The 51592-nt window shown below is 47.8% G+C and carries 50 protein-coding genes, 1 pseudogene and 2 riboswitches; of the genes and pseudogenes, 36 read left to right on the plus strand and 15 right to left on the minus strand.

The window, feature by feature from the left end; all coding sequences use genetic code 11:
• Nucleotides 1–83 precede the first annotated feature (83 nt).
• The 5 genes from P9687_RS08025 (at nucleotide 84) to P9687_RS08045 (ending at nucleotide 3214) form a co-directional block, all read left to right on the plus strand.
• Nucleotides 84–1013 (plus strand): transposase, encoded by a 930-nt coding sequence (locus tag P9687_RS08025; protein ID WP_328228885.1) that lies wholly within the window; start codon nucleotides 84–86, stop codon nucleotides 1011–1013.
• Between the two features lies 1 nt (nucleotide 1014).
• Nucleotides 1015–1251: a hypothetical protein gene (locus tag P9687_RS08030; RefSeq protein ID WP_014096385.1), complete on the plus strand. Its 237-nt coding sequence runs from the start codon at nucleotides 1015–1017 to the stop codon at nucleotides 1249–1251.
• Nucleotides 1248–1511: a hypothetical protein gene (locus tag P9687_RS08035; protein WP_014096384.1), complete on the plus strand. Its 264-nt coding sequence runs from the start codon at nucleotides 1248–1250 to the stop codon at nucleotides 1509–1511. The genes P9687_RS08030 and P9687_RS08035 overlap by 4 nt, the downstream gene beginning before the upstream one ends.
• Before the next feature lie 132 nt (nucleotides 1512–1643).
• Complete coding sequence (locus P9687_RS08040; protein ID WP_014096383.1) at nucleotides 1644–2141, plus strand: PaaI family thioesterase; 498 nt, start codon at nucleotides 1644–1646, stop codon at nucleotides 2139–2141.
• Between the two features lie 131 nt (nucleotides 2142–2272).
• The gene (locus P9687_RS08045) at nucleotides 2273–3214 is read left to right on the plus strand and encodes a DMT family transporter (RefSeq protein ID WP_302466713.1); all 942 of its coding nucleotides are present in this window, start codon (nucleotides 2273–2275) and stop codon (nucleotides 3212–3214) included.
• Nucleotides 3215–3227: 13 nt separating this feature from the next.
• Here the strand turns inward: P9687_RS08045 and P9687_RS08050 are convergent, their stop codons facing one another.
• The 5 genes from P9687_RS08050 to P9687_RS08070 all read right to left on the minus strand — a co-directional run bounded on the left by P9687_RS08050 (nucleotide 3228) and on the right by P9687_RS08070 (nucleotide 6970).
• Nucleotides 3228–3542: a DMT family transporter gene (locus P9687_RS08050; RefSeq protein WP_014096381.1), complete on the minus strand. Its 315-nt coding sequence runs from the start codon at nucleotides 3540–3542 to the stop codon at nucleotides 3228–3230.
• Nucleotides 3542–3883, minus strand: coding sequence for a DMT family transporter (locus P9687_RS08055; protein ID WP_014096380.1), 342 nt, complete (start codon nucleotides 3881–3883; stop codon nucleotides 3542–3544). Before P9687_RS08055 ends, P9687_RS08050 begins: the two co-directional genes overlap by 1 nt.
• 93 nt (nucleotides 3884–3976) lie before the next feature.
• On the minus strand, nucleotides 3977–4759 hold the full coding sequence (locus tag P9687_RS08060; protein WP_013858187.1) for a TSUP family transporter: 783 nt from the start codon (nucleotides 4757–4759) through the stop codon (nucleotides 3977–3979).
• A gap of 139 nt (nucleotides 4760–4898) precedes the next feature.
• Nucleotides 4899–5924, minus strand: a complete 1026-nt coding sequence (locus P9687_RS08065; protein WP_328228581.1) for a FecCD family ABC transporter permease — start codon at nucleotides 5922–5924, stop codon at nucleotides 4899–4901.
• Nucleotides 5924–6970 carry a FecCD family ABC transporter permease gene (locus P9687_RS08070; protein WP_328228580.1) on the minus strand — a complete coding sequence of 349 codons (1047 nt, stop codon included), beginning with the start codon at nucleotides 6968–6970 and terminating at the stop codon, nucleotides 5924–5926. The genes P9687_RS08065 and P9687_RS08070 overlap by 1 nt, the downstream gene beginning before the upstream one ends.
• A gap of 156 nt (nucleotides 6971–7126) precedes the next feature.
• Between P9687_RS08070 and P9687_RS08075 the strand changes: the two genes are divergently transcribed.
• From P9687_RS08075 to P9687_RS08085, 3 genes are all read left to right on the plus strand, one after another.
• Nucleotides 7127–8089: an ABC transporter substrate-binding protein gene (locus tag P9687_RS08075; RefSeq protein WP_014096377.1), complete on the plus strand. Its 963-nt coding sequence runs from the start codon at nucleotides 7127–7129 to the stop codon at nucleotides 8087–8089.
• A 328-nt stretch (nucleotides 8090–8417) separates the two neighbouring features.
• Nucleotides 8418–9233, plus strand: coding sequence for an ABC transporter ATP-binding protein (locus P9687_RS08080; protein ID WP_014096376.1), 816 nt, complete (start codon nucleotides 8418–8420; stop codon nucleotides 9231–9233).
• A 31-nt stretch (nucleotides 9234–9264) separates the two neighbouring features.
• On the plus strand, nucleotides 9265–10302 hold the full coding sequence (locus P9687_RS08085; protein WP_199772163.1) for an NAD(P)/FAD-dependent oxidoreductase: 1038 nt from the start codon (nucleotides 9265–9267) through the stop codon (nucleotides 10300–10302).
• A gap of 139 nt (nucleotides 10303–10441) precedes the next feature.
• On the opposite strand, the gene P9687_RS08090 is transcribed toward P9687_RS08085, so the two are convergent.
• Entirely contained in the window at nucleotides 10442–11080 is a 639-nt protein-coding gene (locus P9687_RS08090; protein WP_017550727.1) for a hypothetical protein, read from the minus strand.
• 479 nt (nucleotides 11081–11559) lie between these two features.
• Here P9687_RS08090 and P9687_RS08095 point away from each other — a divergent pair, with 479 nt between their 5' ends.
• From P9687_RS08095 to P9687_RS08150, 12 genes and pseudogenes are all read left to right on the plus strand, one after another.
• Nucleotides 11560–12126: a membrane-spanning protein gene (locus tag P9687_RS08095; RefSeq protein WP_235430871.1), complete on the plus strand. Its 567-nt coding sequence runs from the start codon at nucleotides 11560–11562 to the stop codon at nucleotides 12124–12126.
• Complete coding sequence (locus tag P9687_RS08100) at nucleotides 12119–12706, plus strand: hypothetical protein (RefSeq protein ID WP_014096372.1); 588 nt, start codon at nucleotides 12119–12121, stop codon at nucleotides 12704–12706. Before P9687_RS08095 ends, P9687_RS08100 begins: the two co-directional genes overlap by 8 nt.
• 384 nt (nucleotides 12707–13090) lie before the next feature.
• The gene (locus P9687_RS08105) at nucleotides 13091–13810 is read left to right on the plus strand and encodes a YebC/PmpR family DNA-binding transcriptional regulator (RefSeq protein WP_014096371.1); all 720 of its coding nucleotides are present in this window, start codon (nucleotides 13091–13093) and stop codon (nucleotides 13808–13810) included.
• Between the two features lie 249 nt (nucleotides 13811–14059).
• Nucleotides 14060–15028, plus strand: coding sequence for an STAS domain-containing protein (locus tag P9687_RS08110; protein ID WP_211161922.1), 969 nt, complete (start codon nucleotides 14060–14062; stop codon nucleotides 15026–15028).
• Between the two features lie 187 nt (nucleotides 15029–15215).
• Complete coding sequence (locus P9687_RS08115) at nucleotides 15216–16460, plus strand: acyl-CoA dehydrogenase (RefSeq protein ID WP_017550723.1); 1245 nt, start codon at nucleotides 15216–15218, stop codon at nucleotides 16458–16460.
• The gene (locus P9687_RS08120) at nucleotides 16438–17211 is read left to right on the plus strand and encodes an SDR family oxidoreductase (RefSeq protein ID WP_104851102.1); all 774 of its coding nucleotides are present in this window, start codon (nucleotides 16438–16440) and stop codon (nucleotides 17209–17211) included. Before P9687_RS08115 ends, P9687_RS08120 begins: the two co-directional genes overlap by 23 nt.
• Before the next feature lie 85 nt (nucleotides 17212–17296).
• Nucleotides 17297–18911: pseudogene (locus P9687_RS08125) on the plus strand (long-chain-fatty-acid--CoA ligase).
• A gap of 68 nt (nucleotides 18912–18979) precedes the next feature.
• On the plus strand, nucleotides 18980–19543 hold the full coding sequence (locus tag P9687_RS08130; protein WP_017550721.1) for a TetR/AcrR family transcriptional regulator: 564 nt from the start codon (nucleotides 18980–18982) through the stop codon (nucleotides 19541–19543).
• A gap of 265 nt (nucleotides 19544–19808) precedes the next feature.
• Nucleotides 19809–20021, plus strand: coding sequence for a hypothetical protein (locus P9687_RS08135; RefSeq protein ID WP_017550720.1), 213 nt, complete (start codon nucleotides 19809–19811; stop codon nucleotides 20019–20021).
• A 248-nt stretch (nucleotides 20022–20269) separates the two neighbouring features.
• Nucleotides 20270–20674 (plus strand): acyl-CoA thioesterase, encoded by a 405-nt coding sequence (locus P9687_RS08140; RefSeq protein WP_017550719.1) that lies wholly within the window; start codon nucleotides 20270–20272, stop codon nucleotides 20672–20674.
• Between the two features lie 42 nt (nucleotides 20675–20716).
• Entirely contained in the window at nucleotides 20717–21775 is a 1059-nt protein-coding gene (locus tag P9687_RS08145; protein WP_017550718.1) for a phosphotransferase family protein, read from the plus strand.
• Nucleotides 21776–22158: 383 nt separating this feature from the next.
• Nucleotides 22159–23577 (plus strand): NAD-dependent succinate-semialdehyde dehydrogenase, encoded by a 1419-nt coding sequence (locus P9687_RS08150; protein WP_017550717.1) that lies wholly within the window; start codon nucleotides 22159–22161, stop codon nucleotides 23575–23577.
• 1248 nt (nucleotides 23578–24825) lie between these two features.
• Here P9687_RS08150 and P9687_RS08155 read toward each other — a convergent pair.
• The gene (locus tag P9687_RS08155) at nucleotides 24826–26229 is read right to left on the minus strand and encodes a glycosyl hydrolase family 28-related protein (protein WP_017550714.1); all 1404 of its coding nucleotides are present in this window, start codon (nucleotides 26227–26229) and stop codon (nucleotides 24826–24828) included.
• 169 nt (nucleotides 26230–26398) lie between these two features.
• Here P9687_RS08155 and P9687_RS08160 point away from each other — a divergent pair, with 169 nt between their 5' ends.
• From P9687_RS08160 to P9687_RS08185, 6 genes are all read left to right on the plus strand, one after another.
• Nucleotides 26399–26704 carry a TIGR04104 family putative zinc finger protein gene (locus P9687_RS08160; RefSeq protein ID WP_017550713.1) on the plus strand — a complete coding sequence of 102 codons (306 nt, stop codon included), beginning with the start codon at nucleotides 26399–26401 and terminating at the stop codon, nucleotides 26702–26704.
• Between the two features lie 325 nt (nucleotides 26705–27029).
• Nucleotides 27030–27134: riboswitch (SAM riboswitch) on the plus strand.
• 91 nt (nucleotides 27135–27225) lie between these two features.
• On the plus strand, nucleotides 27226–27951 hold the full coding sequence (locus P9687_RS08165) for a phosphoadenylyl-sulfate reductase (protein WP_035182691.1): 726 nt from the start codon (nucleotides 27226–27228) through the stop codon (nucleotides 27949–27951).
• Between the two features lie 400 nt (nucleotides 27952–28351).
• Nucleotides 28352–29110 (plus strand): uroporphyrinogen-III C-methyltransferase, encoded by a 759-nt coding sequence (gene cobA, locus P9687_RS08170; RefSeq protein WP_017550710.1) that lies wholly within the window; start codon nucleotides 28352–28354, stop codon nucleotides 29108–29110.
• A 6-nt stretch (nucleotides 29111–29116) separates the two neighbouring features.
• Nucleotides 29117–29857 carry a sirohydrochlorin chelatase gene (locus P9687_RS08175; RefSeq protein ID WP_035182689.1) on the plus strand — a complete coding sequence of 247 codons (741 nt, stop codon included), beginning with the start codon at nucleotides 29117–29119 and terminating at the stop codon, nucleotides 29855–29857.
• Nucleotides 29858–30083: 226 nt separating this feature from the next.
• On the plus strand, nucleotides 30084–30770 hold the full coding sequence (locus tag P9687_RS08180) for an NAD(P)-binding protein (RefSeq protein ID WP_233896631.1): 687 nt from the start codon (nucleotides 30084–30086) through the stop codon (nucleotides 30768–30770).
• A gap of 132 nt (nucleotides 30771–30902) precedes the next feature.
• The gene (locus tag P9687_RS08185) at nucleotides 30903–31433 is read left to right on the plus strand and encodes a YbaK/EbsC family protein (RefSeq protein ID WP_035182683.1); all 531 of its coding nucleotides are present in this window, start codon (nucleotides 30903–30905) and stop codon (nucleotides 31431–31433) included.
• Between the two features lie 725 nt (nucleotides 31434–32158).
• Here P9687_RS08185 and P9687_RS08190 read toward each other — a convergent pair.
• Nucleotides 32159–33262, minus strand: a complete 1104-nt coding sequence (locus tag P9687_RS08190; protein ID WP_017550705.1) for a glycerol dehydrogenase — start codon at nucleotides 33260–33262, stop codon at nucleotides 32159–32161.
• A 232-nt stretch (nucleotides 33263–33494) separates the two neighbouring features.
• On the opposite strand from P9687_RS08190, the gene P9687_RS08195 reads away from it, so the two are divergent.
• On the plus strand, nucleotides 33495–35087 hold the full coding sequence (locus tag P9687_RS08195; protein WP_035190737.1) for a long-chain-fatty-acid--CoA ligase: 1593 nt from the start codon (nucleotides 33495–33497) through the stop codon (nucleotides 35085–35087).
• Nucleotides 35088–35570: 483 nt separating this feature from the next.
• Nucleotides 35571–35656, plus strand: a riboswitch (cyclic di-GMP riboswitch).
• A gap of 78 nt (nucleotides 35657–35734) precedes the next feature.
• Complete coding sequence (locus P9687_RS08200) at nucleotides 35735–36775, plus strand: GGDEF domain-containing protein (protein WP_026685145.1); 1041 nt, start codon at nucleotides 35735–35737, stop codon at nucleotides 36773–36775.
• 290 nt (nucleotides 36776–37065) lie between these two features.
• Here P9687_RS08200 and P9687_RS08205 read toward each other — a convergent pair whose 3' ends face one another.
• On the minus strand, nucleotides 37066–37290 hold the full coding sequence (locus tag P9687_RS08205) for a hypothetical protein (RefSeq protein WP_026685146.1): 225 nt from the start codon (nucleotides 37288–37290) through the stop codon (nucleotides 37066–37068).
• Nucleotides 37291–37414: 124 nt separating this feature from the next.
• Nucleotides 37415–38344, minus strand: coding sequence for a DMT family transporter (locus tag P9687_RS08210; RefSeq protein WP_026685147.1), 930 nt, complete (start codon nucleotides 38342–38344; stop codon nucleotides 37415–37417).
• 221 nt (nucleotides 38345–38565) lie between these two features.
• On the opposite strand from P9687_RS08210, the gene P9687_RS08215 reads away from it, so the two are divergent.
• Entirely contained in the window at nucleotides 38566–39459 is an 894-nt protein-coding gene (locus P9687_RS08215; RefSeq protein ID WP_035190733.1) for an NERD domain-containing protein, read from the plus strand.
• A 498-nt stretch (nucleotides 39460–39957) separates the two neighbouring features.
• Entirely contained in the window at nucleotides 39958–40185 is a 228-nt protein-coding gene (locus P9687_RS08220) for a hypothetical protein (protein ID WP_225620943.1), read from the plus strand.
• Here the strand turns inward: P9687_RS08220 and P9687_RS08225 are convergent.
• From P9687_RS08225 to P9687_RS08240, 4 genes are all read right to left on the minus strand, one after another.
• Entirely contained in the window at nucleotides 40177–41118 is a 942-nt protein-coding gene (locus P9687_RS08225; protein ID WP_017550699.1) for a cation diffusion facilitator family transporter, read from the minus strand. The two genes, P9687_RS08220 and P9687_RS08225, sit on opposite strands and share 9 nt — an antisense overlap.
• Nucleotides 41119–41413: 295 nt before the next feature.
• Complete coding sequence (glmS, locus tag P9687_RS08230; protein WP_014096341.1) at nucleotides 41414–43249, minus strand: glutamine--fructose-6-phosphate transaminase (isomerizing); 1836 nt, start codon at nucleotides 43247–43249, stop codon at nucleotides 41414–41416.
• Between the two features lie 477 nt (nucleotides 43250–43726).
• Nucleotides 43727–44383 carry a hypothetical protein gene (locus tag P9687_RS08235; RefSeq protein WP_328228429.1) on the minus strand — a complete coding sequence of 219 codons (657 nt, stop codon included), beginning with the start codon at nucleotides 44381–44383 and terminating at the stop codon, nucleotides 43727–43729.
• Between the two features lie 171 nt (nucleotides 44384–44554).
• Nucleotides 44555–44863 carry a hypothetical protein gene (locus P9687_RS08240; RefSeq protein WP_328228428.1) on the minus strand — a complete coding sequence of 103 codons (309 nt, stop codon included), beginning with the start codon at nucleotides 44861–44863 and terminating at the stop codon, nucleotides 44555–44557.
• Nucleotides 44864–44994: 131 nt separating this feature from the next.
• Between P9687_RS08240 and mvk the strand changes: the two genes are divergently transcribed.
• From mvk to P9687_RS08270, 6 genes are all read left to right on the plus strand, one after another.
• Nucleotides 44995–45939, plus strand: coding sequence for a mevalonate kinase (mvk, locus tag P9687_RS08245; protein WP_230090504.1), 945 nt, complete (start codon nucleotides 44995–44997; stop codon nucleotides 45937–45939).
• 342 nt (nucleotides 45940–46281) lie between these two features.
• A complete protein-coding gene (gene mvaD, locus P9687_RS08250) occupies nucleotides 46282–47262 on the plus strand; it encodes a diphosphomevalonate decarboxylase (protein WP_328228579.1) in 981 nt (326 codons plus the stop codon).
• A gap of 344 nt (nucleotides 47263–47606) precedes the next feature.
• On the plus strand, nucleotides 47607–48707 hold the full coding sequence (locus tag P9687_RS08255; RefSeq protein WP_328228427.1) for a phosphomevalonate kinase: 1101 nt from the start codon (nucleotides 47607–47609) through the stop codon (nucleotides 48705–48707).
• A 157-nt stretch (nucleotides 48708–48864) separates the two neighbouring features.
• Entirely contained in the window at nucleotides 48865–49509 is a 645-nt protein-coding gene (locus tag P9687_RS08260) for an SDR family oxidoreductase (RefSeq protein WP_276210845.1), read from the plus strand.
• A 193-nt stretch (nucleotides 49510–49702) separates the two neighbouring features.
• A complete protein-coding gene (locus tag P9687_RS08265; RefSeq protein ID WP_017550691.1) occupies nucleotides 49703–49894 on the plus strand; it encodes a hypothetical protein in 192 nt (63 codons plus the stop codon).
• Nucleotides 49894–50478 carry a zeta toxin family protein gene (locus P9687_RS08270; protein ID WP_017553215.1) on the plus strand — a complete coding sequence of 195 codons (585 nt, stop codon included), beginning with the start codon at nucleotides 49894–49896 and terminating at the stop codon, nucleotides 50476–50478. Before P9687_RS08265 ends, P9687_RS08270 begins: the two co-directional genes overlap by 1 nt.
• A 243-nt stretch (nucleotides 50479–50721) precedes the next feature.
• On the opposite strand, the gene P9687_RS08275 is transcribed toward P9687_RS08270, so the two are convergent.
• On the minus strand, nucleotides 50722–51592 hold an 871-nt coding region (locus P9687_RS08275; RefSeq protein WP_328228886.1), incomplete at its 5' end, for an IS1380 family transposase.

Raw genomic sequence — 51592 nt, forward strand, 5'->3', positions numbered from 1 at the left:
AGATTTCTATAGTGAAAAGTACTTGAAAAACGGACTTTTGTCCTATAAAATAAAACTGAAAAATAAGAAAAGGAGTGCTGCCATTGGAATTGGTAATGGAAAAACATGCCGGTTATCACGTGCATGATCGTTTGTTTAAGGAGCTGATCCAAAACTTTTTTCAGGAGTTTATGGAGGCGTTTTTCCCGGATCTTTCAGCGGATCTCGACTACCGCCGGGTGCGGTTTTTGTCGCAGGAACAGTTTACGGACTTTCCGGGCGGTGAGCAAAAACGGGTTGACATCCTTGCCGAAACGAAGGTAAAAGGCAAAGATACCGTGATTCTCATCCATGTAGAGCCGCAGTCGTATTACGAGAAACCTTTTCCTGAACGCATGTTTCGTTACTACATGATGATCAGTCTCCGGCACCGGAAACCGGTATTGCCGATTGCCGTTTTTAGTTACGAGGAGAAAACAGAAACCCCTGATACGTACACCTTTGCGTTCCACAACATTGAAATTCTTCGTTTTCACTATTTATCCATTCATCTGATGAAACAAAATTGGAGAAATTATATCCGGAGCAACAATCCTGTTGCCGCGGCATTATTAAGCAAAATGGGGTATACAGAAAAAGAACGGGTGCAGGTCAAACTGGAGTTTCTGCGGATGCTGGCCCGGATGGAACTTGACCCTGCAAAAATGAGGCTGTTACACGGTTTCTTTGATTATTATTTAAAATTGAACGAAAAAGAGGAGGCGGAAGTAATGGAAAACATTAAAATGCTGGATCCAGACGAAGCAGAGCAAGTATTGAAGCTGCCGAATTCCTATTTTGACCGCGGGTATAAGAAGGGGAAAGAGGAAGGCAGAGAAGAAGGAAGGGAAGAAGAAAGAAAAGAATTGCTACAAACGATTCCAATTGCCATCAAAATGTTGCAGGAGGGTATGGAGCTTCAATTAATTGTGGAAAAAACTGGCCTGAGCCAGAGAGAAGTGGAAAAAATAAAACAACAATTGGAGCATTCATAAGATGGAAGTCAGGCTGCCTGGTGTGGATGGAAAAGAAGTTGTCCTGGACTTGCCAAATTCTTACTTTGACCGCGGGTATAAGAAGGGGAAAGAGGAAGGCAGAGAAAAAGAAAGAGAACGATTGATTATCAATTTTCTAAAAAATCAAGTGGATGTGAAGGTCATTGCCCAGGGATCCGGCTTGAGTGAAGACGAGATCATGAAGATCAAAAGGCAGATAGAAGGGGAAAAGCCTTGAACCCGAGTTATGACGAGGCAGAGCAAGTATTGAAGCTGCCGAATTCCTATTTTGACCGCGGGTATAAGAAGGGGAAAGAGGAAGGAATTGAAATAGGAGTAGAGAAGGGAAGAGAAGAAGAGAGAAAAGAAATGTTACAAACGATTCCAATTGCCATCAAAATGTTGCAAGAGGGTATGGAGCTTCAATTAATTGTGGAAAAAACTGGCCTGAGCCAGAGAGAAGTGGAAAAAATAAAACAGCAACTGGAAAATTTATAAGTAAAAAAAGATTTTCACCGGACATCTGTTTGCCGGTGCTTTTTATATGGCCAAACTTTCTAAAAATACAGCTGTTAAAATTTCGTGCAAAATGTATTATAATTTTAAATAGAATAAAAAAGGGGTGAGGAAATGGAGGAAAGTGTTACAAAGGCAGTTCAGGATTACTATCCCGATTCATTTGCAACTTGTTACGGCTGCGGGCGGCTGAATGAAAAAGGCCATCATTTTCGCACGGGCTGGCTGGGGGACAAAACCATCACGATTTATACGCCGCTTCCTGAATATATGGGGGGGATCCCGGGGTTTGCCTACGGAGGGATCGTAGCATCGCTGATTGACTGCCATAGCGCCGGTTCCGCATCGCTGTATGTGCTCCGGAAAAACGGCAACGAACTTGGCGACGGGACAGAGCCGCCGCGGTTTGTAACCGGCACATTAAAAGTGGAATATAAACACCCTACCCCGCTTGGTGTGCCGCTTAAGGCAATAGGAACCGTTACCGAGATCCATCCCAAAAAGTACCGGATCAACACAGAAGTATTTGCGGAAGATAAAGTGGTCGTAACAGGGGAAGTTATCATGGTGATGATGCCGGAAAAATTCAGGGAGAAAGTAAAACAGCAGTAAAGCCTAGCGCGGCATCGGTCCTTGAAAGATGCGCCGGGTAAAAACAATCAAGCAGCATGGAAAGCATCTTCCGGGCAACCGGCACGGATGCGGACCGCCATTTCCACAAGACAGCCAAACAGAATAGAAAGATGGGGAATAGATTGGAAAAAGTTGTCCAGCAGCTTGCAACAGAAGCGCATACACTACGAGCGAAAGGAATCGCGCTTGTTTTATCAGGCGCGGTACTATGGGGTGTATCCGGTACGATTGCGCAATATTTGTTCCAGCATTTGCAAATGGATATGCAATGGCTCACGGTCATGCGGCTGCTTGTATCCGGCCTGCTTTTGCTCGGATTTTGTTACGGAAGAGAAAGAAATCGTGTCACAGGGGTATGGAAAGACCCGGCTTCACGGAGAGATCTGATTTTTTTTGCGGTTTTCGGCATGCTCGGCGTCCAGTACACCTATTTTGCCGCTATCCGGTACGGCAATGCAGCAACAGCAACCATTTTGCAAAGCCTCGAGTGTGTCATTGTGCCGTGTTTTCTGGCCGCCCGATTCAGGAGAATGCCTGGCCGGCGTACGTTATTTGCCGTCTTTCTTGCAGTTGCCGGAACATTTTTGCTTGTCACACACGGCAGTTTTACGACGCTATCCATTTCGGGAAAAGCGCTTTTCTGGGGTATTTTAACGGCTTTTACCGCTGCTTTTTACACACTCCAGCCGATAAAGCTCCTTCACCAATGGGGTGCGGACGTAACCGTCGGCTGGGGGATGCTAATTGGGGGCGCGGTCTTAAGTTTCATTCATCCGCCGTGGCATGCAGCTGGGAACTTTTCTCCGGCCGCGGTGCCGGGGATTGCTTTTGTCATTTTATTTGGAACGCTGGTTGCCTTTCTTTGCTATTTGGAAGGGCTGAAATATTTAAGTGCATCAGAAACAACCGTACTTGCCACAGCAGAGCCGCTTTCCGCCGCATTTTTAACTGTGGTGTGGCTCCATGTTCCGCTCGGTTTTTTTGACTGGGCCGGTGCGCTGATGATTATCAGCACCATTTTCATTTTGGCGTTAAAAGGAAAACATGCATAACACCGCGTGGCGGTCATGATACCAGCTTCAGCCCGACCGCTGCGCCTAAAATCATCGTGATAAAAACAATTCTCCGCCAGTCTCTTGATTCTCCAAAAAATAACATGCCGACAATTGCGCCCCCTGCTGCACCGATTCCTGTCCAGACGGCGTAGGCCGTGCCCATCGGCAATGTCCGCATCGCAAACGACATAAACAAAAAACTTCCGCCGAAAGCAAGCACCATGAGCAGCACAGACTGCAGATTGCGGCGGCGGTTTACCATATTCATGGCGGCCACGCCGAGCATTTCACATAACCCTGCAATGAGTAGAGAAGCCCAAGCCATCAAGAATCCGCCTCCCCGCTGCTTTTTTCATTTTCCGCAATCCTTAAGCCGATAATGCCCGCCAGCAGAATGAAAATCAAAACAATTTTTATGAAACTGAACGGCTCGCCGAAAAATACGATTCCGGAAAAAACCGTTCCGGCTGTGCCGAGCCCGACAAAAACGGCATACACCGTTCCGACCGGCAAATCCTTGCTTGCCGCAATGAGTGCGTAAAAGCTTGCAGTAATGGCAACCAGCGTGCCCGCCCATTCTAACAAATTATCCGCATGCTTTAGCCCGATGACCCAAAAGACTTCGAAAAAAGCACCAACAAGAACAATGAGCCAGGACTTGTTCATTTCAAACACCTCCATAAAAAATCCCGGCGAGCTGCACAAAAAGCATCCCCCGGGTTGCATGGCAAAAACGTGATCCTTCATCTAACCTTTTTGTCAGCCGAAAAGAAACGCGTGTACATAATCATATGTATTTTTGGCAAGCAGCAAAAATGTGACGGCGATAAACAGCGCGCGCACATAGCCGCTCCCCTTTTTGATCGCGAACCGCGAGCCGATGATGGAGCCGGCGATTTGCCCAAGGCCCATCGGAATCCCGTAGGCATAATGAACCTGCCCTAAAAAAATAAACATAAGGAGGGCCGAGATATTGCTGCCAAAATTTAAAAACTTCGCGTTTCCGGCTGCTTTTAAAAAGTCAAACCCGATCATGAGGTAGGCAAACATTAAAAAGGAACCGGTGCCCGGGCCGAGAAATCCGTCGTAAAAACCGATCAGAAAAATGAGTGCCGTAAACAAAATCAGCCGGCGGACGGATAACTTTTTATACGCCATGATTTTTCCCCAGTCTTTCTTCGTCACCGTATAGATGCCGACTGCGGCAAGCATGATCAGCATCAATGGTTTTAACACATCCGGATCCATGAGATGGACGGTGTAAGCGCCGAGCATCGAACCGAAAAAGGTGAGCGGAAACATTTTATAAATGGAAGATAAATCAAGTTTCCCGGAACGATAAAATACAAATGTGCTTGTAAATGACCCCATTGTCCCCGCGAGTTTGTTGGTAGCAACCGCTGCAGACGGCGAAAGCCCAGTAAACAGCAGGGCAGGCAGGGCAATCAGGCCGCCCCCGCCGACAACAGAATCAATAAAAGCTGCACAAAACCCAAAACCAACTAACAGTGCCAACATGGATGGATCGAGCCCGAATATCATAAAATCAGCCTTCCTTTTTTATCACTGTTGTTATCGTAGCGAAAAATTTAAAAATTGTAAATATCTTTCCGCTCTGGGCATGTGCAAAATTTTTCCAACGGAATGAATAAGGGACTTCCGTGTGCTTTACTATTATGCATTATGCTGTCCGTATCAGCAGATAAATAAAGTATGGTGCGCCGAGGATTGAAATGACAATCCCGACCGGCAGTTCCATGGAAGGTATCACGACTCTCCCGACTGTATCAGCCAAAAGCAAAATGTTTGCCCCAATCAGCGCCGTTAAGGGCAGGGAAAATTCATGTTTTGTCCCCATAATCCCGCGGGCAATGTGGGGCGCAATCAGGCCGAGAAACGTAATCCCGCCCCCGACCGCTACACAGCATCCGGCCAGCCCGACCGCGGTCCCGAGAAGTTTCAGCCTTTCTTTTTCAAGCGGCACCCCGAGTCCTGTGATGACCGGCTCATCCAGACGCATAATATTCAAGTAACGGGCTTTGTATATAGCAAATGGGAGCAGAACAACCAGCCAGGCCAAAGTGACAAGGACATAATCCCAGTTTGTTGCCCAAATGCTTCCGGATATCCAGGTCAGCGTTTTTGTAAAATCTTGGGGATCCATTTTCATTTGCAGGACTGTTGTTGCCGCATTAAAAGCCGCATTTAATCCAATCCCTGTCAGAACGAGACGACCGGGCGCCACGCTTCCGCCTTTTTTGGCAAGCAAATAGATGAGGATCGCCGAAAGAAAGGCGCCGGTTAATGCGAAAAACGGCATGACAAAAATAGAAACTACCCCGGCAAGAAAGGCCGTGCCTTTAAAAAAGAATGTATATAATACAACGGAAAAGCTTGCCCCTGCATTCACGCCGATAATGCCGGGATCTGCAAGCGGGTTTCTGGAAATGCTCTGGAGAATGCCGCCTGAAACGGCAATTCCGGCGCCAATCAGCACCGCGAGCACGATCCGGGGCAGACGGAATTCAAACAGGGTCATCCGCTGGTTGCCAACATCACTGCCGAAAAAGGCAGACCATATTTGCGGAAACGGAATGTTCATCGTGCCCGTCCGGATGCTGGCAAAAAAGAGGACGGCCAGCAAAACAAGTAGGATAGCACAAAGCATGCTGAATTTCCGTTTGTCGGTTGAAAGCCGGTTTCCCACTACAATCCGCCCCCTTCTTTTCGTGCCAAATAGAGAAAGAAAGGGACGCCGATGATTGCGGTCACTGCGCCTACCGGTGTTTCAAAAGGGGCATTGATCATTTTTGCGGCATCATCGGCAATGACCAACAAAAGGGCTCCGAGAATCGCTGAACAAGGGATGATCAAACTATAATCCGACCCGACAAGGAAACGGGTAATGTGCGGGATGACCAATCCGACAAACCCGATCATTCCGGCAATGGATACAGCCGCCCCTGTCAGCAAAAGAACGGCCACAATGCCTGCTATGTAAACAAATACCGTGTTTTGGCCGAGTCCTTTTGCGATTTCCTCCCCGAGGCTTAAAATAGTGACGGCGCGCGAAATGGCAATGGCGATGATCACACCGGCAATGATGGCCGGAATTACATACTTGAGTTGGCTGGATTGCACACCGCTCACGCCGCCTGCATACCAGTAGCTCAAATCTTTTGATATGTTGAAACGAAGCCCGATCGCCGTAGATAAGGCGCTAAGCAGAGAAGTAACGGCCGATCCGGCAAGCGCCAGCTTCACAGTGGTGTTCCCGCCCCTGGATAAAGCTGTGATTGAAAAAACGAGGGCCGCCCCCAAACCGGCTCCTGCAAAAGATACGAAAATCAGGCTCTTGTAAGAAATGCCCGGAAAAAAAGCATAGGCAATCGCCATAAGAAAAAGGGATCCCGAGGTTACCCCCAAAATAGACGGGGATGCGAGCGGATTTCGCGTCATTCCCTGCATGACCGAACCGGAAACGGCCAGCCCGGCACCGACGCATAAAGCGGCAATGGCACGCGGCAGCCGCAATTCATGGATGACGACATGGGCCGGGTTGTTTGCATCATAAAAAAACAAACTTTTCCATACAGTTGTATAGCCGACATTCGATGCACCCAATTGAATGGAACCCGCGACGGCAAGTATGATAAAAATCCACCCGAAGCCGAGGATAAAATAAGCCAGTCGTTTTTTATACGGTTGATCCTGCACGCGGTGTGCCGCTTTACTTGTGTGCGCTTTTGCCATCCCTGACTTCCTTCCTTCTATTTCGATACGGTTAAAAATTTATGATTCAAAAAGAAAAAAGATTGACAGAATGAAAAATTTTCGCTTTAATTGATGTTGATAATCATTATCATTTATCTGTCTACAATATTTTAACATAATGCCAGGGGGATGAAAATGTCTTACAATCTAAAATTAAAAAAGATTTTCCAAATATGCGGGATTGTCTTTCTGTCCGTTGCCCTTGCTGCCTGCGGGAACAGCCAGTCCGGAAATGGAAACGGAAACAAGCCTGCCGGCGGTTCAAAAACCCGGACGGTAACAGACGTGATGGGGCATAAAGTAAAAGTGCCGGCTCATCCGAAACGCGTCATTGCGACTTATTTGGAAGACCATCTTGTTGCACTCGGGGTGAAGCCTGTCGCACAATGGAGTGTCAGCAACGGCATTCAGGAATATTTGCAGGACGATTTACTGAAAGGGGTACCGGCTATTTCTTACGACCTGCCTTATGAACAAGTGCAAAAATTCAAGCCGGATTTAATCCTGATTGACGATGCCAGTATGGTGGAAGGCGGGAAGTATGAACAATACAGCAAAATCGCTCCGACCTTTGTCGTAAGCAAAAAGCAAAACAGTGACTGGAGAAAAGAACTGCTTACTGTTGGGAAAGTGTTGAACAAGGAAGCAAAGGCAAAACAAGTGCTCGCAGATTATGAAAAAACAGCCAAGAAAGCAAAAGCACAACTGGCGAAAAACGGAAAAGCGCCTTCTGCTGCTGCAATCTGGCTTGTGAACAATAAATTTTTTATCGTATCGAAAAATGTATCAAGTGGGGACGTCCTGTACAATGATTTAGGTTTGAAGGTGCCGGCTGTTGTAAATGAAATTTCTGCAAAAGCAACCAGCAACTGGAATGCTATTTCGCTTGAAAAATTAACCGAGCTGGATGCAGACTATATTTTTTTGATTAACAGCGATAAAACCCACGCAACAGAGCTGGACAATGCATTATGGAAAAGCATTCCTGCCGTCAAGAAACACCATGTAGCTGAATTTTCTGCTGATACCGGCTGGCTTTACTCTGGCGCGATTGCAAACAAAGAGATGATCCGGGATGTATTAAAAACGATCAAATAATCCTTTTCGCGGCCTGCCGTCCATGTTGCATGGACGGCTTTGGCTGCGGGAAGAACATATTGATGTTTCCAAACCCGGCATCATGCGGATACGGGGGAAGAACACCCTTATTCCAACTGGAAAGGCCCAAAAAAGGAGAGCCTTTCCTCCGAAAAAAATTTGCAAAATTTCAAAAGTACAGGAAGGGCAGCAGGAAATGCTTAAATTGCGGAAAAACCTGGAGATTGCCGGTGAAAAATCGATTTGACACCTATTTGGAAACCTTATAGAATGAAATTGATATTAAGAATCATTTTCATTTAATGCCAGATTCATAGGAGGAACTGAGATGCCAAAGCTTTGTGCAGAAAATTTAAAAGTTGCCTATGGAGATCATGAAATTATTAAAAACTTAAATTTAAATATACCAGCCGGAAAAATGACGGCGATCATCGGCCCGAACGGATGCGGCAAATCCACTTTGCTGAAGGCATTGGCGCGCATTCTCTTTCCGAAAAACGGGTCCGTTTATTTGGATGGAAAAGAACTGGCAAGACAATCAACAAAGAAAATTGCGCAAAAGCTTGCGATTTTGCCCCAGTCTCCGAGTGTGCCGGAAGGACTGACGGTTTCGGAACTTGTATCTTATGGCAGGTACCCGCACCAAAAAAGGTTTGGAAAGCTGAATCGTGAAGATTGGAAAGCCATTCACCGGGCCCTTGAAATGACCGGGACGGAAGAATTGAAAGACCGTCCTGTGGATGCGCTTTCGGGCGGGCAACGGCAGCGGGTCTGGATTGCGCTCGCACTTGCGCAGGATACCGAAATGATTTTACTGGATGAGCCGACAACCTATCTGGACCTGTCCCATCAGCTGGAAGTGCTGGAACTCTTGCAGGAGCTGAACAGAATGGAGCACCGCACGATCGTGATGGTGCTGCACGATTTAAACCAGGCCGCCCGTTTTGCGGACCATATCGTTGCCATGAAAGATGGCGAAATCCTTTACGAGGGCAGCCCCGAAGCTGTGGTGACAGCGGAAATGATGCGGGAATGTTTCGGATTGGATGCCCAAATTGCGCTTGATCCGAGGTGCAAAAAACCGGTTTGCCTTTCCTATGATTTGATTAAACCGTATAAAGAAGTACGCGCACAAATGGCGTAGCCACTTTTTTTATGAGCGGGATTGGAGGATCTTGGCATTGGACCATGAAATCTACGATGTAACCATTATTGGCGGCGGGCCGATTGGCTTGTTTACGGCGTTTTACAGCGGCATGCGGAAATTAAAGACGAAAGTGCTGGAATCTAGCGGCCAGCTGGGCGGAAAAATCTCGATGTTTTATCCGGAAAAAACATTGCGGGATATTGGCGGGATCCGGAAAATAACAGGCGGGGATCTTGTGAAGGAACTGATCCGGCAGGCGGAAACTTTTTCGCCAACGATCCTTTTTCATCAGCATGTATCCGGTTTAAAGCGGCGCCCGGACGGTATCTTTATGTTAAGCACGGAAAACGGCGGCCTTCACCTGACAAAAACGGTTATCCTCACCGTCGGGGCGGGCATTTTTAAACCGATTAAGCTACATATTCCGGGGGTAGAACGCTATGAATCCGGCAATCTCCATTATGCCGTCGACGACTTAAATCGCTTCCGCAACAAGCGGGTGCTGATTTCCGGCGGCGGAAATGCGGCAGTTGACTGGGCAAACGAACTGGCCGGGATTGCCGAAAGCATTACGATCGTCCACAGGCGGGAAGCATTCAGCGGGCATGAATACGATGTGTCCGAAATGGTGAAAAATGCACGCCTTTTTATCCCTTACTGCATTTCAGCCCTGCACGGGACTGGCAACAGGATCGAACGCGTTGCGGTGAAACACGCCGGGACGGGCGAAGAAATATGGCTTGAAGCCGATGAAGTTGTCGTGAACCACGGCATTCAGGGCGATTATGGTGGCATTTTAAACTGGGGTCTTAAAATGAAAGACGAGCGGATCGAGGTCAATGGCGCGATGGAAACGAATATACCCGGGATCTTCGCGGCAGGGGATGCGGCAATTTACCCGCACAAATTAAAATTGATTGCCGGGGGGTTTGCGGAAGGCCCGGTTGCTTTAAACAGCGCCGTCCGCTATATGTGCCCGGATGCAGAACCGATGGCCATGTATTCTACGCACCACGAAGATTTTGTAGATAAAAACGGCCGCGAAAAAGAACCACAGGCACGCTAAAAGCTAATAAGGGCGTTGAGATGTGTCTCAGCGTCTTTTTTGTGTGCACTGAAAAGCAGCAAAATGCGCATCCGCTCCTTTCTGTCCGCACATGGCGGTAATTACAGGGAAACGGCGGATATCATGACCCGCCGTCTGTTCATGCGCTGCGCTTGTTATTTTTAAATTCGCACCGCACCACTAAAAGGGTTGCGTAAGATTGTATTTCCTTTTTGTGTTTTTTCAGGTCTTCAAAGTCATGAAGCGGAGGGGCCGGGGCAGAATCATCTTTTGAAAAACCAATGGCTCCTAAAATCTTTTTGCCGCTTGCCGATTCCGCGCTGTCAACGCCGCTCAAGGAAAACGCGTTGATGTCTTTATCCCCTGCTGCCGGGAAAGTTTTAAATGTGCTGAAAGTGGTATTGCCTTTACCCGTATAGATGCCTTCGATGACCTTATAACGTTTGCTGTTTTCGCTTACCGGAGAGGCTGTGAACATAATTGTCCCTTTCTTCCCCGCTTCCCCTTCTAGTTCAAAAAGATGGTCATTCACCAATTTTCCGTATTTGTATTCTTCCAGCCAGATTCTAACGGATTTATACTTGTTAGGGTCGACACGGTATTGATAAAGAAAAGAGTTGTCCGTTGAAGCGTGTAAAATGGCTTCTTCATTTGCCGTTAGTTTTGCCGGTTTAAATGTGTTGGCATTGGCAGGCTTCCCGCTTTTCCCAAGCAGATTCCATCCGGTGAGAACACAGAGCAACAGCAGGGCCAAGCATGCAAACAAAACTTTTTTCATAAAACACCTCCCTAGCTTATTTTATCATTAAAATTGAAATGTTTTAAATACTTTTTGGAAAAGAAAACGCCGTTATGCGGATGTTTTTAGATCAGCCTGTTTGCCAGCTATATAAGTTGAACTTAACATTACTACTCCTTATGCGTTGCCAAAAGCCATATCTAACCTGATCATAGTTAATTTTGGCGCGAAAAACTTATGTAGAGATTGCCGAATAAGCAAGATTCATAGATTTGGACAAGAATGCTGACAGCTTAGGAAAAAATTTAAATGCAAGGATTTTATAAAAAATTCAGGGAAAAACTTGCACCAGAATCGCATTTTCGCAGATGGATTCTTCGAGAGCAGAGCTTGCTGAAAAATTGGGTACAAACGCAGAATCGGATTCGTTCAGCAAACCCTATGTTCATTTTATATAGGATGAAATGGAAAAAGAAAGGGTATCCTATTTTTGGAAAAGAACAGAACGGGGTGGAAAGGTGAAACGCATCATCATTATACTGCTCAGTACCGGCATGATGTTGCTTTTGGCCGGGCTTATGGTCTATTTTATTATAAAGCATGATACATTGCGGTGGGGAATTGCGGCCGGCGGGATTGTGTTAAGTGCGCTGCCGCTCGGCTTATTATTTTTAAAACATAACCGGATCAATACGCCCTCGATTATTGGCTGGTATATTTTCGTGATTTGTTCCATCTGCCTCGGTTCGATCGCCGGATTTTACGGGCGTTTTTCGTGGTGGGACACGTCCGTTCACTTTTATAAGGGCATTTTTACAGCTTGTATCGGCGTTACGCTGTATAAAATACTGGTTCCGGAGACGGCAAGGCGGGGCATGTCGCGCTTGATTCCCGCATTGTTTGCCCTCGGGCTTGCGATAACAGGGAGCGTTCTTTGGGAGATGTATGAATTTTTGGGGGATGTAATTGCCTCCCATACGATGCAGCGTGGCGGCAATACCGATACGATGGTGGACTTGCTGGCCGGATTTTTTGGCGGGGTGCTGATTGCGATATATACTGGATTCAGGAAACAAAATGTATAAGAAAGAAAGTGGAAATATGGACCGGAAAATTGTGTTTGGAATCAGCTTGGTTTATGTACTGTGGATGGCCGTTTTATGCGCCATGCAATATACGGCCGGCGCGTCCTGGAAGGCTGCGGTCGCTGCGGGCGGGGTGATCTCGGGCGCAATTCCGCTTATCCTTTCGTGGGTTCCGCGCCTTCGGTTCCACCTGCCCCTTGTCATTTCTTATTTTCTTTTTTTAACCGGCTCCCAATATTTCGGATCGATCCGTGGCTGGTACGGCTTAGGCTGGTGGGACACCTTCCTGCATTTCGTGAGTGGCCTTCTTCTTGGATTTGCCGCGATCGCACTTTATGAACGGCTTGTGCACCGGGATGCGGGCAAGGCGATCTCCGCATGGTTTGTATTTTTATTTGTGCTTGGGTTTGCCGCGCTTGGCGGTGTAATGTGGGAGATCTATGAGTTTTCGGGTGACCAATTTTTTGGCACTACTTTGCAGGGCGGCGGAAACAAGGATACGATGACCGATTTGATTGCAGATGTGCTCGGCGGCCTGGTTGTGGCAACAGGGTCCGGGATACGAACGAAACGAAAGTGAGAAACAAAAACCAGCATGCCGCATGCGTGTGGAGCCCTGTGTTTCTGGACCTTTAAGAATGGTGGAATTTTAAAAAAATCTGCGGTTTTCAAGAAACCGGCGAAATAGAAATGGCTTGAGGAAATAAAGCGGAACCAAAAATCAATGGAAAGCGGATCTGAAAAACCAGCCATTTTCCAAAAACCAATGAAAAATGGCAAAACTGCGGAAAGATCATCCGGGACACCGGCGAAAAGGAAGAAAAAATTGGCACATCATGAATCCCGGCTATCCAACCGGGATGTTTTTTCAATTATTTTCCCCCACCGGAAAGCTTTTGGTGTATAATTCAACAATGGGCAAGTACGGAAGCATTCGAATTTTTGTTGAAAGTGAGTGATCCCCGTGGGACGCAAATGGAATAATATAAAAGATAAAAAAGCAGCAAGGGATGCCAATACGAGCCGCATTTATGCGAAATTCGGCCGCGAAATCTATGTTGCTGCGAAACAGGGTGTGCCGGATCCGGTGGCAAACAGCGCATTAAAAATGGTGCTCGAGCGTGCCAAAACATACAGCGTGCCGAAAGCGATCATTGACCGCGCGATTGAAAAAGCAAAAGGCGGCGCTGATGAAAACTATGACGAGCTGCGTTATGAAGGCTTCGGCCCGGGCGGCTCGATGATCATTGTCGATACGTTAACGAACAATGTCAACCGGACCGCCTCCGAAGTGCGCGCCGCTTTCGGGAAAAACGGCGGCAATATGGGGGTGAGCGGTTCAGTCGCGTATATGTTTGATAAAACGGCAGTCTTTGGCATTGAAGGGAAAACAGCGGATGAAGTGCTGGAACTTTTGCTTGAAGCTGATATTGATGTCCGCGATGTCTTTGAAGAAGACGGTGCCGTTATTGTTTACGCGGAACCGGACCAGTTTCATGCGGTTCAGGAAGCTTTTGAAAATGCCGGCATTACGGAATTTACCGTTGCCGAACTGACAATGTTGCCGCAAAACGAAGTCACATTACCGGATGAGGACCGGGAGAAATTCGAAAAACTGATTGATGTGCTGGAAGACCTGGAAGATGTCCAGCAAATTTACCATAATGTCAATTTAGATGATTAATTAAGATGGACGGCGGGGTGATCCCGCCTTTTTTTCGTATAAGCAAATTTCTTTGAAAGTAAGGCCCTGGTGTGTGAGCACATTTTCCTGCAAGCACGCGAATTTTGTCACATTACAAAACTCGTATCAATAGACGCAAGAAAACTGAACCGGTATAATAAGAATACAATTTATTGTACATAATAGAGGGGATATTCTGATAGCGAACATCCGAATATACATGTGGGCGGTCTTCAATTTGAATGGGAATTGGAAAAAGGAAGATTCATTTTCGAAGGGGAGGATGCAGTCCTTTTCTGGATTCCAACCGCGATGCGCGATCTGTTTACTACAATTGAAGAAATATCCGGGGAAGAAGCATCCAATGTTGTCTTTGAAACAGCGGGTTTCCGTCAAGGATTGCTCGTTGCCAACTATTTTAATAGAATCAAAGATTTCGATGTGAAAAAGGCGTCTGAACTCATTACCACTACTTACGCATCAGCGGGCTGGGGAAGAGCCGTGATGAAAGACATGAACTTTGATCAGAAGACATTGACGATTGAGCTGAAAGACAGCTGGGAGCATAAAATCAATGTGGCCCAGGGAAAGAAAACGGGCAGCAATTTTCTGCCTGCCCACTACGCTGGTATTTTTACCGGACTGTTCCATACAAATATATGGTATAAAGTCGTCCGGTATCAGATCGAAGGCCACGACTCCACGATCATTGAGTATTTCCCGTCGGATATCACGGTGTCACATAATATTCACCAGCTGGCGCGGAAAAAAGAAGCTGAGCAGATTATTCAGCTGGAGGCGCTCGTCGAAGATAAGACGCGGGAGCTGAAAGAACTCATCAAGCAGCTGTCCTCACCGATTATTCCGATTTTAGACGGCATTGTCGTCGTGCCTTTAATCGGGAAATATGACGATGAACGTGCCGAAGAGCTGGTAGAAAAAACATTGAAAAATTTGCCGCAGTACAAAGCAAAGTATTTGGTGCTTGATTTAACGGCACTCGATGTGGAAGACGATCCGCACAGCATCCAGTTTATTGAAAATATCGGAAAAGCATCTTCCTTAATCGGCACGCAAACGATCCTTGTCGGTATATCGCCGTCCATGAGCATGACCATTTCTTCTTCCGGGCTTGATTTCAGCCAGTTTGACTGCTTCCAGACGTTGCAGCACAGCATCCACTATGCGCTCGGACAATTGGGGAGGAAAATACTCTGATTGGCAAGGCCTGAAAAATCTGTTTCAAAAAGCGGGAGATTTGTTTCCCGCTTTTTTTATTTTTTACCGGGAAGATTCAACACAAATCGAGGAAATTCGGCTTATTTTTTTATTGAAATTTTCGAATGATTGTTTATAATGAAATTAACATACTAACCGGTTAGTCAACGGGGAGGGGATGAATCATATGGATTTTGATTACTCACCAAAAGTGAAGGCACTGATTTCAAAGCTTGAGCGTTTTATGGAAGAAAACGTCTATCCGGGTGAAAAGATCTTTGAGGAACAACTGAATGCACAGGAAACACGGTGGGCTGCTGTTCCGCCGATTATGGAAGAATTGAAGGCAAAAGCAAAGCAGGAAGGGCTTTGGAATTTGTTTTTGCCGGACAATGAATACGGGGCCGGGCTTTCGAACCTCGAGTATGCCCCGCTTTGTGAAATCATGGGAAGATCCATCATCGCCCCCGAAGTATTCAACTGCAATGCACCCGATACCGGAAATATGGAAGTGCTTGCCCGGTACGGAAGTGATGAGCAGAAAGAAAAATGGCTAAAACCGCTTTTAAACGGCGAGATCCGTTCGTGTTTTTCTATGACAGAGCCGGATACTGCTTCAAGTGATGCGACCAATATTTCATGCAGCATTGTACGTGACGGTGATGAATATATTGTGAACGGGCGGAAATGGTGGTCATCAGGCGCCGGCGACCCGAGGTGCAAAATTGCGATTGTCATGGGAAAAACCAATCCGGATGCACCGCGGCACGAACAGCAGTCTATGATTCTCGTACCGCTCGATACACCAGGCGTGAAGATTGAGCGGATGCTCCCGGTTTTCGGTTATGATGATGCACCGCACGGCCATGCGGAAATTACATACGAAAACGTGCGGGTGCCGGCTGAAAATATCATTTGGGGGGAAGGAAAAGGGTTTGCGATTGCGCAAGGGCGGCTTGGGCCGGGCAGAATCCATCACTGTATGCGGCTGATTGGAGCTGCGGAGCGTGCACTTGAACTTTTATGCAAGCGCATACAAAACCGTGCGCCGTTTGGTAAGCCGCTCGCGGAACAGGGCGTCATCCGCCAGTGGGTGGCCGAGTCGCGTATTGAAATCGAGCAGGCACGACTTCTCACATTGAAAGCAGCGTATAGGATGGACACGGTCGGCAATAAAGTGGCGAGAAAGGAAATTGCAATGATTAAAGCAGTGGCACCGCGGATGGCGCTTGCTGTTATCGACCGCACCATCCAAGCGTTCGGCGGCGCCGGCGTTTCGGACGATTTTCCGCTCGCCCGGCTGTGGGCCAACGCGCGCACATTGCGGCTTGCAGACGGCCCGGATGAAGTCCACCTCGACCAGATTGCAAGGCTTGAGATAAAACCATACCAGGAAAGGGGATCAGCCGATGAACGTGTTAGAACTGTTTAGTTTAAAAGGAAAAACCGCCATCGTGACAGGCGGCGGCAGGGGGCTCGGTGAACAAATCGCGCGGGCATTTGCGGAAGTGGGGGCGGATGTCGTGCTTTGCTCCAGAAAAAAAGCGGCATGCGAAGAAGCGGCTGCACGCATCGAATCTCTCGGAGTGAAAACGCTTGTAATGGAGTGTGACATTACAAATCGTGCCCAGGTTGATGAAGTAGTCGCGGAAACCGTGAAGCAGTTTGGCAAAATTGACATCCTCGTCAATAATTCCGGCGCGACTTGGGGGGCGCCTGCCGAAGATATGCCGATTGAGGCGTGGGAAAAAGTGATCAGCACGAATGTGACCGGCACTTTCCATATGAGCCAGGCAGCCGGAAAAGTCATGATCAAACAGGGGCGCGGCAAGATTATCAATATTGCCTCCATTGCCGGGCTTGGCGGCGTCGATCCGCGCATCATGGACACGATCGGTTACAACACAAGTAAAGGTGCGGTCATCACGTTTACAAAAGATCTCGCTGCCAAATGGGGCAGATACGGCATCAATGTGAATGCGATTGCGCCGGGCTTTTTCCCGACAAAAATGGCCAAAGTCATCATTGAACGCGGCAAAAATCCGATATTGGAAGCAACGCCGCTCGGCCGATTCGGAAATGATCAGGATTTAAAAGGTGCAGCTGTTTTTCTAGCATCCCAAGCTTCGGACTATGTGACAGGGGATGTGCTGCTCGTCGATGGCGGCATGCATGTGCTTTAAAAACCGACATGCCGGGCGGTAATCGGTGCCTTATTAAGCCTAGGGAAACAGTCCATTTGGCAATGAAAAACAAGGGGGATTTGGAATGGAAAACAAAGTATGGCATGCTGTCTATACCGATGATATTCCGAAAGAAATTGAAGTGCCGGATACGCCGCTGTACCAAATACTTGTTACTGCAGCCGAAAAGCACCCGGACCGCACTGCCCTCTCTTTTTACGGCAGAAAGACGACCTATGCGGAACTTTACAAAGCATCGCTTGCCTTTGCTTCCGTCCTTCAGAAAAGAGGCGTGCAAAAAGGCAGCAGAGTGGCGATCACGCTGCCGAACTGCCCGCAGTATGTCGTGTCCTATTACGGTGTGCTAATGGCAGGTGCTGTGATTGTCCAGATCAATCCGATGCTCGTTGAACCGGAGATCAGGCATATATTAAATGACTCGGGCGCAGAAACCATCATTGTCCTAGATGATTTGTACCCGAAAGTGCAGGCCGTCCGCCCGGAAACATCCTTGAAAAATGTTGTCACAGCCAGTTTTAAGCCGGCAGCCGGCCCTTTGGATGATGCTGAACCCTTTGATGCCTTTTTACAGGCAGGCACGGATTACAACCCTCCTGCGCTCGACCCCCGGGAGGATATTGCCGTACTCCAGTATACGGGCGGCACCACTGGCCGGTCAAAGGGTGCGAGGCTGACCCACCGAAACCTTCTTGCCAATCTGGTGCAAACCTATGCATTTTTCAAACCGGTCATGGGGCCGGGAGAAGAACGGATTTTGACCGTTATTCCGCTTTTCCACGTGTTTGGCATGACATGTGCCATGAACTATGTAATCTACACCGGTTCGGAATCGATCATGCTGCCGCGTTTTGATCTTGAAGAAGTTCTCCAGACCATCAAGGAAACGCAGCCAACCTATTTTCCGGGTGTCCCGACGATGTATGTTGCCATCACGAACCACCCGAAAGCGATGGAGTACGGGCTGGATTCCATTAAGACCTGCAACAGCGGGAGTGCACCGATGCCGCTCGGACTTTTGCGCCAGTTTGAAGAAAAAACGGGGGGGCGTCATTGTCGAGGGGTATGGCCTTTCGGAAGCTTCCCCGGTTACACACTGCAATCCGGTTTTCGGAAAACGCAAGCCGGGCAGCATTGGGATTGCGATACCATCAACAGATTATAAAATCGTCGATGTTGCAACCGGCACGGAGGAACTGAAACCGGGCGAAGTGGGCGAACTGATTGTAAAAGGCCCGCAAGTGATGAAAGGGTATTGGAACATGCCGGAAGAAACGGCGGAAGCACTTCGGGATGGCTGGCTGTACACCGGCGATATCGCGAAAATGGATGAGGAAGGGTACGCTTATATTGTTGACCGCAAAAAAGATATGATCATTGCAAGCGGCTATAACGTGTACCCGCGCGATGTCGAGGAGGTGCTGTATGCGCATCCCGCCGTCCAGGAAGCAGTGGTGATCGGTGTGCCGGATCCATACCGGGGGGAGACCGTTAAGGCATTTGTCGTGTTAAAAGAAGGGCAGAAGATGACGGAAGAAGCACTGAGCGAATATTGCAGCGCCCATCTCGCCCCGTATAAACGCCCGAAGATCATAGAGTTCCGTGATGCGTTACCGAAAACAAATGTCGGGAAAATTTTGCGCCGCAAGCTGCGCGAAGAAGAAAAGAAAGTGCGCGAGTAAGAGCAGAAACGTGAAGCCGGGCATGTGATATAATTTTCTTAATATAGTAATAGATGGAGAGGACCGGCATGAAAGCGAAGATTACGGAACACAGCATACGCTTGTTTGAACAAAAAGGCTTCACGGAGACATCCATTCAGGACATCGTCGACAGCATCGGCGCGACAAAAGGCACGTTTTACTATTATTTTTCCAGCAAAGAACAACTTTTGATGGACATTCATATGGACTATATTACGAAACTTTTGGAAAAACAGAAGGCCATTCTCTCGGAAAACGCATCGTGCAAGGCAAAACTGCATGCGCTTGTCCTGATGCTGCTTGAAAGCATCAAAACGGAAAAAGCAAAAGCCCTGATCTTTTTCCGGGAGATCAAAAATTTAAGCGGTGAAAAGCTCGAACTGATTTTACAAAAACGCGAAGCTTTCCGCCTCGGGGTTGAAAAGCTGATCCGGGAAGGCATTGAGATCGGCGAGTTTGCGGAGCATCTGGACGCGAATCTTACTTCCTTTGCCATTCTCGGCATGGTGAACTGGAGCTACCAGTGGTTTAACCCGGAAGGTCGGAAATCGGCGGCAGAAGTGGCAGAACTGTTCATGGATATCGTCCTGCACGGGATTGAAAAAGCATAGAACCATGCAGCTGTCGTAATGGTGTTGTTTTGAGATCGAGCAAGCGGGCTGAACGGATTGAAAAAGCACATTACGTTACGGCGGCTGTATTTGAGAATGGCTTTGAGAAATAGAGGTTTAGTATCGGAATTATTCATAGCCAGGATCCTGGGATGTGCATCACCTACAGCTTCCGCAATGAGTTTGTATTGAGCGAGCTGCATGGGATGAAAAAGCGCATCACGTTATCGCAGCTGACAGAAAATGGCCTTGTGAAAAGAAGGGATTGCAGCAGCGGATCAATCATGGCCAGGACTTGGAAGGTGCAACACCCTACAGCTTTCGCAATGAGTTTGTATTGAGCGAGCTGCATGGGATGAAAAAGCGCATCACGTTACCGCAGCTGACAGAAAATGGCCTTGTGAAAAGAAGGGGTTACAGCAGCGGATCAATCATGGCCAGGACCTTGCAAGGTTGTAAAACCGTACAACTGCTGTAATGAGATTGTATTGCGGGACTGCACGAAATCGAAAAAGTGCATTACAATGCGGCAGCTGGAATTGGGGACGGCCTTGTGATGAGCAGACTGCACGGGATGAAAAAGCGCATCACATTGCGGCAGCTGTGACAAGAAATGGTCTTGGGAAAAAAAGGGATTGTAGCAACGGATCAATCATGGTCAGGACCTTGCAAGGTTGTAAATCTACAGCTACCGTAATGGTGTTCAAGCAAAAGGGAGGGATTTTTTTGCATGAATTGAAATTACGGACACGCTTTTGCGAAACAGATGCTATCGGACATATTAACAACACCAGTTACTTCATCTACTTGGAAGATGCCCGTTTGAAATTTTTTGAAAGCATTGGTGCAAGCGTAGAAATAAAAGATTTCAATATTATTTTAGCTTCAGTAAAATGCGATTTTGTCAGCCAGGCGTTTTATAATGAAGAACTCACGATCAGGACCGGTGTGGCAAAGCTCGGCAATACGAGCTGTGAACTGGCTCATGAAATTCTGGATGCAGAAACCGGCCGCTTGATCGCAAGGGGGAAAGCGGTTGTCGTTTTTTTTGACTTTGATAAGCAGCAATCCCGCCCGATTCCAGATGACATAAGGGGCATCCTGGAAAAGCATTTGCAGACGGCGATGTGAAAAACGATCTGCCTATTACGGGATACAAGGGGGAGAGGAAAAATGCATTCAGACACAATTCCGGTCCGCAAAGGGGAAGAACTGGACTTAACCAGGCTGCAGGAATACCTGCAGAAGAAGTTTCCGCAAATGCCGAATGTACCGCTTGGAATCGCACAATTTTCAGCAGGCCGTTCGAATTTGACCTATCAATTAAAAGCAGGTTCGTGGGAAGCAGTGCTCAGGCGCCCGCCGCTTGGCCCGGTTGCCCCGAAAGCGCATGACATGGGGCGCGAATTTCGCGTGCTGAAGGCGCTCCGGCCATTTTTCACACCGGCGCCGGAAGTGTTGCTTTTCGAGGAGGACCCGTCTGTGATCGGCGCTCCGTTTTTTCTCATGGAAAGAAAGCATGGTATTGTGCTTGACACCGCTTTTCCGCCGGGAGTGGAGCCGACAAAGGAGACGTGCCGGCGGATTTCCGGTATCATGGTTGACCGGCTTGTGGAACTGCATGCGATCCCATATGAAAAGACAGAGCTCCTTTCCATGTCAAAGCCGGATGGTTTTCTCGAACGCCAGGTGAACGGCTGGATTGAGCGCTACCTGCGTGCGAAGACGGATGAAATTCCGGAAGCAGAGCCGCTCATCCATTATTTGCGTGATCATATTCCGCCGCAACAAGGTGCAGCCGTGATTCATTATGATTATAAGCTGAATAACGCCATGTTTAACGAAGATTTTTCGGAAATGACTGGCCTGTTTGACTGGGAAATGGCGACCATCGGCGACCCGCTCGCAGATCTTGGCGCTGCGCTCAGCTACTGGACGGAAAAAGATGACCCGGATTTGATCAAAAATGGGCTCGGTGAACCGTCCGTCACGACGCTGGACGGCTTTATGACACGCCGCGAGTTTGTCGAAGCCTATGCGAAAAAAAGCGGGCGCGACGTCTCGAACATCGATTATTACTTGATTTTCGGTTACTTTAAGCTCGCCGGCATTTGCCAGCAAATCTACTACCGCTACAAACGCGGCCAGACACAAGACCAGCGTTTCGCCCATTTCGGCAACGTCGTCCGCAGCCTGATCCGTCACGCGGTGGAAGTGGCGGAAAGGGTGTGATTGGGGATTTTTCTTATAATGGGTGAAGGTGGATTCACGTTGTAGTTAAGACTTCCGGATCTGATTCTTTCCCGCAGTTAACTTTTGTTTGATTGGCATTTGGATTGTGCGTAACAAGGGCTTTGTATGAGCTTCTGTTACGTTTTTTTATGACCTGATTGTCGCTCCATTAAATTTTTGTCAACTGACAGGGTCAGCTTATCGTATGAAACATTTCAGCATGCTTCCTGACATCAAAATTATGTAAAAATGAGTAAGTCAGAGGTATTCTTTTTTAATTACAAAATCAAGAATACTCATGTCGGCGAAACAAATTTTGCAATCATAAAACGAGAAAAATCATCTGAAAAATCGTAAACTATTACTCGAAGGGAGATGGAGCTATGGAAGACTACTTGATGTACTTGAATGGTGAGTGGACAGGGGAAGGACTGCCAAAAATTAAAGTGGACAACCCTGCGTCCGGCGAAGTGATTGCGACGATTCCAAAAGGCGGAGAAAAGGAAGCCAGGCTTGCTGTGGATGCGGCGCATACGGCTTTTCCGGCGTGGGCGGCGCTTTCTGCCTATGAACGAAGTGCTTACCTCCGCACGTGGTTTGAACTGATCCGCGAAAATGAAAATGAGCTTGCCAGGACGATGACCATTGAACAGGGCAAGCCGCTAAAGGAAGCACTCGGTGAAATGCGTTACGCAAATGGCTTTATCGAGTGGTTTGCCGAAGAAGGAAAGCGTGTGTATGGCGAAACGATTCCGGCATCCACCACCAATAAACGCCTGTTTGTCCATAAACAGCCGGTCGGCGTTGTCGCGGCCATTACCCCGTGGAATTTCCCGGCTGCCATGATTACCCGCAAAGTTGCGCCTGCGCTTGCTGCCGGCTGCACCGTTGTCATCAAGCCGGCAAAACAGACACCACTTACTGCTTTGAAGCTTGCTGAGCTTGCTGCAAAAGCCGGCATTCCGAAAGGCGTCATCAATGTAATAACCGGGAGTGCGAAGGAAATCGGGGACACTTGGCTTGCCGATGAACGCGTCCGCAAACTTACTTTTACCGGATCGACCGAAATCGGGAAAGAGCTGATGCGCGGCTCAGCTGACACAGTGAAAAAAGTGTCGCTTGAACTTGGTGGGCATGCACCGGTGATCATCACAAAACATGCGGACCTCGATAAAGCTGTAGAGGGCACGGTTGCAGCAAAATTCCGCAACGCCGGTCAGACTTGTGTGTGCTCGAACCGCATTTATGTACAGGAAGAAGTGTATGAAGCTTTTACCAAGAAATTTACAGAAAAAGTGAAAGCACTCCGTGTTGGGGACGGCCTTGCAGAAGGAACGGATATCGGTCCGCTGATTGACCGGAATGCGGTTGAAAAAGTAGAACATCACGTCAAAGATGCAGTGGAAAAAGGGGCTACCGTGGAAACAGGCGGCAGCGCGAAAGATGGGTTGTTCTTTGAGCCGACAGTCATTTCCAATGTTACCGATGATATGATATGCATGAATGAAGAAACATTCGGGCCGCTTGCACCGGTAACGAAATTTACGGATATTGATGAAGCAATTCGGCGTGCCAATGATTCCATTTACGGTCTTGCTGCGTATGTGTTCACGGAAAATATTTCAGAAGGCATTCAAATTGCAGAGGGGCTGGAATATGGCATTGTCGGGCTGAACGACGGGCTTCCGTCCACGCCGCAGGCCCCATTCGGCGGTTTCAAGCAGAGTGGTCTCGGCAGGGAAGGCGGCCGTTACGGCATCGAAGAATTTTTGGAAGTCAAATATATTTCGCTCGGTTTATAAGTACCTGGATCGGCCTGCAGGAAAAAAGTGGGATCTCTAAAAATGGGGATCCCACTTTTTTGATCCTAAACCAGTTGCGGTACTTGGCTCGAATGTTTTTGAGGCAGATCCGGGGAAGTGGTCCAAAGGTCTTTTACAGGCTTTCAAAAAGACAAAAAGGGATCAGGCCAGAGCTCAAAATGTCCCCTAGAAGCCGTCAAAAAGACAAAAAGGAATGGGATCCGCCCCCAAATGTCTTTTTAAGACGTTTAAAAAGACAAAAAGGATCTGGGCAGTGGTCCAAGTGTCCTTTAGAGGCCTTCTAAAAGACAAAAGGAAATGATTCCCACCCTGAAATGTCCCCTAGAACACTTCAAAAAGACAAAAAGGAGGTGGGACCGAGTCCAAATGTCTTTTTAAAACGTTCAAAAAGACAAAAAAGGATCCGGGCGGAGGTCCAAATGTCCTTTAGAGACCTTCAAAAAGACAAAAGGCAATGATTCTCGCCCCAAGATGTCCCCTAGACGCCTTCAAAAAGACAAAAAGGAGTGGGGATCGAGCCAAAATGTCTTTTTAAGATGCTCAAAAAGACAAAAAGGATCTGGGTAGTGGTCCAAGTGTCCTTTAGAAGCCTTCAAAAAGACAAAAAAGGATCCGTACGATGGTCCCAATGTTTTTTAGAGGTCTTTAAAAAGACAAAAGGCAACAAATTTCCCGGGAAAGCGTCCTTTATGGTGAAAGGAAAATAACACAATTGGTCGGGAAAAGTATTCGCAACTTAATGAGAGAAAAATTGCGATAACATTACTGGCACGAGTGCTATGAAAGACATGTCACAACAAATTTCCGGGCATTGGCATCAAGGAAGACAAAATGTCTTTTACTCGAGAAGGGGCGCAAAGTCGGCAAAAACTTTGTATAGAAATGTCTTTCCACGCCCGCATTCATGACAAAAGACACCAAGTTTCCCCGGGAAATGATCTTCAAACGATGATGAAAAGGAAGGATCCAGGGCTTGCTGAATCAGCAAAATCTCGGACGGGCAAGGATCCCAAGGGTTTTGCCGAACTTTAAATGCAAGGGTTTCAAAAAGATGTAGAAAAAACTTTGCACTCGAAAGCCATTTCATCCCCTTTTTTGCAGATATCGCTTCTATTGGTGGCAAACATGAAGGCTGGACTTGCAGGGTGAATCGGATAAGAAGCTATTATCCGATTCATTCGGCAAGTCTTGCTTAGATTCTCTCTTTATTTATGAACAATCCAAGCATTACAGCAGTACGCATTTGTCTTTGCCCCTGATCCGTTTTGCATTTTGAAACCCGCTGATTTCTACATTTTTCAAAATAACATTTTTTGCGCGGTACTGGATGGCGACAACAGGATTTCCCTTGAAATCATAATCCGGGTCGCCAAGCGCAGTCAGCCCGTTAATTACAACGTTTCGGTAAGCGGAAACAACGAGGCTGCGCGGCGTTGAACCTTCATATAAATCCGTAAACACCGGTGCGACAGAAACTAGATTGGCCGCCACAATATGGTTCGCGCTTTTCGAATCGGCATCTTTGCCTTTATGGTGGCCGATATGCCGGAAGTTAAAAGAGCGGTTGTCGCGGACAGAAAGATGGCCATACAAATGCACATGAGAAGCAGCCGATGCATTGTGGTGGGCTTTGATTTCAACACCTCCGAAACAGCCGCTTGATGCATTATTGCAAAGCCATACATGGCGCGAGCCGTCATCAATCTCAATGCCATTGGAGTTGGAAAACCCTTTTTTGTGGGCCCTTCCACTTGGGTTGTAACAGAAAGAATTTGAAATAAAACAATAGTCGCTATGGTGGGTGGTAATCCCGTCATCACCGAATCCGCTTGCCGTGAGCCCGTCCAGCCAGATATAGCGGCTCCTTCCTGGGGCGAGAAAGCCGTCTCCCAAATAATGATAACGGGCAGAGGATACATCAAAACCGTGCAGTCCGGCCCCCACCGCCTCCACATTTTTCACCCAGCCGAACGTGACGTGCGCAAAAGTCAGGCAGCTTGAACGGTTATTTCCTGCCGCCGTTCTTTCCTCTTGCCCGAGCCTTTCGACATTCCAATCGAGCGTGAGCCCCTCCACCGATATATGGTGATTGCCACGATGAAAATGGGCATTTTGGATGAGACGCGTTTTTTTCGGTGCATGCGGATGGAGTTTGATGATGGTTACGCCTTTTCCGCTGCCGCAAAGGCATGTCCATGAAGGCAGCTTAAGCCCCTTTACTAGAAAAACACCATTCGGTACGATCACTTTCACCCGGCCGTTTCCCAATGCTTTTTGGAAAGCCGCTGTGCAGTCGGTTTTTCCATCGCCGACCGCACCGTAATCTGCCACATTGACTGTACGGGATGCCACAGCCAGCAGACGGCTGTACGCTTGATCCAATATCGTTTTCCATTCCGGGTACACAAGGCCGTTCTGATCTGCAAGCGTTTTATACGGTTCAACCGGATATCGCCGGTTCAGCAGCAACCGTGAAAGGGAAAACGGTTTGTGAAATTCCGGCTGACAGTACTGTTGAAAAAGTGCTTCATTCTCCCGGATCAGGGTACCCGGCTGGACTGTCCTGCGTGAAAGTTGGCGCAGCAGTATGCCGTTTGTCCAGGGGTCATGATGCTTGTCCAAATGAATCATTTTTCCACCTCGCTTTGCCTTCATTCAGTCTGTGTCAATTGATATATGTAGTTTACCCCCGCAGGTTGGAAAACGCACTGAAAAAGAAGACTTTTCCAAACCATAGTTGTTAATATAAAAAATAAATTGAATTTTATGTTAGAATCAATGAAAAGGAAGGTGAAATTTAATGAGCCTGCCAAAATGTTTGAATTGTAACCATCAATTTAAGTGGATTTATATTTTTAAGAGACTATGGAAGTTTGACCAAACCATGGAATGTCCAAATTGTACAGCCAAGTTATATCCAAGTATGAAGTTTCGAAATAAAGTTGGTTATCTTTCTCTACTTTGCCTTTTCGTATCATTTGGACTGATGATATTGGGCATTCCAAAAGTTGCATTCATAACACTAATCGTCATTATTTGGGTTTGTTTGATTCTTACGATGCCTTATGTTTATTCGTTTGATAATAAGGAAAGACCTCTATGGTAAAAGGTAGCTGTTGCTCCTTTTTAAAAAGATGCTGCAGAAATCCGGGTGAGATGAAGCACAGATTTGAGCCTGGTACGACTGAGGACATCCGCAAGTTTAAAGATGAATGACCAATCTGGTACAGAAGCAAAATTTTGAAGAAAAGCCCAAGGAAGCTAGCCAAAAAATGAAGGGTCAGTTGGAAACCTTTTCCATCAAATGAGGATCAAAAACCGACATATAAACATTTTTCTTGAAAATGGGCCTGATTTTCTTTATCAGAATTTTTCGTTGACGAATAGCATAAGAAGGTATACAATAAACTTCAAGCTTATATATTGTTATTTTCTTATCAAGAGAGGTGGAGGGAAGGGCCCTGTGAAGCCTCGGCAGCAGGTCCGGAAATGGGCACTGTGCCAATTCCTGCAGGTGGTGGCCTGAAAGATAAGAAGATTTCCCGGGAATGGATATCTTCTTACTTCAGGGTAAGAAGATTTTTGTCGTTTAATCCTTAGTAATCGAATGCGAAAGAAGGGAATAGAGTGGAGCAAACGCGGCTCACATATGAACAGTTTACGTCGGATCCGTTCGCAGCGTTCGTGCCGGAAGATGAAACGAAGGGCGCATTGGAAATTTTGCAGTGGGCATATGGCACGTACGGCAAATCAGTGGTATATGCGTGCAGTTTCGGCGCAGAAGGAATGGTGCTGATTGATCTCATTTCGAAAGTCAGAGAAGATGCGGATATCGTATTTTTGGATACCGACCTGCACTTTCCGCAGACTTACGAATTGATTGAAAAAGTGAAAAAGAAATATCCGGCTTTAAATATACAAATGAAAAAACCGTCGCTTACGCTTGATGAACAGGCGGCGCAATACGGATCTGCCCTTTGGAAAAGGGATCCGGACCAATGCTGCTATATCCGGAAAATCAAGCCGCTTGAAGAAACGCTGCAGGGAGCGGCGGCCTGGATATCCGGCTTACGGCGGGAGCAATCGCCGACAAGGGCAAAAACGAATTTTGTCAATAAAGATGAAAGGTTCCATTCGATTAAAATTTGCCCGCTGATTCATTGGACATGGGATGATGTTTGGAACTATATCCGGTCTAACAATCTTCCATATAACGAATTGCACGACCAGGGATATCCGAGCATCGGCTGCTTCCCGTGCACACGTGCTGTCGGAAACAGCGACTCAAGAGCAGGAAGATGGGCGGGCTTTAATAAAACCGAATGCGGGCTGCATACGGTTCAGAAAAAATAAGGCTGCTATATAAAATGACATAGGTAATAAGAGTAAGCATCAGTCTGCATGACAAGATTTCGTTCATTTTACAAAATTCCTAGATTTGGTAAGAATGCGGCAAAAATTTATATACAAATCGGTTTTATGAAAAAACCAGGGAAAAAATTGCACTTGGAAGCTGATTCAGCGTATAGAGAAGATAAAATCGCATTTTCGAAGATGGATTCTTTTATATTTTGAGATGGAGCTTGCTGATAAATTGGGTACAAACGCAGAATTGGACCCGTTCAGCAAGCTCTAGCGGCAAAAGCAGCCAGCTTTTTCAGGTGCCCGCTTGTAGCCAATCCAGACTAGGATTGTTCAAGTGCTCGCATCAACCAAAACAACGAGTCCGATTAAGTTTAAAGCAGGTGAAGAAATGAGAAAAGTATATTTAGTCGGGGCAGGACCCGGCGATCCGGAGCTGATTACAGTGAAAGGATTGCGCCTGATCCGGGAAGCGGATGTCATTTTATATGACCGGCTGGTGAATCCGGACCTGTTAAAAGAGGCAAGGCCGGATGCAGAACTTGTCTACTGCGGGAAAAAACCGGATGCCCATACGATGACGCAGGATATGATCAACCACCTGCTTGTGAAATTTGCTAACCAAGGAAAAACGGTTGTCCGTTTAAAGGGCGGTGATCCGTTTATATTCGGTAGAGGCGGGGAGGAAGCGGAAGTCCTGGTGCAAAAACATATTCCGTTTGAAATCGTGCCGGGAATTACAGCCGGTTCCGCTGTGCCCGCCTATGCCGGCATTCCGCTCACCCACCGCGGGCTCAGTACATCCGTTGCTTTTATCGCGGGCGTCACGAAAAAAGGCGAAGATCTTGATGCGTATTGGTCCAAATATGCGGGAATTGATACACTTTGCATTTATATGGGCGTGAAAAATCTGCCACTCATCTGTGCGCAACTGATAAAGCACGGCAAATCACCGGACATGCCGGCTGCACTAATCCGCTGGGGCACGACTGAAAAACAGGAAACCGCGGTCAGCACGCTTGGAAATTTAAGTGAAAAGGCGGCTGGGCTGCGCAACCCATCGCTTTTGATCATCGGAGAAGTGGTAAAACTGCGCGAAGAGTTAAAATGGTTTGAACAGCTTTCTGCTGCTCCGGCCTGTACCGGGTGAACGGGTATGAAACAAGGCGTTTTATATGTCAGCCATGGCAGCCGTGTGCCTGAAACCGCCCGGGAAGCAACAGCGACGATCCGGCAAGCAATGGCGCAGGTGGATGCGGATCTCCAGGAAATTTGCTATCTGGAAATTGCGGAACCGGATATTGCGGCAGGGATTGATGCGCTTGTCCGGGGCGGCGCAGGGCGCATTGCTGTTGTGCCGGTATTGCTGCTGAGTGCCGGGCATTATTATGAGGATATCCCGCGCGCGATCCGGGAAGCGAAACAGCGTTATCCGCATATTGTGTTTACGTACGGCCGCCCGCTCGGTGTCGGGGACCGGATCATCGAAATTTTGGCAGAAAATATTTTGGAAACCGGCATGCCTCCGGGTGCCTGGATTCTGCTTGTTGGACGCGGCAGCCGCAACCCGGAAACACTGTGCGATTTTGCAAAAATTGCTGCCGGGTTGCGTGCGCAATTGGGGACAGAACAGATCAAAACGGCTTATTTGGCAGTGCTTGAGCCTCGTTTTGATGATGCGCTGAAGGAGCTGACCGCAACCGGGCACCCGGTAGTTGTGGCCCCTTATCTTTGGTTTACCGGCGTGCTCGTCCGGTCGCTGGAAAAGAAAGTGGGCATGCTGCAGCGGGAAGGATATGATATCCGGCTGGCACGGTATCTCGGCTGCCATCCGGATATGGCGGACGCATTGGCCGTTCGGGCAAAAGAAGCGTTGGGCGCAGAGGATTTTATTTGAGATCACGGGATTTTTACCCAGTCAAGCCTGCGGTGTTTTCTATTGTGCACCCCGGACTTTTTGGGGCGATGCAGTTTAAAAGGTGCCGGGGTGCAGCGTTCATTGCGCGTACCGGCACTTTTTTGGGTCCGATGCAGTTTGAAAAATGCCCGCGGCCCGGCGTTTTCCATTGCGCGTGCCGGCACTTACCCGATTCCGGCTTTCCAGGAAACGCTGGAATGGGAGCATGCCAAGCAGGGAGAACGGCGGGCTTTTTGCAATGGATAAACTGGAAAGGAGATCAGGAATGGTTTGGGTACCGGTTATGGTCGATTTAGACGGGAAGCAGGCTGTTGTTATCGGCGGTGGAAAAGTTGCGGCACGCAGATTCCGGCTTTTGCAGGAAGCGGGGGCATACGTTACCGTCGTGAGCCCGCACCTGAACGATGAATTGCAGGCTATGGCTCAACAACGCGCATTCATTTGGAAACAGAAAACATTCGAACCAGAAGACATCCGGCAGGCCGATGTGGTTATTGCAGCGACAAATGATCCGGAGACAAACAGCCGGATTGTTGCCCATGCCCCGGCCAAAGCCCTCGTGAACGATGCCGGCCATGCGGGAAATGGCAACCTTGCTTTTCCGGCGTTTTTCCAAAAGGGCAGGCTTTCCATCAGTGTTTCTACAGCCGGGGCAAGCCCGAAACTGGCTTCCAAAATTGCAAATGAATTATCCGAACATTATGATACGAACTACGCCCAATATGTGGATTTTTTATATGAGTGCCGCCAGCTTCTGAAGCGGCCGCAGTTTTCTCCATCGGAAAGAAGCGAATGGCTGGAGAAGCTGCTTGGAGAAGCATACCGCAAGCCTGAAAAGCAGCAGGAAACCTTATCTTTCTTTCACAGCCGCATACAAGGGACTGCCCGTTGAAAAACGAATGAAGCTGCAGCTTTGGGAAGTCAGCCGGTGTGCCCGGCGAAAAACTTGGCAAGCCTGTTTGCAACCCGGAATGGCTTCCGTTACAATGGGGTTAAAAATTTTCACAAAAAGGAGTGTCGCCATATGTCATTGGAAGATGTCAAAGCCTATTTTAAGCAGTGGGATCGGGAAGAAGATGTTCTCGTCCTGTCGTCATCAAGCGCGACGGTTGAACTTGCAGCTGAGGCGCTGAACACGGAACCGGAACGGATTGCAAAAACGCTTGCGTTCAGGGGTACCGGTGAGGAAGAAGCCCTTCTTGTTGTCACCGCGGGAGATGCGAAAATCGACAATAAAAAATTCCGGCAAACATTCGGCGGGAAAGCGCGGATGCTGTCACCGGAAGAAACGCTTGAGCATACCGGCCATGCTGTCGGCGGCGTCTGCCCGTTCGGTTTGAAAAAAGATTTGCCGGTCTATATGGACGTCTCACTCAAACGGTTCACGACCGTATTTCCGGCATGCGGGAGCGGCAACTCGGCAATTGAATTGACCTGCGAAGAATTGTATACATACGGGAAGGCCGAAAAATGGGTGGACGTCTGCAAGGGCTGGAAAACGGTGGAAGATTACCAGCAAGTAGCTGGGACTGGTGTCTTATCGGATCCGCAATAATCTACGTGTCGCTTCAGACTTGCCTTTGAGATGGAAAGAGGCCCCGGGTACGCGCCGGAAAATGCTTGATATATAATTAGGGCTTCCTGAATAAGCAAAATTCCTAGATTTGGCAAGGATGCTGACAGCTTTGGCATAAATTTAATGCGAGGCCTTCGTTTTTGCTTGCTTTCTTAATGTAGACGCGCCTTATGTGAAGGAAGGCCATCTTTTTTTCGTGCTTTCTTAACGTAGACGGGCTCTATGTTAAGAAAGGCCGTCAATTTTTCGTACTTCCTTAACGTAGACGCCCTCTATGTGAAGAAAGACCTTCAATTTTCCGTGCTTCCTTAACATAGACGGGCTCTATGTGAAGAAAGGTCATCTTTTTTTCGTGCTTCCTTAACGTAGACGGGCTCTATGTTAAGAAAGACCGTCAATTTTTCATGCTATCTTAACGTAGACGCGTTCTATGTGAAGAAAGACCTTCAATTTTCCGTGCTTCCTTAACGTAGACGTACTCTATGTGAAGAAAGCTTGATAGCGGATTCAATATATAGAGAAGACAGAATCGCATTTTCAAAGATGAATTTTTCTAGAGATTACTAACAAATTGGGCACAAACGCAGAATTGGATTTGTTCAGCAAGTCCTAACTTAAGTTCATATGATATAGACAAAAACGGCGGGATACACGATCGTGTTTTCCCGTCGTTTTTGTGATGGATTCACATATGCTGCTTTGATTTAATCATGGTACTTTTCGGCAATGGCATTGGCGGCAACAATGGCATTGTACACATCTTCAGGCGTAACCGGGAATGGTTCGTTGCCCATTGTGTCATCATCGGCACAAGCATCTTCCGCCACTTTTCGCCATTCGGCTTCTACAAATTCTTCCACGCCGAGGTCCTTCAGTGTTAGCGGCAGGCCGACTGCTTTGATAAAGCGGATGACAGTTTCAAGCTCTTCTTTCGGTGCATTTTCAAGGACGAGCTGTGCGAGCAGGCCAAATGTCACTTTTTCGCCGTGCTGTGCACGATGGAGGGCAGGGACAGCTGTCATGCCGTTATGGATGGCGTGTGCTGCGGCAAGACCGCCGGATTCCGCACCGACACCGCTCAAATAGATGGTCGCTTCAATGGTATCCTGCACCGCCCGGGTTGGCACTTTGTTTTTCACGGCTTCCACTGCTTTTACGCCGTTTTCGAGAATCGTTTCGTAGCAAGTGCGGGCAATGGCCAGGCCGGTGAGGGATGGCTTCATTAAAACAAGGTTGTCGCCGTTTGCCGCGTAGCAGGCGCGCGCTTCAAAATAAGTGGCAAGCGCGTCCCCGATCCCGGCGGCGAAAAAGCGGACCGGTGCTGCAGCTAAAATTTCCGTGTCTGCGAGCACGACATCCGGATTGCTCGGCAGGAACAAGTAACGGTCAAAAGCGCCGTCTTCTTTGTAAAGAACGGCAAGGGCCGTGCACGGTGCGTCAGTGGAGGCAATCGTCGGAAAAATGACAACCGGAAGTTTTTCATAATAAGCGGTTGCTTTTGCGGTATCAAGCGTTTTTCCGCCGCCGATGCCGACAATGACATTGGCGCCTGCTTCACGTGCAAGCCGGCGGTTACGGTCTACTTCTTCCTGGGTGGTTTGATAATTGAACTGTTCGAAAGTTGCTTTCCCGCCGCCTTCCCGGACAGATTTTCCGGCTTCTTCTTTTGCGCGGCCGAGGATGAATTCGTCACAAATCACATAGGCATTGTCGCCCAAATCTTTTATGTACGCATATAAATTGGCAAGCAGGCCGTTCCCTACGATAAACTTTTTCGGCGATGTAACGGATTTTACAGGAATTTTCATAACATGTACTGCCTCCTAAAATTTTTTTCTTTCTATACTCTCATTATATTAAAAATGTAAACGGAAACCAAGGTAAAAGATGTGAAAACAAGGCCATCTGATGTTGCAAAAAAACAAATAAATATGACAATTGAAAACGCGTTTAAAAACTTTTATAATATTGTTATACAACAGTGCTGGTTTTTAAACAGCAAGGGGAAACAGGGAGAAAATGAAAATGGGAGGGGAGTCCATGAACGTGCCATTGGTGTTGACGGAATTTCTGGATCGCGCGGTGCTTTTGTACGGCGGGAAAACAGCGGTGTATTGCGGGGACCGGGCGTTTACATACCGGGAGCTGAACGGAAGGGTGAACCGGCTGTCGTACGGGTTAAAAAATCTTGGCATTGAAAAAGGGGATCGGGTGGCCTATCTCGCGCCGAATACAGTGGAAATGCTGGAAGGCTTTTACGGGATTTTCCAGCTGGGGGCGGTGATGGTGCCGCTGAATATCCGGCTGACCCCGGAAGACTACCGGTTTATTTTAAATCACAGCGGATCGAAAGTATTGTTTGTGGACCAGGAGATGTACCATTTGATCGAGCCGGTAAAGGATGAGCTTGAAACGGTGGAGCAAATTATTATCCACTATAAAGAGGATGACTGTGCTGAAATTGATTATGACCGCTGGCTGGACAGATTTCCGCCGGATCCGTTCCCGCGTGCCGGCCTCGATGAAAACAATGTGTGCAGCCTGCTTTATACGAGCGGGACGACCGGAAATCCTAAGGGCGTGATGCTTACCCACCGCAATAATTATTTGCATGCATTAAGCGCGATGCACCATTTGCGCGTTACGGACCGCGATGTCTATTTGCATGTGCTCCCGATGTTCCATGTAAACGGATGGGGCTCGCCGTTTTACTATACAGCAAACGGGGCGACCCATGTCTGCCTCCGCAAACCGTCGGCGGAAGCCATTTTCACGGAAATCATCAGGCATAATGTGACGGTGGTGCATATGGCGCCAACTGTGCTGAACAGCCTGTTGCAGTACAACGCGGAACACCATCCCGCTATTGAACAGGACGTGCGTGTTGTCATCGCCGGAGCTGCACCGCCGCCCGCATTTGTGGAACGCGTGGAAAAAGAACTCGGCTGGGAATTCATCCAGGTGTACGGCATGACGGAGTCAACACCGCTCACCCTTGTATCTGTCATTCGTTCGCAGCTTGGCGGGCTGGACCGTGATACACAATTGCGGTTGCGGGCGAAAGCCGGGTTTCCGATGATCGGAAGCGATGTCCGGGTTTTACGGGAAAATGACGAAGAAGTGGCCCATGACGGGAAAGAAATCGGCGAGGTCACGGTAAGAGGCCATGGTGTTATGCTCGGATACTGGAAAAACCCGGAAGAAACGATGAAAACGATCCGGAACGGGCGGCTCTATACAGGGGATATGGCGACCGTTGATGAATACGGCTATATCGATATCGTCGACCGTAAAAAAGACATTATTATCAGTGGCGGAGAGAATATATCCTCTATAGAAGTGGAAGGAGTGCTGTATGAGCATCCGGCTGTCCTTGAAGCAGCGGTGATTGCTGTTCCACATGAAAAATGGGGGGAGACCCCGCATGCGTTTGTCGTCCGGAAAGCAGATGCGGCCGCAACAGAAGAAGACATCATCCGTTTTTCAAGGGAAAGGCTTGCCCATTTCAAAGCCGTGACGGGTGTGACATTTGTGGATGAGTTGCCGAAAACGGCATCTGGCAAAATCCAGAAAGTCCGCCTGCGCAATGAATACTGGGAAAAGCTCGGGAAAACAGAGCGGTTTGTAAATTAGGGCTTGCTGAACGAATCCGATTCTGCGTTTGTCCCAATTGATCAGCAAGCTCAGAAGAATCTATCTACGACAATGCGTGATTCTGTCTTCTCTAATACGTTGAATCAGCTTTCGAGTGCAAGCTTTTTCCTAGATTTTTTGTAAAACGCTCGCATTTAAATTTCGACCAAAGTTGTCAGCCTCCTTTCCAATTTAGAAATTTTGCTTACTCAGCAAGCCCTAATGAACATGTCGGAAACAGATCCGGCAAAACGCAAGGCCGCTGAAAAGCACAGGACAACGCGTTACATTTCGGCGTAAAACAGAGGAAAACATTTCACATCCATGCCCCTTGCTTCAGCGATGAGGCGGGGGGCGTTGGCGGAATCGCCATAAACGATTTCAGCAGCTGCAGACGGCAAATTTTAACCGAATTGCCCTTTCTTATCCTTTGACTGATGGTTTCTTTTGGACAGAAATACAGTATAATAGGATAAAAGACCTATATCAAAGGGGCAAATCCATTGAAAAATGGAGACGCAAAACTACAGGGGCTACCGGTTTTCTAACCATGCCAGCCAGTTGCTAATGCGCAGTGAAAAGCCGAAGTTTGGCCTTTGTTTTCGTTTGCAAGTTCCCCGGAGATTGATCAGAAAGGCGGGGCGGAAATGGGCAGGAAAATCGAGACATTGGAAGATTTTAAAAGAATCCTTTATCTTTGGATCAGCCCGCTTTTGATCGCTGCCCTTGCGATTTACAATTTGGTCCCTCACACAGGCACCCGTACAGCTTTATTTTATCTCGCCACGACGCGGATCCTGATTGCCTGGAACGCTCTGTTTCTCATCTGCATGGTTTTCAAGCGTTATTTCCGCTTGTTTGACTATGTGAATCTCGTGATCCTCACGGTTTATTATCTTGCCATCGTGATGGACTGTGTTTTTCAATACATGGTTCCGGGAAAAGAGGGAGCCATCGGAATTTCGATCATTTGGAGCCCGCTTCTATTTCTCTATATTTTTATCACGTTGAAAAAGCGGAACGGGATCATTTATTCGCTCGCTTTGTTCGTGACTACGCTTCTGATCGGAATGCCGCGGTTCCGCCATTTTTCCTTTGACTATAAAATATCCATGCTGATCTTTTACCTTGCCAATCTCGTCTATATCGCCATCTTTTGCATTTCTCATTATCTCTTAAAAGTATTTAGAGAATTGGAAGAGGAAAAGAAAAAGGCTTATTCGGACATGTTGACCGGGATTGCCAACCGACGCCAGGTGCAGGCATGGCTGGATGCTGCGGTTAAACACGCGGACAAAACCGGCACATCATTTTCCGTGATTTTTTTCGATATCGACTATTTTAAACAGGTGAATGACCAGTTCGGGCACCAGACAGGAGATGAGGTGCTGAAGGAATTTGTCCGTCTTTCCTCCCGGGTGATTTCAGCGAATGATTACATCGGACGCTGGGGCGGTGAAGAATTCATCATCATTACAAAGGATGAATTGCCCCAGGCAGAGGAACTGGCGGAATATTTGAAAGCAAGCATTAGCCGCCATTCATTTGGGCATGCGGGAAAGCTGTCCGCAAGTTTCGGTGTGACTGCATATACACCGGGGGATACAGCAGAAACCATTGTAAGGCGGGTGGACGAAGGGCTGTACAAGTCGAAGGGTCAGGGCAGAAACCGGATTACGGTGCTGTAAGGCAGGGAAAAGGCGGATTTTCTTCATTGCATGTGGCGAACATTTAGCTGGCGGGTTTGCAATCAAAAAACCGTATGACAGCGGTAGTCCATTTAATTAACAGACTTGCTGCTCATAAACTGGGGTATGCGATTTGGCATGGAGAGTGCCTATAACCGCGGACGAACCTCAAAATTTGCAAAATCACTACGCGAGGCAGGGCATACGTTTGCGGCGGCACACTTCCGCTTGCGGAGCCTAAGCGGGGACTGCCATTTAGAAGTTCGCCGGTTTGCCCTGCCAGATGCTTTTTATACGGCGTATATATAATTTTCCATAAATGCATAAACCTGCTCGGCATCCGGTGGCTGTATGTTCAGCCGTTTTTCACAGGCTTCCAAATACGGCTTGAGCGTGCTGTCGCTTTTTGCCTCCTCGAGCGTAAGGCTGCCCTGTACGAGGCGGATTGCCGCTTCTTTTACCGTGTTATCATCCGTTTGAAACAAAAGATATGCCAAGCAACTGTACCGATCCATTGTTCTGCCTCCCGGAACCTTTTTATTCCCTTTTCGATAAAAGCGGCAAAAATTCCTGCAAATTTGCAAAAAAAGAAACAAAAAAGCAAGACCGGTGCGACAGGCCTTGCCTTATGATGCTATTTTAATCCGATATATTTTTTGGCGTTTCCATCCGGGGTGCGAGGCGCATCCTTTCTGGGAGCAACGAAATGGCAATTGCAGCCAGAATCAGGGCGCCGCCGAGAAAGAAGCGGCCGTTCAGGTTTTCATGGAGCAAAAGCCAGCCGAGAAAAGAGCCGGTGACAGGCTGCAAAAACATAAACAGTGACCCGCTGCCGGCCTCTACCATTTCAAGCCCTTTGTTCCACAAGAAGAAAGCGCCGGCTGTAGAGATGACGCCGAGATACAAAATACCTGCCATCCCCCAAAAACCGCCCGATGATACAGGCCAGGCCATCATGGCTTCGCGGGCGGCAAAAGGCGTTGTAAACAGCAGCCCGAACAAAATGGCATATGTTGTAATGGTTAACGAATCCATTTTCCAGGAAGCCACTTTTACATAAACGGACAGAAGTGCCCATGTAATCATCGCTCCAGCCAGAATCAGGCTGCCCCAAAAATAGGTTTGCACGTGAATGTCCCAGCCGATCACGATGACAACGCCCGCGGATGCGGTAATCAGCGCCAGTATTTTGCGCGCGGTCAATTTTTCTTTTAAAATGAAGCGCGCGAATATCACGATAAAAACCGGAGAAGCGGATGTAATGATCGCGCCGGTATGGGCGTCCGCTTTTTGCGTCCCGATAAACTGCATGGCAACGGATGCAAAATAGCCGATAAACCCGATCCAGGCGAGCAGCAGCCAGTCTTTTTTTGTAAGGCTTACCTTTTCCTTTTTCTTTCTGCCGGCATGCAATATCGCGTACAGTGCGGCAAAACCGATCATATACCGCAGCCATAAAAGCGTAAGCGGCGGTACGAAGTTTAAGACATATTTACTGACCACATACATCCCGCCCCAGATGCCGGATGCAAGTGCGAGGCAAAGTGCACCTGCCCATTTGTTTTTCACAGTCATCAACCTCCGTCTTTATTTTTTATCTAACAGCCAGACGGGGGTTTTGAAGCGGCTGTTCGTCCCCCGCATCAGGAACGAACAGGCTGGTCATTTTCAAACAGATCAAGATACAGACGCACAAACAGCACCTCCCACTATAATATTCTTAATTTTAACATATTTCCTCCCACGCAGCGAATAAAATAAATAAAATCATGAAAAAGGGGAAGTTGGACGTGATTGTAAAACAGCGGGAATATCCCGCACAAATCCGGGCGGGAGAGGCGTTGCTGGGGAGGCTGCCCAAAAGGCATCCGCTGTATGGGCAGATTGCGGAGGATGTAAAAAAGTGGAGGGCGAAATATAAAAGGGAGAAGCGGGCAGACCGTTTTTTGGAGATTCTTCCGTCCGACCAATTCCATGTTTACCATGCACTGCCCATTGCAAATACATGCCTGGACGGGTTAATTCTCACACGGAATCTTGTTTTGATTATAGGCTACACCCATTTATCCGGCGTGATTTTTCCGGATCCGGCTTTTTCCCAGCTTATCCAGCAAAAAGGCGGGAAGGAAAAAGGCTGGCCGGAACCGTTTGCGCGCCTGCAAAAACAAAGAGAAATCTTATGTACATGGGCCCGTATGCGGCATTTGCCCGAATTGACGCTGGAGTATTTGCTTGTCCTTTGCCATGAGGAGGCCGAGCTGAAAATGCCTGTTGTCAATTCAGCAGACGAATTGAAGATCTGCCCGGCAAGCCAGGCTGTTTATAAAGTTATAAAGATGCAGGACACATACAGCCAGCCGGTCCTGGACAGCAAGCATTTTAAAAAATGGCACAAGCATTTGCTGGAATGCCACGAAAAATCGGGGATCTTTCCGTGGCCGGTTGACCAAAGCGAATGGTATACGGGGGTCGGGTGCCCAGTGTGCCGCCGTTTCGAAATGGATTTTAATAATGGCATGTGGCACTGCCAGGTTTGCGGCCATACCAGTAAAGATGCGCACCGTAAAGCGATAGAAGAGTTCTATTTGCTTTTTGGCCAGGATGCGCCGGATGAGGCACTTTGTTCATTTTTGCGCGTGGATGCGCAAACAGCGGCAAAAATCGTGCGCGAGGCAGCGCATTAGTACACCAGTGCGATTTTAGCTGGAGGGCGCAATCGGAAAAAGTCTCCAACCAGAACGATGTGTGCACAGCCCTTGCTTTGATCCGCCAATCGCCACCGGGGAAGCAAACTGGACCTGGCGTACAAGTAAAAAGGCCCAAATCTATACCTTCCCTCACTGCCCATTTGGCGACTGTATAGAAATTGGCGGGTAACATAAGCTATTGAAAAAACGTTAACGCTGATTGCGAGGCTCAAACATGATTGGGTATGTTGTTTCCCTCATTGGATTTAATCTGGCTGTTTTTTGTGTAAAAAAGCGGCTTTCTCCCGGGCAGATCGTACAGATTTGGACGTTCACCATCGCTTCCCACTTGGTTTTTGATGTATATATCGATTACAAGTACCATGGCTACTGGTATTTTACAAAGGGAGTGGACTGGGAGAATCTCCCGGGTTTGGTTTGTTTACTTCCGCCTGTCAATATTTTATATCTCAACTGGTTCCCGTTTGGAAAAGCATGGATAAAAAGGTTTTTTATATTGCCGTTTGGGAAGTGCTGATGCTGGGGTGTGAGATGATCACCCTGTTGCCGGCACCATGGGGTTATTTTCATTACGGATGGTGGAATTTCACCATTTCGGCACTCGTAAATCCGTTCCTTTTGCTCAGTGTGGTCGGATTTTACAAATGGATTGTCTGGCTGGAAAACAAAAAAACTGTAACTGCTGAGCAGCAGCTACAGTGAAACGGTCCGGTCTTTCTGCCGGAGATAATCGGTATGATCATGGATGGTGGGGTCCTCTGTCTGGATGGTCGTATGGCGGATGCCGTATTTTTGTTCAAGCATCTGATTGACAGCCAAAATGACGTGCATCGGTTCGGATGAATGCCTGACAAATACATGGGCGGTCAGAGAACAATGGTCGGAAGAAATGTTCCAAAGATGCATGTCATGGACGTCTTCAACACCCTCAATTTGATACATATCTGTGCGGATCTGTTCTAAATCAAACCCTTCCGGCACCGTATCCATCAAAATCAAATAGGAAGCGCGGATGATTTTGGCACCGCCGTAAAAAATGATGCCGCCGATCACGATGCTGATGAGCGGATCAAAGAAATTCATTCCCGTAAAATAAATGAGCAGGGCGGAAACAATCACGCCGGCTGAATTCAATAAGTCACCGATAAAATGCCATAACGCGCTTTGAACATTTAAGTTTTCTTCTTCTTTTGTGCTCCGGTGCAGCACAATGGTGAGGATGATGTTCACAACAAGCCCGGTCACTGCAATGATAAACATCCACTTAAAATCAATGGGTTGCGGATGGACGAGGCGATTGATCCCTTCAATGAAAATACCGATTGAAATGCCCGCAAGCGTTAGCCCGTTCAGGAACGATGCGATGATTTCAAACCGCAAATAGCCGAATGTATATTTGCGGTTTGGCGGGCGTGTCGCCATGAACAAAGCAAGCATACTGAAGAGGAGCGCAATGACATCAGAAGCCATATGTGCCGAGTCGGAAAGCAAAGCAAGCGAATGCGAAATCAGACCACCAGCAATTTCAACAAACATGAAAAACAAGGTTAGGACGAGCGTTGCCCATAATGCTTTTTTTGATGCGGACTGGACTTTGACATGGGGAAGGTGGTGATAATCATATTCCGGCATCATCGCACACCTCTTCCTAAATAAACTTATTTTCACCTGTATTGTAGCACGAAGAAACGAAAAAGAATAGCGTTTATTCTCAATTAATATAAATTTTTTGAATAATTGAGAATGGGAATCAATATGGATTAGCGGGTTATTGCTGTAAACAAAAAGAAATAGAATCATTTATAATGCTTATTATATGATAAAAAATCAAATAGGAGCCTGCCCTAAAAGAGAAAAACCGCCAGAATCCTTTTCCCCGGCGGTTTTTGTGTGAAAGGCACGGCCTGAAAAAGTTTAACACGATTTCCCTTTACTCGACGGTTAAGCTCTTCGCCAGGTTGCGCGGGCGGTCAACGTCATAGCCACGTACGATGCCGGCATAATAAGCAAGCAGCTGCAGCGGGATGGCGGCCAGGACCGGCATGAGAAAGGGGTGTGCTTCCGGAATGTAGAGCACTTCGTCTACGACGGCGCTCACTTCGTCATCTCCCGTGGTCGTAATCCCGACGACATATGCATCACGTGCCTTTACTTCTTTAATATTGTTTATGGCCTTGTCGCGCAAATGTTCCTGGGTGGCAAGGGCAATGACCGGAACACCCGGCGTGATCAAAGCCATTGTGCCGTGTTTCATTTCTCCTGCCGCGTAGGCATCCGCATGGAGATAGGCGACTTCCTGGAGTTTGAGCGCCCCTTCAAGCGCCAGGACATAATCGAGCCCGCGGCCAATCAGGAATAGATGCTCCTGGTCGTTTGTGACCTGTGCAAACTGGTCGATGGCATCCTGCGTCATCACCAGGCATTTTTCCACGTCATCAGCGAGTGAATGAAGGGCATCGAGCAAGGCAGGGATTTGGCCTTCGCCGGAACCGTGCAGTTTTTTTGCCAGAACAATCGAAAGCAGGACGAGCGCCGTAATCTGGGTTGTATAGGCTTTTGTTGCAGCAACCGCCAGTTCCGGCCCTGCATGCGTATAAATTACGCAATCCGATTTCCGCGCCAGCGTGCTCTTTCGGTAATTGCTGATCGCGATCACCGCTGCCCCGGACTTTTTCGCTTCTTTCAAGGCGGAAATTGTATCCGCCGTTTCTCCTGATTGGCTGATGGCAATGACGAGCGTTTTTTCGTCCAACCGCCCGTGCTCACATCTGAATTCAGATGCAATCGCGGCTTCAACCGGTATATCAAGCATGGTTTCGAGAATCTTTTTGCCGATCATGCCGGCGTGATGGGAGGTGCCGCTTGCGACAATGGTGATTCTCTCCGGATCTGTAAGCTTGCGCCTTGCGAAAAAATCGTCCACTTCCGGAATGACGACACCGCTTTCTGTCAGCCGGTCTTTTAACGTGCGCTTGATTGCTTCCGGCTGCTCCATGATTTCTTTTAACATGTAGTGACCGTAATCCTGCAGGTTGAGTTCGTCTTGGTTCCAGCGCACGGATGTCTTTTCCGGCAAAATTTTCTCCCCGGAAAGTGTCTTAATTTCCACATTTGTCTGGGTCAAAATGGCCATCTCTCCGTTTTTAATTGGGTAAATTTCTTTTGTATACGAAAGCAGCGCCGGGATATCCGAGGAGAGATAAGCTTCCCCGCTGCCAAAGCCGATAATGAGCGGATTATCATAAGAAATGGCGATAATCTGGTTCGGGTGATCTTTTGCCATGATTGCAAGCGCAAACGCACCTTTTAATTGCGGAATGACGATCCGCACGGTTTCTTCAAAATTGCCGGTATCATAATGCGCGAGAAGATACGGAATGACTTCTGTGTCGGTGTCCGTTTGTAAACGATGCCCCTGCGCGATAAGGAATTTTTTTAATTGCTGGTAGTTTTCAATAATTCCGTTATGAACAACGTAGAAACGTGCTTCTTCATCACATAACGGATGGGAATTTTCAACGGTCGGCATTCCGTGTGATGCCCACCTTGTGTGGCCGATCCCAAGGCATCCGGCGGGAATCGGTTCGAGCTGGAGGGAAGCTTCCAGATCTTCGACGCGCCCTTTTTCTTTGCGGACGCCGATGGTTTTCATATCGGAGACGGCAATGCCTGCTGAATCATAGCCCCGGTAATCCAGTTTTTTCAGGCAATCGAGCAGAACCGGCTGTGCCGAATGTCTGCCAATGTACCCAACGATTCCACTCATCTTCTTCACCTCAACGTATCGCTTTCCTTCTATCACGTGTATTCCTATCTTCATGCTAACATGAACCGAGCGGGGAATAAAGCGATTGTGCTGCAGTCAGCAATGCCAGAATTTCCAAAGTATACCAGGAGGGATATTCGAGCACACGGACAAAAAGCGCAACCCGATCGGATTGCGCCTTTTGCCTCATCCAAATCTGATATTCAGATGACGTCCAGTACGGACTTATCCAAACCTGGCCTCAGATAAGTCCGGGGCTTCAAATAGTAGGCGGACACGAACCTTCACCGAAAGTATATCGGTTCCGGACGGTTGTCCCACTTGCCCGCTGGACAAATGCAGTGCCAAATACGGAAAATGAAGTTGCTGTCAAGTCTTTCATCAAAAACTTTACCAGTCCCTTCTTTTAAGATGTATTGGCCTTGCACTGTTCCTATTCCCGGCAGGCACGAAATAAAACAAACCAAAATATGGAAATCATGCTCTTTTCCGCTGCTCCGCCGCAGCCGGGATGATCGAAACATTCCCATACTTTGTGACCGACAGCTCCCCGCATCTGCCATAGTTTCCGAGTTTCGCATGCGGATCGGCATGAAGGCGGAGTTTTTTCAGCAAAGTGCCGGCTTTGACCTCAAGAAAAAGATCCACCGTCTGCTGTAATGCAAGCCAGTCCGCTAAAAGCGCAATATCAACGGCAGCAACAAAGCGCATCCTTCTTTGCGGCAACAGCCGGATCACAGCCGGAATCCGCCGCTCCTCCTTTGTGGTGCGGTTTTGCAAAATCACCGTGATGCCCGCTTCCTGCTTTGAGCGCGGCGGCAAATAGCCGATCTGGCCGAACCCTTTTAAAGAAAGGGCGCGGTTGCATAAGTCGCCGGCAAGCAGTTCCGCTTTTTCCGGTTGTAACCCAGGCGGCACGCGGACAGCGTCAGGAAGCAGATGGTCGAAATCATGCTTTCCTTTAAAGGCGCGGAAATCAAAGCAGCCGTCCGGCGTTACCGGCAAATACCCGCGCGAAACGCTTGCTGTTGCCGCAAATTCAAACGGCATTCCGTTGCGCAGGAAGAAATAGCGCGCCCGCACCAGCTCCGGTTCCGGCACATAGTAAACGGGAAGTATGACGCTGACTTTCACAAAACATCCTCCTTATCATTTCCAGTATATGCAAATCGTTGCGCTTTTATTGCAAATAAGATCAATTTTCGATAGAATGGACGGGGAATCACGATACGGTGAAAGTAATCCTGTGATCGCTCTGTTTGTGGATAGCCTCACAACCATGAGCGGTTATTTTTTGGCACAGATTTAAACATTGCATTCTCCCGTTTCATCATCTGTAGAAACGGGAATGGGCACAACTACCTTTCCACATCCGGCTCGCAAAAGACGGATGCTGCCCATAAGAGGTGAAGGCACGAACCCAATTCTATCAGTACCGGTATAAGCTAGAATTTCCAACGGCTGGTTTTCTTTTGGAACTTTTGGGAATCCGGCCCATATTTTCATATATATGCAACAGGCTTCAACCATTGGCATCACGCGGCCTGTTGCGATAAAATAGGCATTGTCGAAAAGTGGCGATGCTCGATGGAATACGATTTGCCAGCGATCCATTCACCGCTGGATAACATAGATTTTTTTCTGTATGGCACCGTTTAAGGAGCCGGCACAATGAAGGACTTTTTTTGAAAAAAATTTTCCCGAAAACCGCGCATCGGTCTGGCAAGGGAAAGCGAGGGGTAAACATGATGAAAATTCCCGGCAATATAGCAACCGGGACGGCACACGGAAAATTAATTTTAGCGGGGGAACATGCTGTTGTTTACGGACAACCGGCGATCGCGCTTCCATTCGATCATGTGAAAATTGAAACGGCAGTTATCCAAAAACAAGGCCCGCTCTCCATTGACTGCCGGTTTTACAAAGGGGCACTGGATAAAGCGCCGGAAAGGCTTCACGGAATCAGGGCATGTGTCAAAGAAATCCTCCGTACGTTAAAAAAGCCGGCTGAAAATTTGGCGATTAAACTGGAGTCGACCATTCCGATCGGGCGCGGGCTTGGCTCGAGTGCTGCTGTTGCCGTTGCCATTGTCCGCGGGCTGTATGCTTTTTTTGAAAAACAATTAACGAAAATGGAACTCGAACGGTTTGTCCAAATTGCTGAGAATTTTGCCCACGGGAATCCGAGTGGCATCGATATGATGGCGGTCATCAGCAATGATCCGATCTGGTTTGAAAAAGGAAAGGCGGCCCGGCCGCTTCCGTTTTCGCTTCCGTTTTATCTGGTGGTCGCCGATTCCGGGCGCGTGCATAATACGGCAATGGCGGTCGGGAGCATCCGTGAAAAAAGCGGTTCTGACCCGAAAACGGTGGAGTCCGCCATCAACCGTTTAGGCGAAATCGTGCACGAAGCGGGAAGGGCATTGATTGAAAAAGACGGACTGCATCTCGGCCGATTATTTAATGAAGCACATGCACAACTTTCCGTTTTGGGTGTCAGCGACGAAGGGCTTAACGCATTATGCGCTGCAGCACGCTCAGCCGGCGCACTCGGTGCCAAACTGACCGGTGCGGGCCGGGGTGGTTGCATTATTTCGCTCGCCGAAAGCAGGAAAAAGGCTTTAGCAGTTGCGCAAGCCCTGCAAAATGCAGGCGCCGCCCAAGTATGGCAATTTTCGCTGGAAGGATGACCGTTATTCCGCAATCATGCAGCACAGCCCCGAAAACAGGAGATGCTTCATGTAAAAGAGGCTCCCTGTTTTTGCTTGTAGCGGGCAGCTCTTTTTGTCCTTGTCTTCAAAGTCGGGCGAATCATTAGAAGGCATTTTCCGTTGAAGCGGCTGGCAAAGGGGCCCCGAAGCTGCTGAGCTGGGGAATCACGGTCAGTTGATTCTTGCAATAAAATGGTTTGCGGCATTTTCCTTTGGAGATAGTTGGTCAGGGCAGCCTTTTTGTCCGGCAGCGAGAATAGCATTGACAGGGAAGTACCTTTTCAAAGCAAGAAGGCATTTTTACTGGAAGGACGATGAAAGATGGAGGCAACAGCGAGGGCCCATACGAATATTGCCCTGATCAAATACTGGGGGAAACGGGACGAAAAGCTTTTTCTCCCGATGAACAGCAGCCTGTCCATTACGCTGGACAGGTTTTATACGACAACAAAGGTGGCTTTTGATTCCGCTTTAAAGGCGGACGTGTTTTTTCTGAACGGAAAACCGGCCATTGATGCGGAAACGACGAAAATTTCCCGCTTTATGGATAAGATCAGGGCCTTTGCGGGAGAAAAAAGATATGCCTATATAGAATCACAAAACGAAGTGCCGATCGCTGCCGGGCTAGCCTCTTCCGCATCCGGTATGGCGGCGCTTGCAGCTGCGGCTGTTAAAGCGCTCGGCATTGAGGTGGATGGGCGTACGCTGTCAATCTTGGCGCGCCAAGGTTCCGGGTCCGCCTGCCGCAGCATCTACGGCGGTTTCGTCGAGTGGCAAAAAGGTGAAAAAGCGGATGGCTCCGATTCACACGCGGTTCCGCTTCTCAGCGAAGACGATTGGGATCTTAGCATTTTATCCTGCTTGGTAGAATCAAAGCAGAAAAAAATTTCGAGCAGGGAAGGGATGAAACGGACTGTCAGCACGTCGCCGTTTTATAAAGCCTGGCTCGAAACTGTGGAAACAGATTTGGCCGCCGCAAAATCCGCGATTGCAGCGCGCGATTTTACGATGCTTGGGCACGTGCTTGAAGCAAATGCGTTAAAAATGCATGCGACAACGATCAGCGCCGACCCGCCTTTTTTATACTGGCAAAGTGCAACGCTCGATGTCATGCAGGAAGTGGCGCTTTTGCGCGAACGCGGGATTGAAGCTTATTTTACAATTGACGCCGGCCCGAATGTGAAAGTGCTGTGCGAACGAAAAGATGAAGAGACTGTATATCATGCGCTTTCTGCCATCCCGTCCGTCCGCGAAGTGCTGGTTTGCCATCCAGGTCCGGGCATTCAATACGGCCCGTTTTAATGCTTTTCGAAACGCTGGAACCCCGGCAGGAAGGCGCCAAAACATCCAGATGATGCCCTTTTTAAAAAATGCCGTTTTTCCTTCTGCAGCCGTGGCTGAAAAAACCATTTCGGCGGCACTGGCTGTTTCGCGCTATTTAACGGCACCATACCCGTAACGGGTTCTGGGCTGCTTCCTTTTCGTACGAGCATGGAAGTGCCATGGAACTTGTTTTGACGCGGGAAATGCAACCCCCGTCCGCTAGTTGGCCAGGGGGACATGGTCGAAAAAAAAGGCGTGCAGCAGGCATTGGATGTGATGCTGGCAGATTTGACGGGTCACCGACCTAAAAAGGATTGAAAGAGATGAACGGGATGCAATTTCAAGTAAAGGCGCCGGGTAAACTAATGATTGCCGGCGAATATGCGGTCATTGAACCCGGTTGCCCTGCTATGGTTGCCGCGGTAGACCGATACATCACAATAGAGGTAAAAGAAAGCACGGAAAACCTTTTTTCTTTGCCGCAGATTGGCATTCCGCATGCAGCGTGGCGTGTGGAGAACGGGGAAGTCCGCTTTGACCGCGATGACCCGAAACTCCGGTTTATCCAAAATGCGCTCGTCGTTTTTAACCAGCTGCTTATGGAAAAATCGATTCCGCTCCGCCCGCTTCACATTACGGTAACGAGTGAACTGGATGATCCCACAACAAGGCAAAAATACGGGCTCGGTTCCAGTGCTGCGATTCTTTCTGCCGTTCTTACTGCCCTTTTGCACGCCCACAAAGGGTTGCCGGAAACGAAGGAAGCCATTTTTAAACTGGCCGCTGTGGCCCATTTGAAAACACAGGGCAACGGGTCCGGCGCGGATCTTGCCGCTTCCGTGTACGGCGGCATGTTGAAATATGCCGCATTCAGGCCAGATTGGATTTTTTCCCAGTTGGAAGCGGGCTGCACAGTTTCGGAATTACTGGCAGAAAAATGGCCGTATTTGTCCATTTCCAAATTGGTACTGCCGCCGGACCTCATTTTTTGCGTGGGTTGGACCGGAAAAGCCGTGGCAACCGGGCCAATGGTGGAGCGCATCGGCAAATTGCGGGAGGCAGCAACGGAAACGTACACGGCATTTTTGCAAGAAAGTATCGCCGCAGTGGATAAACTGGCGGAAAGTTTCATGCAGCAAGATACGGCTGGCGTATTTGAAAGCATCCGGCAAAACCGGCGTGCTTTGCAGAAACTTGAAGCAGCAGCCCATACCACCATTGAAACGGCGCCATTGAAGAAACTGGCAGACATTGCCAGCCGTTTCGGTGCCGGCAAATCATCGGGCTCGGGTGGCGGAGACTGCGGCATTGCCTTTGTAGCAGGGAAGGGAAAAGCTGCCGCGTTGAAAGCAGCATGGGAAGCTTCAGGCATTATCCCACTTGCGCTTCATATCTCAGAACAAGGTGTGTCCATTATGGAGTAAAAATCCGCAAAAAAATGCGGATTTTTTGCTTTTCTGTGGAAACAACGGAAGTTCCACCCCAAGTAAGCTGCATCCCGGTTGGTACATATATTCTCAATCATTTGCTTCTCCATACTCCTTTTGAAATAATAGAAAAAAACGAAAGGAGATGGATTGGATGAAAGTTCTTGTTGCAGGCGCAAACGGCAAGATCGGAAAAATGCTTGTGGACCTTTTACAAAAAAGTGACCGCCATATTCCGCGCGCCATGGTGCGGAAAGAAGAACAGGCTCAATTTTTCAGGCAAAAAGGGGTGGATGCGGTCATATCCGATTTGGAAGGCACTGTCGATGAGCTGGCGGAAGCGGCGAAGGGCTGCGATTGCATTGTGTTTACCGCTGGTTCCGGCGGGCACACGGGCGCGGACAAAACGTTACTTGTCGATTTGGATGGCGCGGTGAAAACGATGGAGGCGGCAGAAAAAGCAGGCATCAGCCGTTTTGTTATCGTGAGTGCGCTCCAGGCCCACCACCGCGAAAACTGGAGCGAGGCCATCAAGCCGTATTATGTTGCCAAGCATTATGCAGACCGCGTGCTCCAGTCAACCAAGCTGAATTATACGATCATTCGGCCGGGCGGCTTGCTGAACGAACCCGGCACCGGAAAAGTCGAAGCGTCGGAAAACTTAAAACGCGGCACCATTCCGCGTGAAGACGTCGCACGCACCATTCTCGCAAGCCTCGACGAACCGAAAACATACCGGAAAGCATTCGACCTCATTTCGGGAGATACACCGATTGAGGAAGAGTTGAAACGCTTATAGAAATGGGCAAATCAAAAAAATGCAATTTGCTAAAACCCCCTCCCTCCTGCTTCATAGAAGAAGGGGGTTTCATAAAGGTTCGGCTTGCTGGATGCATGCATTCAGCAAGTCCTGCTTCAATATTTGCCATGCAGGATGAAGCGCAGTAGCATCCATTTGTTATCAATGATTTATATGAAGGTGGTGTTTCTAGTTGGGAGAGCAAAATCATATTCCAAAAAGAAAATTTGCTTGGGCAGACAAATGGATCAAGATGACTGGCGAGCGAGCAAGAATTGATGCAAAAGTAAATAACACTTATATTGTGTACGAGAAAAACGGCAAGTTGGTAAAGGAATATCCTAATGGAGATATAGTCCCATTAAAGCATAATGGTGAGTCATAATGCATAAGCATAGCCCCATGTTTTATGTATTTGCGGGGAATAATGGAAGCGGAAAAAGTACAATAAGAAACTTAATTATTGACAAAATTGGTATTGATATTAACATTGATCCGGATGCTACAGCAAGAAAAATTGATCCGGATAACCCTGAATCAAAAAGGGTAACAGCGGGAAAAGAAGTTATAAAATCAGTAAATGAATACATTCAAGAAGGTAAGGATTTTTCTATCGAGACAACGCTTGCTGGTGGAAATGTCATTAGACAAATGGAGAAAGCAAAAGCGATGGGTTATAAAATTACCATGTTTTACGTAGCTCTAAATAATGTGAATCAGAATATTGAACGGGTTGCAATGAGAGTTAAAAATGGTGGGCATGACATCCCAACTGAGGATATCCTCAGACGAAATAAAACGTCTTTTGAACATCTACATAACTATGCCACTATGGCTGATAATCTTGTGTTAATCGACAATAGTCTATATAACGGGGAAATTGTTTTGGAAGTAAATGATGGTCAGATTACTTTTGAAAAGAGTAATTTGCCAAAATGGGCTCTTCCTGTCTGGGAACGATTTAAATGACATTAACTATAACCTGAATCCGTGACGAAAATCTAACAAACATCGGTAATAGGTAGTTTTCCCAAGTGTGGATTTCTAGATATAACTGATTATTCATAAAATATACTTTTGTAGTTTTAGTAGGTAAATATTTCCCTATTTCATTTATTTTAGGGCATGACAAATAAACCTGCAAATTTCCATTTTTTGCAAGTTTTCTGGTTTGTTTCGGCTTTTCTTCTTATCGCTTATTACCCTGGTTGTCTAGTAAAAGGCATCGTATAAGCGAGCAAAAGTCGGCAACCATTTGTTGGTCGCTGTCACTTTTAATTTCCATTGCCGACCTTGGTAAACAAGCTTTGAAGCCAGTGTAATCATATTCTGGATGACAGTTCGGATTCTTCTTCGTGTTGCTTTCTTTTTCAATGGTGCATCTTGTTTTTTCAAGCTTTCTTGTCCGATCAAACGAAGTAAATTATACGCAAATACACCAAAATGGAGCACAAGGCCATTCGTTTCATATTTGCCCGATGGCAACCGTTCCAGATCCAGTTCTGATTTAATTTCACTGTGAAACTGTTCGCATGTGCCATGGTCATGATAGAGAGAGATCACCACATGAGGCGGCACTTCAAGATCTGTCCAGTAGGTTTCAAATTCATATTCAGGAATTAAAAAAATCTGGCCGTCTCTTGAGATGGTTCTTTCGATCACTTTAAAGACTTTTCGGATGGTTCGTATCTGGTCTTTTAATTGAATGGTTTCGGGGATGGATCCAAGGTAAACCTTCTTTCCTTCCCGTTCTTCACAGCAGATCCCATATTTTTGGGCAATATGAAGCCAGTCTTCTGCTTTTTCCTTACGAGGATTGCGTTTGATAACAAAGCTTGCATGTTCTTCCAAGAAAATGATGAGATTATCCCGGCTGTCATTTCCGGAATCAAGCCTGAAAAGCAATGGCTGATCCGTTAATCTCCTGGCAGATTGGATGGTTTCCTTGATAAAATTCGGCGTACCTTTTTGGCAGTGGTTATTTCCCTTTCGCATCTCAACATGCAGGCAGTAGCCTTCCTGCCCAATGTAACCGAACATAGGTGCATAACCGTCGCAGCCTTTATAGGTTCTTTCCCCGCGG

Source organism: Weizmannia sp. CD-2023, assembly GCF_036225245.1.
Classification (GTDB): domain Bacteria; phylum Bacillota; class Bacilli; order Bacillales; family Bacillaceae_C; genus Weizmannia; species Weizmannia faecalis.

Excerpts from the sequence above, each read along its gene's own strand:
- P9687_RS08190 (WP_017550705.1), bottom strand. The coding sequence starts at position 33,262 with ATGAAAATTCCTGTAAAATCCGTTACATCGCCGAAAAAGTTTATCGTA.
- P9687_RS08195 (WP_035190737.1), top strand. The coding sequence starts at position 33,495 with ATGAACGTGCCATTGGTGTTGACGGAATTTCTGGATCGCGCGGTGCTT.
- P9687_RS08090 (WP_017550727.1), bottom strand. The coding sequence starts at position 11,080 with ATGAAAAAAGTTTTGTTTGCATGCTTGGCCCTGCTGTTGCTCTGTGTT.
- P9687_RS08220 (WP_225620943.1), top strand. The coding sequence starts at position 39,958 with ATGGATAAAAAGGTTTTTTATATTGCCGTTTGGGAAGTGCTGATGCTG.
- P9687_RS08155 (WP_017550714.1), bottom strand. The coding sequence starts at position 26,229 with ATGATTCATTTGGACAAGCATCATGACCCCTGGACAAACGGCATACTG.
- mvaD (WP_328228579.1), top strand. The coding sequence starts at position 46,282 with ATGGAGGCAACAGCGAGGGCCCATACGAATATTGCCCTGATCAAATAC.
- P9687_RS08260 (WP_276210845.1), top strand. The coding sequence starts at position 48,865 with ATGAAAGTTCTTGTTGCAGGCGCAAACGGCAAGATCGGAAAAATGCTT.
- P9687_RS08080 (WP_014096376.1), top strand. The coding sequence starts at position 8,418 with ATGCCAAAGCTTTGTGCAGAAAATTTAAAAGTTGCCTATGGAGATCAT.
- P9687_RS08030 (WP_014096385.1), top strand. The coding sequence starts at position 1,015 with ATGGAAGTCAGGCTGCCTGGTGTGGATGGAAAAGAAGTTGTCCTGGAC.
- P9687_RS08130 (WP_017550721.1), top strand. The coding sequence starts at position 18,980 with ATGAAAGCGAAGATTACGGAACACAGCATACGCTTGTTTGAACAAAAA.
- P9687_RS08200 (WP_026685145.1), top strand. The coding sequence starts at position 35,735 with ATGGGCAGGAAAATCGAGACATTGGAAGATTTTAAAAGAATCCTTTAT.
- P9687_RS08255 (WP_328228427.1), top strand. The coding sequence starts at position 47,607 with ATGAACGGGATGCAATTTCAAGTAAAGGCGCCGGGTAAACTAATGATT.
- P9687_RS08100 (WP_014096372.1), top strand. The coding sequence starts at position 12,119 with ATGTATAAGAAAGAAAGTGGAAATATGGACCGGAAAATTGTGTTTGGA.
- mvk (WP_230090504.1), top strand. The coding sequence starts at position 44,995 with ATGATGAAAATTCCCGGCAATATAGCAACCGGGACGGCACACGGAAAA.
- P9687_RS08205 (WP_026685146.1), bottom strand. The coding sequence starts at position 37,290 with ATGGATCGGTACAGTTGCTTGGCATATCTTTTGTTTCAAACGGATGAT.
- glmS (WP_014096341.1), bottom strand. The coding sequence starts at position 43,249 with ATGAGTGGAATCGTTGGGTACATTGGCAGACATTCGGCACAGCCGGTT.
- P9687_RS08115 (WP_017550723.1), top strand. The coding sequence starts at position 15,216 with ATGGATTTTGATTACTCACCAAAAGTGAAGGCACTGATTTCAAAGCTT.
- P9687_RS08225 (WP_017550699.1), bottom strand. The coding sequence starts at position 41,118 with ATGATGCCGGAATATGATTATCACCACCTTCCCCATGTCAAAGTCCAG.
- P9687_RS08040 (WP_014096383.1), top strand. The coding sequence starts at position 1,644 with ATGGAGGAAAGTGTTACAAAGGCAGTTCAGGATTACTATCCCGATTCA.
- P9687_RS08150 (WP_017550717.1), top strand. The coding sequence starts at position 22,159 with ATGGAAGACTACTTGATGTACTTGAATGGTGAGTGGACAGGGGAAGGA.
- P9687_RS08160 (WP_017550713.1), top strand. The coding sequence starts at position 26,399 with ATGAGCCTGCCAAAATGTTTGAATTGTAACCATCAATTTAAGTGGATT.
- P9687_RS08050 (WP_014096381.1), bottom strand. The coding sequence starts at position 3,542 with ATGGCTTGGGCTTCTCTACTCATTGCAGGGTTATGTGAAATGCTCGGC.
- P9687_RS08060 (WP_013858187.1), bottom strand. The coding sequence starts at position 4,759 with ATGATATTCGGGCTCGATCCATCCATGTTGGCACTGTTAGTTGGTTTT.
- P9687_RS08145 (WP_017550718.1), top strand. The coding sequence starts at position 20,717 with ATGCATTCAGACACAATTCCGGTCCGCAAAGGGGAAGAACTGGACTTA.
- P9687_RS08180 (WP_233896631.1), top strand. The coding sequence starts at position 30,084 with ATGCCAAGCAGGGAGAACGGCGGGCTTTTTGCAATGGATAAACTGGAA.
- P9687_RS08175 (WP_035182689.1), top strand. The coding sequence starts at position 29,117 with ATGAAACAAGGCGTTTTATATGTCAGCCATGGCAGCCGTGTGCCTGAA.
- P9687_RS08075 (WP_014096377.1), top strand. The coding sequence starts at position 7,127 with ATGTCTTACAATCTAAAATTAAAAAAGATTTTCCAAATATGCGGGATT.
- P9687_RS08120 (WP_104851102.1), top strand. The coding sequence starts at position 16,438 with ATGAACGTGTTAGAACTGTTTAGTTTAAAAGGAAAAACCGCCATCGTG.
- cobA (WP_017550710.1), top strand. The coding sequence starts at position 28,352 with ATGAGAAAAGTATATTTAGTCGGGGCAGGACCCGGCGATCCGGAGCTG.
- P9687_RS08070 (WP_328228580.1), bottom strand. The coding sequence starts at position 6,970 with ATGGCAAAAGCGCACACAAGTAAAGCGGCACACCGCGTGCAGGATCAA.
- P9687_RS08045 (WP_302466713.1), top strand. The coding sequence starts at position 2,273 with ATGGGGAATAGATTGGAAAAAGTTGTCCAGCAGCTTGCAACAGAAGCG.
- P9687_RS08055 (WP_014096380.1), bottom strand. The coding sequence starts at position 3,883 with ATGAACAAGTCCTGGCTCATTGTTCTTGTTGGTGCTTTTTTCGAAGTC.
- P9687_RS08270 (WP_017553215.1), top strand. The coding sequence starts at position 49,894 with ATGCATAAGCATAGCCCCATGTTTTATGTATTTGCGGGGAATAATGGA.
- P9687_RS08240 (WP_328228428.1), bottom strand. The coding sequence starts at position 44,863 with ATGGATCGCTGGCAAATCGTATTCCATCGAGCATCGCCACTTTTCGAC.
- P9687_RS08185 (WP_035182683.1), top strand. The coding sequence starts at position 30,903 with ATGTCATTGGAAGATGTCAAAGCCTATTTTAAGCAGTGGGATCGGGAA.